This is a genomic window from Marivita sp., from assembly GCF_020055675.1.
Classification (GTDB): Bacteria; Pseudomonadota; Alphaproteobacteria; order Rhodobacterales; family Rhodobacteraceae; genus Marivita.
On record NZ_JAIPUS010000015.1, the window covers coordinates 1 to 57,390 of the forward strand.

Consider the following 57,390-nt stretch of genomic DNA (forward strand, 5'->3'; position numbering starts at 1 on the left):
AGTGCGATTCCGAGTGTGGGACGATCCTGTGTCATACCGAATGCTACCGTTGGTTGTTCGGCCCTGTCAACGTTCTCCTGCGCATTATCGGGGCGGAAACTGTACGGCGCGATTTCCCGCCGATGCGCCTTGTTTAGCAGTTGGGAATGTTCACGGCGAGACCACCAAGAGAGGTCTCCTTGTACTTCTCGTGCATGTCCGCACCGGTCTGACGCATCGTCTCGATGGCCGAATCGAGTGGAACAAAATGATGGCCATCACCCCGCAGGGCGAGGCTGGCCGCCGAGACCGCCTTGATCGCGCCCAGGCCGTTGCGTTCGATACAGGGCACCTGCACAAGCCCTTTGACCGGATCACAGGTCATGCCTAGGTGATGCTCCAGCGCGATCTCGGCAGCGTTCTCGATTTGCTCGGGTGTGCCGCCCAGCACGGCGCACAGGCCCGAAGCGGCCATGGCGCTGGCGCTGCCGACCTCGGCCTGGCAGCCGGCCTCGGCCCCGCTGATCGAGGCATTGAACTTGACCAGCCCGCCGATGGCCGCGGCGGTCAGCAGGAACTCCGGGATGCGCCTGGTCGTGGCCCCCGGCACATGGTCGAGGTAATAGCGGATGGTGGCCGGCACCACGCCTGCGGCCCCGTTGGTCGGGGCGGTCACCACCTGGCCGCCGGCCGCGTTCTCTTCGTTCACCGCCATGGCGTAAACGCTCATCCAGTCGTTGATCGTGTGCGGCGGGCTGAGATTTGTGCCGCGTTCGGCGAGCAACTTGTCATGAATTCCCTTGGCCCGGCGTTTCACGTTCAGACCGCCGGGCAGGATGCCGTCGCTGTGCAATCCGCGATCGATGCAATCGTTCATCACGTCCCAAAGGCGCTGGATCCCCGTCTCCAGATCAGATACCGCGCGGCGAGACAGCTCGTTGGCGCGTTTCATCTCCGCGATTGTCAGGCCAGTGGCCCGGGCCATGTCGAGCATCTCGGTCGCCGATTTGAACGGGTAGGGAACCGGCGCGCCATCCTCCGTGTCCTTGCCCGCGTCCAGCTCCGCCTGCGTCATCACGAAGCCGCCGCCGATGGAATAATACGTCTCTTGCAGGATGGTGTCGCCTTGTGCGTCCGTGGCGCTCAGGATCATGCCATTCGCGTGCCCGGGCAAATTCGGGCCAAAATCGAAAGCCAGGTCGCGTTCGGGGTCGAATCGCAGGGCAGGCAGGCCGTCCGGTGTGACGGTCTTGCTGTCCCTGATGCGGGCGATTGCGGCATCGGCACGGTCGCGGTCGTAGGTGTCGGGGGCAAAGCCTGCCAGCCCGAGGATCGTGGCGCGGTCGGTGGCGTGGCCAATGCCGGTAAAGGCCAGCGAGCCGTGCAGCGACGCCTTCACACCCGCCGCGCTGAATGGCGCGGCCCGCAAACGGTCAAGGAAACGGTTGGCGGCGACCATAGGCCCCATCGTGTGCGACGAGGACGGGCCGATCCCGACCTTGAACATGTCGAAGACTGACAGAAACATTGTGGCGTGTCGCTTTCTTCGGCTGGCGGCGCCGGGCCGCGTGTTTTTTGCGCAGATCTACCCTGTCACTGGCGCATTTGCAGGGATGAAAGCGGCGGGTGGACGTGAAAAAGCGATGCGCTTAAATCTTTGTTCACCCGGTTTCGGCAAGAGTGGATCATCCAAGCTGCCGAACGGACCGCATATGACACTTGTCCTGAACAGAATGGCGTGGGTTGCTGCCGCGCTCACGGTCCTTGCGTGGGCCATGTTGCCGACAATCGTCCGGGCCTACCCGATACTCTTTCCCAAGGCGCCGGTGGTGGACAGCTCCACGCTGCCGCCGGTCCCCTTTCCCGACGGGGCAAAACCCGAACGATAGCGGTCCGCATCGGGCAATGCTGGCCTTATCTTGCTGATCCGCTGCATTGGACTTCGGATTCGGTCTCGCCCATCGCGCCGCAACATTCTATAAGGCCTGCGAACCTGCCCAAGGGAGCTGCCAAATGTCCGGAGAATTGTCGCCCATCGACAAAGCCAAATACACCGCTGCAAAACAGGCGGCGGCCCTGGTCGAGGATGGAATGCGCGTCGGGCTCGGGACCGGATCGACCGCCGCATGGCTGGTGCGCCACCTGGGCGAACGCGTCCGCGACGAAGGCTTGCGCATCAAGGGTGTGCCGACATCGACGCGCACCGCCGAACTGGCCCGCGATGTCGGGATCGAAGTGATCACGCTGGACGAGGCCAAGACGCTCAACCTCACCATTGACGGCGCGGATGAATTTGACGGCAATCTGAACCTGATCAAGGGAGGCGGTGGCGCGCTTTTGCACGAAAAGATCGTGGCGGCGGCCAGCGAAGAAGTGGTTGTTATCGCTGACGCGGCCAAGCAGGTCGGCACGCTGGGGGCCTATCCGCTGCCGATCGAGGTGATCCCCTTCGGCTGGACGACGACACAGATGCTGGTTGAGGAATTGTTGGTCTCGGCAGACGTGATGGGCCGCAAGATCACGCTTCGCCAAAACGGCGACACGCCGTTCCGCACCGATGAGGGAAACCACATCCTGGACCTGCACCTTGTCCGCATCGGCAATGCCCGTCAGCTTGCCATGGCGCTGAACCAGATGCCGGGTGTGGTGGAAAACGGGCTGTTCATTGACCTGTGTGACAAGGTGATCATCGGCTATGGCGATGGACGTGTCGAAACCCGCGACATCAATGAAGGCACGGTAAGCGAAGATCGCATCAGCTTTGCCGACAGTGACAACCTGTTCTCGGACCTCTGACCAGACATCCGGAAGCGGCGCCAGAGCCGTTGTTCAAAGCGAACGCGCCGGGACCCGGTGGTGCTGCTTCATCGGTGCTGGCGTGTCCGGCATCAGGTCAGCCTCCGGCCGCTCACCAGGCAAAGAGCGACACGGGCCAGCGGCGAAACCGCGCGATCCCTCTCTGGCATTCTCTGTCGCCTTGTGAAATATCTGCGTCAAATATCTGCCCCGCAGTCTTAAGGAACGATATATGAGCGATTTCGACTATGATCTTTTCGTGATCGGCGGCGGTTCGGGTGGCGTGCGCGCGGCGCGTGTTGCAGCGGGCGAGGCCGGGGCCAAGGTCGCGCTGGCCGAGGAGGACCGTTACGGCGGCACCTGCGTGATCCGGGGCTGCGTGCCGAAAAAACTCATGGTGTTTGCAAGCGGCTACGGCGACACGATCGAAGAAGCGGCGCATTACGGATGGGACGTGTCGGCTGGCGATTTCAACTGGCAGAGTTTTTCCGGCCACCTGAACACCGAGCTTGACCGCCTCGAAGGTGTCTATCGCAAGCTGCTCGCCGGGTCTGGTGTGACAACCTATGATGCCCGGGCGCGGGTGGCCGACCCGCACACGGTCGAGTTGTCGACCGGTGACACCGTCACGGCCAAGCACATACTGGTCGCCACGGGTGGACGTCCTGTGCGCCCGGAAATGAAAAATGCCCATCTCGGCATCGTCTCGGACGACATCTTCCATCTGCCGGAATTGCCGAAATCCATCCTGATCGTCGGCGGCGGGTATATCGCCTGCGAATTCGCCTGTATCCTGAACGGGCTGGGTGTTGAGGTGACGCAATACTATCGCGGGGCCCAGATCCTGCGCGGCTTCGATGAAGAGGCGCGCGGCTTGATCGCCGAAGAGATGAGCCAGAAAGGCATCGACATCCATACCGGGACCAACATCGTCGAAATGTATCGGACCCCGGACGCGGGACAAGACGGCCCGGCCATGCCGATCGAGCCGCGCCAGTTTGGCGGTGACGAGCCCGAGGACGACGCCAGAGGTGGCCCGATCCGGGTCAAGGCGACAAGCGGCGGGGTGCAGGATTTCGATGCCGTGCTGTTCGCCACCGGGCGGAGGTCCAATACCGATGACATGGGGCTGGAAGAGATCGGCGTCACGCTGGGCCGCAACGGCCAGATCGAGGTCGATGCCTACAGCCAGACCAAGGTGCCGTCGATCTATGCGATCGGGGATGTGACGGACCGCGTCAACCTGACCCCCGTGGCGATCCGGGAAGGCATGGCTTTCGTGGAGACGGTGTTCAACGGCAACCCGACACCGGTGGATCACACACTGATTCCATCCGCGGTGTTTACCCAACCGGAATTCGGCACCGTTGGCCTGACCGAGGAAGCGGCGCGCGATCAGGAGCCGATCGAGGTGTATTGCACGTCTTTCCGACCGATGCACACCGCATTTGCCGGCAAACCGGCGCGCGTGCTGATGAAACTGGTGGTGAGCGCCGCCACCCGCAAGGTGCTGGGCTGTCACATCGTCGCGCCCGGGGCCGGGGAAATGATTCAGATGGCGGGAGTCGCCGTCAAAATGGGTGCGACGAAAGAAGACTTCGACCGCACGGTGGCGGTCCATCCGACGATGTCGGAAGAGATCGTGACCATGCGCAATCCGACGCGCACGGCTTGAATTTCCGAGCGTCGCGCACAGGTACTGGATAGTATCTAACACGACTAGGGTTCCGAGAGGGGAAAGACCAGATGGCAGGTAACAGTGGCGGCCCATGGGGCGGCGGCGGACAAAACGGAGGCAACCGTGGCGATGATCGCCCACGCGGCGGCAACGGGGGTGGGCGTCGTCCCGGCGACGACAATCAGCCACAGATCCCCGAGATAGACGAGCTGATGAAAAAAGGTCAGGAGCGCTTGCGCGTCCTGATGGGCGGCCGCGGCGATGGCGGCGGCACCAATGGCACCGGCGGTGGTGGCGGCGATGGCTTCAAGTTCAACCGCAGCACGATTGGCTTGGCCGCACTCGGCGTCGTGGCGATCTGGGCGTTCTCGAGCTTTTACACCGTGCGTCCGGAAGAACAGTCGGTCGAACTTTTCCTGGGCAAATACTCGTCCACCGGAAATCCCGGCCTCAACTTTGCGCCTTGGCCGGTCGTGACCGCGGAAGTCGTCAATGTCACGTCCGAGCGGACTGAAAATATCGGCGGCGGTCGCGGTGGTGTCGGCGGCGATGGGCTGATGTTGACCACGGATGCGAACATCGTGGACATCGACTTCCAGGTGGTCTGGAACATCAATGATCCGGCGAAACTGCTGTTCAACCTGCGCGATCCGCAGGTGACCGTGCAGGCGGTATCCGAAGCGGTGATGCGCGAGATTATCGCGGCGACCAATCTGGCACCGATTCTCAACCGGGATCGTGGTCTGATCGCGGACACGGCGCGTCAGAACATTCAATCCACCCTGGACGAATACGAAAGCGGGATCTCCGTCGTGCGTGTGAACCTCGACAACGCCGACCCGCCCAGCGAAGTGATCGATGCCTTCCGCGAAGTGCAGGCAGCAGAACAGGAACGGGACCGCTTGCAGCGGCAGGCCGACGCCTACGCGAACCGCGTTCTCGCTGAATCGCGCGGGTCCGCCGCACAGATCATCGAAGTGGCCGAGGGCTATCGTGCCCAAGTCGTCAACGAGGCGATCGGTGAAGCCAGCCGCTTCATCGCGGTTGCCCAGGAATTCAACGAAGCGCCCGAAGTCACGCAGCGGCGCCTCTATCTCGAGACCATCGAGAGAACCCTGGGAGACATCGACAAGATCATGCTTGACGAGGCCGGTGGCTCTGGTGGTGAAGGGGTGTTGCCCTACTTGCCGCTCAACGAACTGCGCCGGTCCGGCCAGACGACCAGCACAGGAGGGTCGAACTGATGCGAAAAACTGCTTTCCTTCTTCCCATTGCCGTGATCGCCATCGTCGGCTTTCTGTCGTCTCTGTTCATCGTGGACGAACGCGAAAAGGTTCTGGTGCTGCAATTCGGTCAGATCAAGCAGGTGGTCGAAGACCCCGGTCTTGGCTTCAAGGTCCCCGTGATCCAGGAAGTGGTCCGCTATGACGGTCGCATCCTGTCGCTCGATACCGACACGATCGAGGTCACGCCTTCGGATGACCGTCGCCTCGTTGTCGATGCCTTCACGCGTTACCGGATTTCCGATGTGGTCCAGTTCCGCCAGGCGGTTGGCATCGGCGGCACCCGCGTTGCCGAAGATCGTCTGTCCTCGGTCCTCAACGCCCAGATCCGCGAGGTGCTGGGCGCCGATCAGGTGACCTCCGACACGATCCTTTCACCTCAGCGGCGTGATCTCGCCCTGCGCATCCGCGATCAGGCGCGCACCAGTGCGGCGGGCCTGGGCCTTGAAATCGTTGACGTAAGGCTCAAGCAGACAAACCTGCCCGAGCAGAACCTGGAAGCCACCTTCGCCCGGATGCGGGCGGAACGGGAACGTGAAGCGGCGGATGAGATTGCCCGCGGTAACGAAGCGGCACAGCGGGTACGCGCCGCCGCCGACAGGACCGTGACCGAAACAGTGTCGACCGCGGAACGGGATGCCAATATCACCCGAGGCGAGGCAGATGCGGAACGGAACCGCATCTATGCCGAAGCCTATGGCAGCAACCCGGAGTTCTTCTCGTTCTACCGGTCTCTTGCCGCGCTCGAACAGTCGATGAACAAGGAAAATTCAACCCTCGTTTTCTCGCCTGAAAGCGGATTCCTCGGTCAGATGTTCTCGGCCATTCGGGCCGAAGGTCTGGGCGAGATCGAGGCACAGGATTTCGACATAGAAAGCCTGCGCGATATGGCACCCGAGGCCACGATCTCGCCCAATCTTCCCGAAGTCGAACGCGAACGGCTCGAGGAAGAGCTCAACGAGAGCGCGCCGACCGAAGAAGAGGATGTGACGAATTGATTGACCTGCTGGTAACAGGCGTTGCCATGGTGCTGATCATCGAGGGGCTGGCCTATGCGCTGGCCCCTTCGCTTATCGAACGCATGCTGGAAGCAATGCGCGACGTCCCGCTTGATCTGCGCCGCCTCATCGGCGTCTCCGCAATCGCCGCCGGCACCGCCATGTTGTGGATATTGCAGGCGCTTTGACCGGGCGCCTCCGGGCAACTGGATCACGATCAAGTCACATGCGCTTGATCCTTGGCTTTCCTGTTTGCGTGTTGCGAATGCGCACCTACATTACATCTGTAAATCGGCTGCGGGTGTCCCCCGTACCCAAGACGCCCGGATAAAGACGAAGGAGCTTCCCTTGACCTCACAGGCAAAAACACTCGAACGGGATCAGGTCACACCAATACGCATGTTCTGGTTGGCCTCCCTGTCGATGATCCTCATTCTTGCGCAATCCCTGTCTGCGCAAGCCCGCGAAAGTTTCGCCGAACTTGCTGAAAAGATCAGCCCGTCGGTTGTCAACATCACCACCTCGACAACCGTGGCGGGGCGCACCGGTCCGCAAGGCATCGTGCCCGAAGGCTCGCCCTTCGAGGATTTCTTCCGCGAATTCCAAGAGCGCAACGGGCCCGGCGACCGGCCGCGGCGCTCCTCCGCGCTTGGTTCGGGCTTCGTGATCTCCGAAGACGGCTATATTGTCACCAACAACCACGTCATCGAAATGGCCGATGAGATCACGATCGAATTCTTCGCCGGCGATGAACTCCCCGCCGAAGTTGTGGGCACCGATCCCAATACCGATATCGCGCTTCTCAAGGTGGAAAGCGACGAGCCGCTGCCCTTTGTCAGCTTCGGCGACAGTGACACCGCGCGCGTTGGCGACTGGGTCATGGCCATGGGCAACCCGCTGGGGCAGGGCTTTTCCGTCTCCGCCGGGATCGTCTCGGCCCGCAACCGCGCGCTCAGCGGGACCTATGACGACTACATCCAGACTGACGCGGCGATCAACCGGGGCAACTCGGGCGGTCCGCTCTTCAACATGGACGGTGACGTCATCGGCGTGAACACCGCGATCCTGTCACCCAATGGCGGCTCCATCGGCATTGGTTTCTCGATGGCCTCGAACGTGGTCACTCGCGTGGTCGATCAGTTGCAGGAATTCGGCGAAACCCGCCGCGGCTGGCTCGGTGTGCGCATCCAGGACGTGACAGAAGACGTGGCCGAAGCACTGGGTCTCGCCTCCGCCAAGGGGGCGCTGGTGTCCGATGTCCCCGAAGGCCCCGCGATGGAAGCAGGCATGCAGGCGGGTGACGTCATCGTCAGCTTTGATGGCCGCGAGGTCGAAGACACCCGTGGGCTGGTTCGCCAGGTGGGCAACACCGCTGTCGGCAAATCCGTGCGCGTTGTCGTCAACCGCGATGGCGAGACCCAGACACTGCTGGTGACCCTGGGTCGCCGCGAAGAGGCCGAAAGCGCTGTGCCCGCCGCGCAGCCCGGCCCGGACGAAGACGCAACGCCCGAAACGATGGACTTGATGGGACTCACGCTGAGCCCGCTGAACTCGGAAATCCGTGAGCAGCTGGAACTGTCGGACAACGCCAAGGGCCTGGCCGTGATGGACGTGGACGAAACCGCGGAGGCCTACGAAAAGGGCCTGCGCGCCGGCGACGTCATCACCGAGGCCGGTCAGGCGCAGGTGCTCTCGGTTGGCGATCTCCAGGACCGGATCGCCGAAGCCCGCGAGGCAGGGCGCAAGTCGATCCTGCTGCTGGTGCGCCGCGGCGGCGATCCCCGCTTCGTTGCGCTGTCGATCACCGAGTCCGATTGAACCGGACTCATTGAAAATTGGCCACCGGGCGCTGTCACGCGCGCCCGGTGGCACGACCGGTCCTTCTTTGTTTTCCAAATATCCCGGGAGTTTGAGGGCAGCGCCCTCAACCGCGCCCCCGGCGCGGCCCTGTCCGGTCACGGAAACGCCGGATGCGGGGACGCATCCGGCCCGCCTCAGCTCTTCGGATAGCCCAAGCCCTGCAACGCCGCGCCGATCTCGTCCAGAATCGCCGGATCGTCAATGGTCGCAGGTGGCTTGAACTCCGCACCATCGGCGATCTTGACCATCGTCGCGCGCAGGATTTTTCCCGACCGGGTCTTGGGCAGACGGTCCACCACGGCGCAAAGCTTGAAGGCCGCCACCGGACCGATCTTGTCACGCACCAGCGTCACGCATTCGCGCACGATCTCCTCATGCGCGCGGTTGACCCCCTTGGTCAGGCAGACAAATCCCATCGGCATCTGTCCCTTGAGCGGATCGCTCACCCCGATCACGGCGCATTCGGCCACATCCGGATGCGCGGCCAGCACCTCTTCCATGCCGCCGGTGGACAGCCGGTGGCCCGCGACATTGATCACGTCATCGGTCCGCGCCATGATGTAAAGATAGCCGTCCTCGTCGATCATGCCCGCATCGCCGGTTTCGTAATAGCCGGGGAAATGCGCGAGATAGGATTTGCGGAACCGGTCCTCGGCGTTCCAGAGATTGGGCAGCGTGCCAGGGGGCAGGGGCAGCTTGACGGCAATCGCGCCCAGCTCGCCCGGCTTCATCGGCTGCCCCGCTTCGTCGAGGATCTGCACGTCGTAGCCCGGCATCGGCACCGCCGGAGATCCGATCTTGACCGGCAATTCCTCGATCCCGACGGGATATCCGGCAATGGTCCAGCCGGTCTCCGTCTGCCACCAGTGGTCATAAACGGGTTTGCCGCTGACGGCCATGGCCCATTCGATGGTGTCGGGATCGGCGCGCTCCCCGGCGAGGTAAATCGCGTTTAGGCAGGAAATGTCGTACTGCTTGATCAATTCGCCCTTGGGGTCGTCCCGCTTGACTGCGCGGAACGCGGTGGGGGCGGTGAAAAAGCTGCGCACGTTGTGCTCGGAGATCACCCGCCAGAACGTCCCGGCATCCGGTGTGCCCACCGGCTTGCCTTCGAAAACCACCGTGGTGTTGCCGTGAATGAGCGGCGCATAGCAGATATAGCTGTGGCCCACGACCCAGCCCACATCCGAGGCCGCCCAGAACGCGTCGCCCGGATCGACATTGTAGATGTTCTTCATCGTCCAGTTCAGCGCCACAAGGTGGCCGCCAGTGTGCCGGATAACCCCCTTCGGCGCGCCGGTGGTGCCGGAGGTATAGAGGATATAGGCCGGGTGGTTGCCCGCGACCGGCACGCAGTCCGCCGGTTCGACACCGTACTGGAAGCCGTGCCAGTCGAAATCATAACCGTCGTTCAGCTTGGCGACTTCCTGCTCGCGCTGGAAGATGACGGTAAAGTCGGGTTTGTGGCTGGCCTGTTTGATGGCCCCGTCCAGCAGCGGCTTGTAATGCACCACGCGCCCCGGCTCGAGCCCGCAGGACGCGGCTATGATCGCCTTGGGTTTGGCATCGTCGATTCGCACCGCCAGTTCGTTGGCGGCAAACCCGCCGAAGACCACGGAATGGATCGCACCCAGCCGGGTGCAGGCCAGCATGGCCTCGAGCGCCTCGGGCACCATCGGCATGTAGATGATGACGCGGTCACCTTTTTCGATGCCCTTGGCCCGCAGCGCGCCGGCCAGGCGGGCCACGCGATTGCGCAGATCGGCATAGGTGATCTTGTGCAATGTCCCGGTGATCGGGCTGTCATGGATGATCGCGACCTGCCCGCCACGCCCGGCCTCGACATGGCGATCGACCGCGTTCCAGCATGTATTGGTCAGGCCGTCGGCAAACCATTCGTAGAGATGCTCTCCGACCTCGAACAGTGCCTTGCTGGGTTTCTGGTCCCAGTCGATGGCCTCGGCCTGCTGCATCCAGTACCCCTCTGGGTCGGATTTCCAGCTTTCGTAAACGTCTTTGTACCCCATCCCGATCTCCTCCTCTTGCGTGTTGCCCCCGGCGTAGGGCGCGGATGCCGCTGCGGCAAGTCTTGGGATCATGCGCGCGGCAGAAGGCCGCAAAACTTTGCAGATATGCCTCATCCGGCTTGCAAACTTTTGCAAAACCCCCGCATTTATGCAGATGGGCAGTATCCATCGCGAGGTTTTGCAAACCTGCAAACCCTTTGATGCAAACTTGCCCGTCGCGCCGAGTCGGATCCGCTAGAGCTGATCGCGCGGAGTTGCCAACAAACCCAGGCCACGTGCCGATTGTATCGAAAGCAGCCCGCTCGGCAAGCCGCGCGCGCTTTGGTAGCGGCGCAGGGCGCGCTTGGTCGGCATATCCATCACGCCGTTGATCGGCCCCCGGTACAGCCCTCGGGCCTCGAGCGCGCGCTGCAGGGTCGAGACGAGGTCGGGCGTCACGGCCTCGGGGCAGGGGGTTTCGAAGATCAGCTTCTCGCGCTCGCGGAGGATCACCTGCGCGGTTTCGGTTCGGAACCGGGCGTGGCTGATCAGGCTGCCATCGGCGGCATGGCGCGCCGGGGCGACCTCGATCTGGCGCGTGTCGGTTTCCAGCTCGGCCGGGGCCACGTCGCGGACCCAGCAGCTATCCGGGGAAACACCGGGGGGCGGGGCGATCTGGGCCGAGGCGAAATCCGGGATCGTGACCTGGTCCGCATCCGCGCCAGGGCCGTGCGGTCCGACACAGCCGGACAGGCCGAATACGGCCAAGGACCACAAGGCCGCGGACCACAAGCCCCGGATCTCTGACGAAGGACGGGTCACTGAAAATGTGCGCCTGCTGCCTGTTTCTCTTTGCCCGAGAGCTTTAGCCTGTTTGCGGCTCCGGCGAAAGCGTCTCTGGTGCCGCGGCAAGAAGCTCATCAAGCAGCGGCGAGATATCCTCGATCTCCTCGGCGATGACATGGATCACGTCGCCTTCGCTTTGCAGCCGCCCCGTGATCCGCAGCATACGCCCCGCGATGACCGCGCGGCGGAACTTTTCATAGATCTTCCGCCAGACGATGATGTTGACCGTGCCGGTTTCGTCCTCCAGCGTCAGAAAGATCACACCTTTCGCCGTCCCGGGCCGCTGCCGCAGGATCACCAGCCCTGCGACCGCGATCCGCGCATTCTCCGGCGGCCCGCGCAGCTGCGAGGCGGTCAGGCAGGACGGGGGGCGCGGCCAACCGGCGTCGGGATATGAGGCAGAGACAATGCGCATGGAACAAAGATAGAACATGGGTGTGGGTGCGCAAGCCCCAACCATGCACAGATGCATGATCTGTCGGGGACCTTCGAAACAGGCCGGTCCCCCGGCATGCGCCGAAAGGATTCGGTGGAAAAAGGGGCTGGCAGCCGCGGCACAGGCAGACTACCTGTGTCACGATCAAAAAGACGGAGTTCGGTGGCATGGCGAAGATCACTTATATTGAGCATGGCGGCACAGAGCATGTCGTGGACGTGGCCAACGGTCTGACCGTTATGGAAGGCGCGCGGGACAACGGCATCCCGGGAATCGAGGCGGATTGCGGCGGCGCCTGTGCCTGTTCGACCTGTCATGTCTATGTGCATCCAGACTGGGTGGAAAAGCTGCCCGCGAAGGAAGACATGGAAGACGACATGCTTGATTTCGCCTTTGAACCGAATCCCGAACGCTCGCGCCTGACCTGCCAGCTCAAGGTGTCGGACGCGCTGGATGGCCTCGTGGTGCAGATGCCCGAAAAGCAGATCTGACAGGGTTCAGGCGCCGCGCCGATCGATGCGCGCCCGGCGTCTGTTGGGGGGCCTTGGCAAGCAAGGTGGCCACACCGGTCGTCGGTATGCGATTCCGCGTGCTGGCGCCTGTGACACGAGACCCCTTGCGTGCAGAGCCGGCACGTCTGCGTGACGTGACGTGGCGAGTTTGAGCGCGGTCACGAATCATCGCACCTGTTGCGCGTATACCTCCAGCCGCCTGTGCGACTGCGGGCACAGGCAAGAGACGGTGCTGGCAAGTGCCGATTGGCGGGACATGTTGCCGTGACATTCGGCGGGATAGCGCTGTCTCGGCGTGTGCCGGGCGCCTATGTGCCGACGGACATAGAGCGCGCGCGGCCCCGTTGAGCGGGAAGCGCCTTCGAAGGCGCTTGACCCGCATTTTCGAAAATGCGGACGGGCGTTCGAACGCCCGTCGCGCTCATGACTCCTCGAGTTGCGCCATGACCTCGTCGCTGGCCTCGAAATTCGTCGTCACCCGTTGCACATCGTCATCGTCTTCCAGCGCATCGACCAGCTTCATCAGCGATTGCATCCCGTCCAGGTCAAGCTCGGTCGTGGTGGTTGGTTTCCAGACCAGCCGCGTCGACTCCGACTCACCCAGATCCGCCTCCAGTGCGGTGGACACGTCGTTCAGGTCCGTGTCTGCACACCAGATCACGTGGCCGTCCTCGCCGCTCTCGACATCCTCGGCACCTGCCTCGATGGCGGCCATCATGATCGTGTCTGCGTCCCCTGCATCGGCGGGGTAGGTGATCTCGCCCTTGCGGTCGAACATGAAACCGACGGATCCGGTCTCGCCCAGATTGCCGCCACTCTTGGTAAAGGTCGACCGCACGGAAGACGCGGTGCGGTTGCGGTTGTCGGTCATCGCCTCGACGATCACCGCGACGCCGCCCGGCCCGTAGCCCTCGTAACGGATTTCCTCGTAATCCTCACCCTCGCCGCCCGACGCCTTCTTGATGGCGCGTTCGATGTTGTCCTTGGGCATGGACTGCGATTTGGCGTCCTTCACCGCGAGGCGCAGACGCGGGTTCTTGTCGGGATCGGGGTCGCCCATCTTGGCGGCGACGGTGATCTCCTTGGAGAGTTTTGAAAACAGCTTGGCCCGCATCTTGTCCTGACGACCCTTGCGGTGCTGGATGTTTGCCCATTTGGAATGGCCGGCCATGATGAACTGTCCTTGCGTTTCGGGTGCCCAGAGATGTGGCGGTCCTTAGCGCAGAAGGCAGGGCGGGAACAAGTTGCCTTTTCACAGCCTGTGTCCGCGCCGTGATTGCGGACCCTTTGAACAATGCGCTGTTTTCGATTTGCGACTGCAGTCCGAGGCCAGCCATGTCACCGTACCGCCCGTTATCCTGCGCCGGGCCGTGGCGCGCCACGGCGGGGATGGGCAAGCGGTTTCGAAACCGCTTGCCAAGGCGCTTCGAAGCGCCTTGGCCCCCGCATCACAGCGGCCAGATCACCGGGATCAGTGTCGAGGCCAGGATCCCCACACTCAGGTTCAGCGGCACCCCGACCTTGAGGAAATCCGCAAACGCGTAGCCGCCGGGGCCATAGACCAGCGTGTTGGTCTGGTAGCCTATCGGTGTCGCAAAGGCGCAGGACGCCGCCACCATCACGGCCACAACCAGCGGGCGAGGATCGAACCCCATGGTCTGGGCCAGACCGATGGCGATTGGCGTAATCACGACCGCCACGGCGTTATTGCTGACCAGTTCTGTCAACACGCTGGTCAACAGGTAGATCAGCCAGACCACGGCCCAGGGGGGCAGGTTCATCAGGTAGGGGGCCATCGCCTCGACGATCATCGTCACCGCGCCTGACGCCTCCAGTGCCGCGCCGATGGCGAGCATGGCAAAGATCAACGCCAGCAACTGCCCCTCGACAAAGGAAAACGCCTCGTCCGAATCGACGCATTTGGTCAGCAGGACCACCGCCACCGCGATGATGGCCAGTGACAGGATCGGGGCCACGCCGAACGCCGCGAGGGTCACCAGGCCCGCCAAGGCGGCAATGGCAACCGGCGCGTGGCTGCGACGATAGGCGCGGGCTGACGGCTTTGCCACATCGACGAGGTTCAGATCCTCTGCCATGCGCTGAATGTCCTCTGGCGCCCCTTCGAGCAGCAGCGTGTCGCCCACGCGGACCACCAGATCATCGAGCTGGCGCCCGATATTCTGATTCCGCCGGTGCACCGCGAGCGGGTAGACACCGTAGCGCCGCCGCAGGCGCATCGCGCCGAGGCGGCGCCCGACCATCTTGCAGACCGGCGTGATCAGCACCTCGACGGTTGTCGTTTCCACCGCCGAAAGCTGATCGACCCGGCGCAGTTCGGGATTGGACTGCAGACTGAGGAGCTCGGTGATATGGGTGCGCAACACCACGCGGTCCCCGACCCGAAGCTCCACCTCGTCAAGGTTGCGCCGCAAGGAGGCATCGCCGCGGATCACGTCGATCAGCCGGACCCCGTCGCGTTTGAAAAGCTGCACGCCCAGCACATTGCGCCCGATCAGGTTGCTGTCGGGCGGGATCACCGCCTCGGTGAAGAATTTCATCTTCGACCGGTCCGACAGCATGGCCGCCATGCTGGTCCGCTCGGGCAGCAGGAACCGACCGACGGCCCAGAGATAGACCATGCCCCAGGCGATCAGCACCACCGCCAGCGGTGTGACCTCGAATATGGTGAACGGCGCTAGCCCCTGCGTGCGGGCAACCCCGTCGACCAGCAGATTGGTCGATGTGCCGATCAGGGTCAACGTCCCGCCCAGGATCGCGGCATAGCTCAGGGGAATCAGCAATTTTGACGGGGCCACGCCCAGCGTCTTGGACAATTGCACGAAAAGCGGCAACATAACCACGACCACGGGCGTGTTGTTCATGAAGGCAGACGCCAGGATAACGACGCCCAGGATTCCCGCCATCGCGGTTCGCGGACGTTTCTCGACGCCCGCCTGGGCGGCGGTGGTGAAGGCGGCCAAGGCCCCGGTGCGCACCAGCGCCCCCATCACAAGAAACATCGCCGCAATGGTCCAGGGGGCCGGGTTGGACAGCACGTCGAGCGCATCGGAATAGGGCAACACCCCTGTCGCCAACAGGAAGGCCACGCCCCCGATGGCCACAACCTCGGTCGGGTAGGCTTCACGCACGAACAGCGCGAACATCACGACCACGGTGCCAAGCGCCAGCAGCGCCTGCGTGGTCTGGTTCAGATCGAACAGCGCTGTGAGCACGTCACACTCCCTTCATGAGCTGGACCGAATGTGACCGGGTTAGGCCGTGGCAACAAGCCCCGCCTTGGGCCGGGGCTGCACCAGAACGACACCGGCCAGCATCAGCGCCAACGCCGCCCAGAACCAGCGCGAATAGCTTTCACCAAGAAAAACCATGGCCCAGGTGACGCCGAAAAGCGTCACGAAATAGGCCACTTGCACGGTAAAGACCGGCCCGGCGCGGCCGACCAGCCAGACGTAGCCCGTGTAAGCCCCCGCGTGCAGTAGCGCAGCGGCCATGATCGCGTGATCGGGTGCCCCCCACGGGCCACGCGGGTCGATGAACTGACCGGACGCAACCGCAAGCGGAAGCGAAATCACTGAACCCAGCAAGGACGCGCCGCACAGGGCCTGAACCGCGTCGAGATCGCCCAGGCCCCAGCGGGCGACGACATTGCTTTCCAGCGCGTAGAACAGCGACGAGATCAGCGCCACGAATACCCACAAGGTCGGAACCGACGCCGGCAGGCTTGCCTCCGGTAGGATCAACAGGCAGATGCCCGCAAAGCCAAGGCTCAGCCCGGCCAGCCTGCGCCGGCAGAACCGTTCGAGCCCGAGGCAAAGCGCGATCGGGAAGGCCAGCATCGGAACTGAACTGAGCAGGATCGACAGCACTCCGGACGGCAGGTGCACTGCCGCCGAATACGATGATATGCCCGACAGAACAGAGCCGATCAGCGCCAGCACGAGATAGAGGGCAAGATCGCGCCGCGACATCGGAAGACCCTTGCCGCGCAGCGCGCAAAGCAACCAGAGAGCGGCACCGCTCAGGCCCAGTTGCCAGAACAGGATGCCGAAATGGCGGTAACCTTCGCTGACGGCGGTCTTCGCAAGAGGCTGCGTTGCCCCCCAGGCCGCGCCGGACAGGACAAGCACCAGAAGCGGGACCGCGCGGGTCATGGGGCGGCTGGCTGCAATCGCCCGCCGTCGCGGATCATGTGGATCGCGCTGGCGACCCCGGTCCGGTCATCGGTCTCGACCAGAACGCCCGACAGGGTCGCGTCGCCAAGTGCAGGCTGGAACCGGCCTTTGCCCATGCCGGTCACGAAACGGCGCATCGGCTCGGTTTTTTCCATCCCGATCACGGAGTTGTAATCGCCGCACATCCCGGCATCTGTCAGGTATCCGGTGCCGCCGGGCAGGACCTGGGCATCGCCGGTGGGCACATGGGTGTGGGTGCCGACGACCAGGCTGGCGCGGCCGTCGCAGAAATGGCCCATGGCCATCTTTTCGGAGGTCGCCTCGCAATGCATGTCGACAAGGATCATCTGTGCCTGCCCGCCCAAGGGGTGCGCCCTGAGCACCGCGTCCACCGCCGAGAAAGGATCGTCGAAGGCGCGTTTCATGAACACTTGTCCAAGCACCTGGAGCACGAGAACCTTGCGGCCGCGCCGGTCGGTGAACATCCGGTGCCCGCGCCCCGGCGCCTGTTTTGCAAAATTCAAAGGTCGCAGGATCCGCGTTTCGCTTTCGATGAAGGACAGCATGTCTTTCTGGTCGAACGCATGATCGCCAAGCGTCAGGCAGTCGACCCCGGCATCGAGCATCAGCTTGGCATGCGCCCCCGACAGGCCGACGCCGCTCGATGCGTTCTCGCCGTTGACGACACAGAAATCCACATTCAGCTGTTGGCGCAGCGCCGGCAGGCGCTCCGTGATCGCGGCGCGGCCGGCGCGGCCCATGATGTCGCCAAGAAAGAGTGTTCTCATACTTTGGGGCTTAGAGCGCGGGTCGGGGTGGGGCAAGAGCCTTCGAAGGCTCTTGCACGCGTTTTCGAAAACGCGTGCCGGTCACCCGGCCTCAAAAAAGAGACCCTTGTTCCGGCGGTTTCGGCTTGGGTTTGGCCGCTGGCCTGGCCCCCGTGGCGGCCGCGGCGCCCAGTTTCAAACGCCCATCGGCAAATTCGATTTCCAGCACGCTGGCGGTCGCAGCGGTTTCTTTGCGGGTGACCACCGCGTCATCGCCGCGCACCACCGCATAGCCGCGCTTCAGTGTTTCCTTGTAGCCCAGGGTTTCGCGCAGCCGCTCCATCGCGTCCAGCCGCGTGCGCCAATCGCGCACCTGCGCCTGGCCCGCACCCGACAAACGCCGCGCCAGTGCCTCGAACCGCTCGCGCCGCGTGGCCAGATCGCGGTTGATCTGGCTCACGTTGAGCCGGTCCGCCCGCCGGGCCAGCGCCTCGCGCTTGGTGTCCACAACGCGCGACAGGCCCGGCGCCAGACGTGACCCGGTCTGGTCATATCGCCGCTGCTGTTCGGCCAGGCCGCGCGACAAAAGCGAGGGCCGGAGCGATGCGGCGGCTTCGATCAGGCGCCCCCGCCGCAGGTCCACCGACCGGGTGAGCGCGCGCGGCAGCCGGTCCGACATCAGGTCCAGCCGCTGCGTGGGCCCCGACAGCAGCATGTCCGGCCGGGGCAGGGCGCGCGCCATGTCGCGCAGACGCTGGTCGCGGGTCTGCATGCGCTGCGATACCGCGCGCGCCATCCGCGCGTGCTGGTCGCCGACCCAGCCCAACAGGTCCAGCCGCACCGGCACCGCGATCTCCGCGGCCGCCGTCGGCGTCGGGGCCCGCTGGTCCGCCACATGGTCGATCAGGGTCGTGTCCGTCTCGTGCCCCACGGCCGATATCAACGGGATCTCCGACGCTGCGGCGGCGCGGACCACGGCGTCCTCGTTGAACCCCCAGAGATCCTCGATGCTGCCGCCTCCCCGGGCCACGATCAACAGGTCCGGGCGCGGCAGGGCGCCACCGGACGTGAGCCCGTTGAACCCGGCAATCGCCTGCGCCACATCCGGCGCGCAGGCGGCGCCCTGCACGGCGACGGGCCAGACCAGGACCTTGCGGGGGAACCGGTCGCGCAGCCGGTGCAGGATGTCGCGGATCACCGCGCCCGAGGGCGAGGTGATGACCCCGATGATATCCGGCAGATAGGGCAGCCTGCGCTTGCGACCGGCGTCGAACAAGCCTTCTGCTGCATAGGCCTTCTTGCGCTTTTCCAGCATCGCCATCAACGCGCCTTCGCCCGCGACGGTCACCTCATCGACATTCAGGTTGTATTTCGACTGCCCGCCGAACGAGGTCATGCGCCCTGTGACGACAACCTCCAGCCCCTCCTCGGGGACCACCGACAGGTTCGACACCTGGCCCTTCCACGTGGTGCAGGCCAACACGTTGCGGTCGTCTTTCACGTCGTAATAGAGGTGGCCCGAGCGTGCGGTGAACACACGCCCGACCTCGCCGCGCACGCGGATGCGGCCGAATGCGCCTTCCAACGTTTTCTTCACCGCCCCCGAGACTTCGGTCACGGAATATTCCGGCAGGTTCTGCCCGGGCCGGGGATCGTCGATCAGGTCTGACATGCAGCCTCGCTTGCGCTTCTCTGGCGGCGATCCTAGAACGCCTGCAACCGAAGGTGAAGACGGAGCGTGCCCATGAATATTCTCATCCTAGGAGGCGGTGGGCGCGAACACAGCCTCGCCTGGGCGGTGATGCAGAACCCCAAATGCGACAAGCTCATCGTTGCGCCGGGCAACGCGGGAATCGCCATGATTGCCGATTGCGCCGCGCTGGACATCGAAAACGGCGGCGCGGTGGCCAGTTTCGCCGTGGAAAACAACATCGAATTCGTGATCATAGGTCCCGAGGCGCCATTGGCCGCCGGCGTCGCCGACCGTTTGCGCGATGCGGGGCTGCTGGTGTTCGGCCCCTCGCAGGCGGCGGCAAAGCTCGAAGCCTCCAAAGCCTTCACCAAGGAAATCTGCGACGCGGCCGGCGCGCCCACCGCCGCCTATGGCCACTTCACCGACGCCGCCAGCGCCAAGGCGTATGTGCACCGCGAGGGCGCGCCGATCGTCGTCAAGGCCGATGGTCTGGCCGCGGGCAAGGGCGTGATCATCGCCGAGACGGTGGCTGAGGCCGAGGCCGCCATCGACGACATGTTCGGTGGCGCCTTCGGCGGCGCCGGGGCCGAAGTGGTGATCGAGGAAGTCATGAGAGGCGAAGAGGCGTCGTTCTTCGTGCTCTGCGATGGCACCGATGTTCTGCCGATCGGCACGGCACAGGACCACAAGCGCGCGGGCGAGGGCGACACCGGGCCAAACACTGGCGGCATGGGGGCCTATTCCCCCGCGCCTGTGCTGACCGACGCCATCGCCGACAAGGCACTGTCAGAAATCATCACGCCGACGATGGAAGAAATGACAAGGCGCGGCACACCGTATCAGGGCGTGCTTTACGCGGGCCTGATGATCGAAGACGGGCAGCCGCGCCTCGTGGAATACAATGTGCGGTTCGGTGATCCCGAATGCCAGGCGCTGATGATGCGTCTGGGCGCGCAGGCGTTTGACCTGATGCACGCCTGCGCAGAGGGACGATTGGCCGAGGCGCGCGTGAACTGGGCCGACGACCATGCCATGACCGTTGTGATGGCCGCCAAGGGATACCCCGGCAGCTATGAAAAAGGCACTCTGATCGGCGGGCTGGACGCGCTGCCCGAGGACAGTTTCCAGATGATGTTCCACGCCGGAACAACGGAACAGGACGGCCGGATCACCGCCAGCGGCGGCCGGGTTCTGAACGCCACGGCACGCGGCGCGACCCTGCAAGAGGCCCGCGACCGCGCCTACGCGATGATCGATCAGGTCGATTGGCCGCAGGGTGTCTGCCGCCGGGATATCGGCTGGAGGACGCTCTGAATGGCGACGGCGCTGGCCGGCTTCGCTCTCGGCTTTTCGCTGATCCTCGCCATCGGGGGGCAGAACGCCTTTGTCCTGCGGCAGGGGCTGATGCGATCGCATGTCTTCGCGGTCTGCCTGACCTGCGCCCTGTCCGACGCCATCCTGATTGCCGCCGGGGTCGCGGGGTTCGGTGCGCTGACCCGGGCCATACCGGGCCTGGAACTGGCGATGCGCCTTTTCGGTGCGGCGTTCCTGATCTGGTACGGCGCGCGCACCCTGCGCAACGCATGGCGTGGCGGCCAGGCGATGCAAGCCTCCGGGGCGGCCGGGTCGCTGCGGCGCGCGTTGCTGACGTGCCTCGCGCTGACATGGCTCAACCCGCATGTTTACCTCGACACGGTCGTGCTGCTGGGCGCGGTGGCGGCGCAATACGAGGACCGATTGAATTTCGCGCTGGGCGCGATGACCGCGAGTTTTGTTTTCTTTTTCTCGCTCGGCTACGGCGCAGGGCTCCTCGCCCCGGTCTTTGCAAGGCCGCGGGCGTGGCAGGCTCTGGACCTTGTCATCGCGCTGGTCATGTGGGCCATCGCGGCAAAACTGCTGCTGATGTGACCAAGGCGCTGTCCTTTTGTCGGCACCGTCACACCCCTGGATGACGCCACCCGCTGCGGGCGTGGCTCTTGACGCCGTATCCCGGTCGTCTCTTGCCTTTCCCCGAAGTCTCTACCCCCCTTGCACTTCTGCCCGCGTTTCTGTCCATTGCGGGGATGAGCGCCTCGATTTCCCCCGACAGCACGAGCAACCCGGTCAAAGGCATCTTCTGGATGATCGTGACGGGCCTGTGCTTTGTCGCTGTCACGGCGCTTGTGAAAACACTGGGCCAAAGAATCCCGGCGGCCGAATCGGCCTTCCTGCGCTACGTCATCGGACTGGTCTTCCTGATCCCGGTCTGGCGCGAATTGGTCGCGGTGCGACTCACCTCCCGGCAAAAAAAGCTTTTTGCCATGCGCGGGTTGGCGCATTCGCTGGGTGTGATCCTGTGGTTTTTCGCGATGACGCGCATCCCGATCGCCGAAGTCACGGCGATGAATTACCTCAACCCCGTCTACGTGACGATCCTGGCGGTGTTCGTCCTGGGCGAAACGCTGGCCCTGCGCCGGGCCATGGCGGTCGTGGCGGCCCTGGTTGGCGCGTTGATCATCCTGCGCCCCGGCTTTCGGGAACTCGACCTTGGCCATATCGCGATGCTGGGCACAGCGCTTTTTTTCGCCGGCAGCTACCTGATCGCCAAGATTCTGTCCGGCGAACTTCCCGCGAGCATCGTCGTGGCGCTGCTGTCGGTGACCGTCACCATCGGGCTGGCCCCCTTCGCTTTCGCTGTCTGGGTCACCCCGGACTTGGCCGACCTTGCGGTGTTGGCCGGTGTCGCCTGTTTCGCCACCGCGGGGCATTACGCCATGACGCTGGCATTTGCCGCCGCACCGGTCACCGTCACGCAGCCGGTCACCTTCCTGCAACTGGTGTGGTCGGTGCTTGTCGGGATGCTGTTCTTTGCCGAACCGGCCGATCCCTGGGTGATTCTCGGAGGTGGTGTGATCATGGCGTCTGTGGTCTTCATAACCTGGCGCGAGGCCCGTTTGCGCAATGTGCACCGCACCCCGACAGTCAACGAAACAAAGGGTTGAGTGACGCGGCGGAGGCAATCAGGCGGCACCGCGATCCGGGCGATCCACATTGTTTCGCTTTCAGAAAATTACCGTTTTCAGTTCGCAAATCGAACACATTCCGGGACCACAAACAGGCAGGTAGCGTATGAGGAGACCAGCATGTTTGCCGAAACCACTTCCAGGCCCGATCTGGGCCAACTGCGGCACTTTCTAGTGTCGGAACGCGAAAAGACCGTCTCGGATGCGGAATGGAAATTCCGGATGCGGGGCTACGGGTACCACGTCAAGCGCGTCAAGGGCGGCGTGATGGTGGCGCGCATCCCCAAGAACGAGATCCTCGGCTGCATCAAGATGTAACGCACCGCCGCGCCCCAAGCGGCTTTTTGTCCATCCAACCAGCCTCGCGCCGGGCAGCGGGCTTTGCTATGCCCGTTGCATGATGAAATGGATCGACATCCCGCCTGTCTGGCTCTGCGCCGCGCTTGCCATCGCCTGGTGGCAAAAGACCTACCACGGTTTCGGGCTGAGCTTCGGCCCGGCCTGGGCTGACCTTCTCGGCGGTCTTCTGGTGGGCGGAGGGATCGTCCTGATCGGGCTGGCCGCCTATGAAATGCGCCGCCACAGCACCACGATCATGCCCCACGAGACACCCGACACCCTTGTCACCAGCGGCATTTTCAAACGCTCGCGCAACCCGATCTACCTCGCTGATTCGCTGATCCTGACAGGGATGATCCTTTACTGGGACGCGGTGCTATCGCTCCCGTTGATTCCGCTTTTCGTCTGGTGGACCGAAAAACATTTCATCCTGGCGGAAGAAAAGCGCTTGCGGCGAAATTTTCGTGCGGATTTTGCGCGCTACGAGAAACAAACACGTCGTTGGCTCTAGCCGTTGGTGCCCAACTGTTCTAGATCAGCGGTTTACGGTGGGAGCATTGTGCGCCTCAGGTCTGCCTTGTAGACCCATCGCCGACAAACTAACTGCCGCAACGGCACTTCGGAACGAAGCAAAAGGGGGACGGTTCAGGTGAAAATCGGGACGCCAAAGGAAGTGATGAAGGGGGAGGCACGCGTTGCCATGACCCCGGACTCCGCCCGTCAGCTGCAAAAGCTGGGGTATGACTGCATCATCGAAACCGGTGCGGGGGACGCCGCAGGGTACAATGACGCAACCTACCAAGAGGCCGGTGTCGAGGTTGCCGAAACCGCCGCCGCACTTTGGACAGCCGCGGATGTGGTGGCCAAGGTGCGCCCGCCCACCGAGGCCGAGCTGAAGAAATCGCGCGAGGGGCAGCTTCTCATCTCGATGTTCTGGCCCGCCCAGAACGAGGACCTGATGAAGCAAGCCGCCGATCAGGGCACCTCTGTCATCGCGATGGACATGGTGCCGCGCATCAGCCGCGCCCAGAAGATGGACGCGTTGTCGTCGATGGCCAATATCGCGGGCTACCGCGCCGTGATCGAGGCGGGCAACAACTTCGGCCGCTTCTTCACCGGCCAGATCACCGCAGCCGGCAAGGTGCCGCCCGCCAAGGTTCTGGTGGTCGGCGCGGGCGTCGCAGGCCTTGCCGCCATCGGCACATCGACCTCCTTGGGGGCGATCACATATGCCTTCGACGTGCGCCCCGAAGTCGCCGAACAGGTCGAATCGATGGGCGCGGAATTCGTCTTTCTCGATTTCGAGGAAGACCAGCAGGATGGCTCCGCCTCGGGCGGCTATGCGTCTGTGTCCTCGCCGGAATTTACCGCGGCACAGCTTGCGAAATTCCGCGAACTGGCCCCCGAGATGGACATCGTGATCACCACGGCCCTGATCCCGAACCGCGAAGCGCCCGAGCTTTGGACCAAGGACATGGTCGAGGCGATGAAGCCCGGATCGGTGATCATCGACCTGGCCGCGGAAAAGGGTGGCAACTGCAAACTCACCGTGATGGATGAAAAGATCGTCACCGACAACGGTGTGACGATCATCGGCTATACCGATTTCCCCAGCCGCATGGCCACGCAGTCGTCCAACCTGTACGCAACCAACATCCGCCACCTGATGACCGACCTGACCCCGGAAAAAGACGGGCAGATCGTGCACGACATGGAAGATGACGTGATCCGCGGCGCGACCATCGCGCATGAAAAAGAGGTGACCTTCCCGCCACCCCCTCCCAAGGTGCAAGCGATTGCCGCCCAGCCCAAGGAAAAGGTCAAGGAACTGACGCCCGAGGAAAAGCGCGAACAGGAAATCACCGCCTTCAAGGCGCAGACCAAGCAACAGGTCACGCTTCTGGCCATCGGGGCGGCGCTGGTGCTTGGCGTCGGGCTGATCGCCCCGGCCAGCTTCATGCAGCACTTCATCGTGTTCCTTCTCTCGGTGTTCATCGGATTCCAGGTGATCTGGGGTGTGGCACACAGCCTGCACACACCGCTCATGGCGGTGACCAACGCGATTTCCTCGATCATCATTCTCGGTGCCCTGATCCAGATTGGGTCAAGTTCGCTCTTGATCACGCTTCTGGCGGCGCTGGGTATCTTCATGGCCTCGATCAACATCTTCGGCGGCTTCCTCGTGACACGGCGCATGCTCGCCATGTTCCAGAAATCCTAAGGGGGCAGGCATCATGGAATTCGGATTCACCATCGCGGCCTATGCGGTCGCAGCGGTTCTCTTCATCCTGTCGCTCGGCGGGCTGAGCGGACAGGAAAGCGCCAAGCGTGCCGTCTGGTACGGCATCGCCGGGATGGCCATTGCGGTTGTCGCGACTCTCATCGGACCGGGGCAGGGGCTGTTCATCGTCTCGCTCGTGCTCATCGCGCTGGGCGCGGCTGTCGGATATCAGCTCGCAATGCGCGTGCAGATGACCCAGATGCCCGAGCTTGTGGCGATCATGCACAGTCTCGTTGGCCTCGCGGCGGTTTTTGTCGGCTTCAATGCCGACATTATGATCAACAACGTCGCTGACATCTACGACGCCAACGGGCTGGTTCTCGGCGCGGTCGGCGAGGATGGGTACACGGCCATCGGCTTGCCCAAGGAGATCCACGACGGGCTGTCATCCTTCGGACAGCTCATTGCCAAGAAATCGGGCGTCGAGATCGGCATCCTGCGCGTCGAACTGATGCTCGGTATCTGGATCGGCGCCGTGACCTTCACCGGCTCGGTGATCGCCTACGGCAAACTGGCGGGCAAGGTAGACACGTCGGCCAAGAAACTGCCCGGCGGGCACCTGCTGAACGCGGCCGCCGCCGGGCTGTCGCTGCTGCTGGCCGTCCTGTACATGAGCGACGCCGGAAGCTGGACGCTGGTCCTGCTGACCCTGCTGGCGCTCTTCATCGGGTATCACCTGATCATGGGCATCGGCGGGGCGGACATGCCGGTCGTGGTCTCCATGCTCAACAGCTATTCCGGCTGGGCGGCGGCGGCCATCGGCTTCAGCCTCGGCAATGATCTTCTGATCGTCGTCGGCGCGCTTGTCGGGTCCTCCGGTGCGATCCTGTCCTACATCATGTGCAAGGCGATGAACCGCAGCTTCATCTCCGTGATCCTGGGCGGCTTTGGCGGCGCGGCCGGCGAACAAATGGCGGTGGATGGCGAACAGGTTGCGATCGACGCCGACGGCGTGGCCAACGCGCTGGACGAGGCCGACAGCATCATCATCATTCCGGGCTACGGCATGGCGGTGGCGCAGGCTCAGCAGAACGTGGCTGAACTGACCCGTCGCCTGCGCGCGCAGGGCAAATCGGTGCGCTTTGCGATCCACCCGGTCGCGGGCCGTCTGCCCGGCCACATGAACGTGCTTCTGGCCGAGGCCAAGGTGCCCTACGACATCGTGCTCGAAATGGACGAGATCAACGACGATTTCCCGGACACGGATGTTGCCATCGTCATCGGCTCGAACGACATCGTGAACCCGGCCGCGCAGGACGATCCCAACAGCCCCATCGCCGGCATGCCGGTTCTGGAATGCTGGAAGGCCAAGCAGGTCTTCGTGTCCAAACGCGGGCAGGGCACCGGCTATTCGGGCATCGAGAACCCGCTCTTCTTCAAGGAAAACACGCGGATGTTCTACGGCGACGCCAAGAAATCGCTCGAGGACCTGCTGGCCCGGATCAGCTGACCCGTCCGACAGTCCCGACAGAAAGCCCCGGTTCTAGTGACCGGGGCTTTTTTTATGCCCGGACCATGTCAGCGGGACGGGTCGCCATGCGACCGGCGCCCTGCGTTGCCGGGCGTCCGACTGGTTGCTGGGCCGTGATGATCTAGGTTACGCAATGTTTGATTGCGAAACGGCGAAAAAGGGGCTCCTGCGCTTATGATGGACTTTGTCAGCGCCGCTTATGATCGGTTCTCGAACGTCATCGCCCTGTTGCTTCTGCTGGGCACCTCCGTGGTGATCGTCATCGCGACCTTCTCCTTCCTGCGCCTGACCGGCGAGGTTTTTCTCGGCACGATGGATGGCACCTCCTACGCGACGCTTCAGCGCGTCTTCGATGCCCTGCTCGGTGCAATCATCGCGTTGGAGCTGGCCCATTCGGTGAAACTCATGATCACCGGGCAGCGTGGCTTCGGGCAGGTTCGCATCGTCCTGGTGATCGGTATCCTCGCGGTCGTGAGAAAGCTCATTGTCATCGAGTTGGAGGCCGTTTCCGGATTTCTCCTGCTCGGGCTGGCAGCGGCCATCGTCTCTCTTGGGGGGATATATGGCTACCTGCTCTGGCTCGATCGCGATGGAACTGTCGAACGCGATTGAGACCTGACCCCACGTCTGCCTGTCCGCAGGCATCGCGGCGCGACGTTGAACCTCCCCCTGTCAACGAGGGCGTCCAGGCCGGTCCATCCAGGATCGATCCGCATCATTGCCTGGTATGGCTCTGTTCGCCTATCCCTTGGGCAGGGCCGGCCGGCATACAATTGGATACCGGTAAAATATTGAAATCCATGGAAATTTCCTTTACTTGCCGCAGGCTCGAACTTACGTAGGGGGAAATGTCGAAAGTCTGAACCATGGCCACGATCGAAGATCACCCCCTGCGCTACACCCTGTCGAACGAACTGCACGCGCGCCCGTTCCCCTCACTCGAAGCGCCGTGCCGCGCGGTTTACCTGGCGATAAAGAAACCCAAATCGGCCGCCGCACGGGACAAATCGCTCGATCTGGACCACCTCAAGGCGCTTCTCGACCGCTATGGTACCGCCCATCCGCAACCGGGGGCGACGCATTTCTCCGGGCAGGTGGGCCAGCACACGCTGAAATGGGAACAGCACACCGAATTCGTGACCTATACCGTGTTCCTCAACGGTGTCTCCGACCGGCCGTTCGATCCGGCGGATATGGAGGTGTTTCCCGAGGAATGGCTGGCCGCCGCGCCCGGCGTGCGCATCACCTCGGCGCTCATCCGCGTCGAACCGCGCCCCGACCAGGACCAGATCAAGCAGCAGGTGTCGAACTGGTTCGTCCCCGAGAGCCTCGCCGTGAGCAGCGTTCTGGACGACGATGCGATCATCGCGGGAGATTTCCGCATCGACCCGGCGGGCCACCTGCGCTTTGGCGTGTTCGTCAGCCCCGGCATCGGCAAGCGCAGGGTGGGCCGCATCGTCCAACGCCTGTGCGAGATCGAAACCTACAAGACGATGTCGATGATCGGCTTCAGCCGGGTGCGCGAACTGGGTCCCCGCATGGGCGAGATCGACAATGAACTCAACCGCCTCATGGCCGCGATGACCAACGGCGACGGCCAGGAAGAGGACCGTCTCAAGGCGCTGCTCTCGGTTTCGGCCGAACTGGAAAGCCTGTCGGCCCAGACCTCTTTCCGCTTCGGCGCCACCTGGGCCTATGAAGCCATCGTCGCGCAGCGCATCTCGGTCCTGCGCGAAACCCGCTTCGAGGGCCGCCAGACCTTTGCCGAATTCATGACCCGCCGCTATGACCCGGCGATGCGCACGGTGAAATCCGCCGAGAACCGCCTGTCCACCATGGCCGAACGCGCCGTCCGCGCCGGCAACCTGTTGCGTACACGGGTCGAGGTGGCCCGCTCTGCCCAGAACCAGCAATTGCTCGAATCCATGAACCACCGCGCTGACATGCAACTGCGCTTGCAAAAAACCGTCGAAGGCCTGTCGGTCGTCGCGATCAGCTACTACGCGGTGTCCCTGGCCGGTTACATGCTTTACCCGGTGGCGGCGATGGTCGGGATCACCGAAGGCTTGATCACCGCCTTGGTCACGGTCCCGGTAGTCTTGCTGGTCTGGTTCGCCATTCGCCGCATCCGCCGCGTGGTCGAACAAGGGGGCCCCGAGCTCTGAGCGCCTGTGCAAGCCATCACCGCTAGCGCCGGATGACGATCTCGGTCTCTGCACCAAGCGAAGACGCAAGCGAGGCGAAGCGGGCCTCCGCCACCTCGCCATAAAGCGGCACCGAGGCTTCGGTCAGCCGCAATCGCAGCAGTTTCTTGCGTGGATGCCAGTCCAGCGCGGTGCCATCCGCCGTCGTGTCCGACATCCACAGCATCGCGCCAAAGCGCAGCGCCTTGCCCAGAACTTCGGCCTCCTGGGTGGCGCGATCCGAAATCAGCCCTTCGAGATCGGCGAACCGCGTGCCCTGGCGCTTGTTCTTGTAGCGGTGCAACAGGGCAAGCCCCAGGAACACGCGCTCGGAATGCTTCAGCCCGCCCAGATTGGCGCGCGTCGCGTTGTCGAAACAGGTTTCGGCCCGGTAATCCGGGTGGGCGCGCCAGCTCACGTCATGCAGCAGACAGGCCGCCTTGACCAACCGCAAACGGGCCGGGTCCGACTTCGAAAACAGCGGTGCGACAAAGCGGAACAGCTTCTTGCCGAACCCGGGCAGACGGGCATCCTTGGCCTCGGCAAAGCGGCAGGATTCGATCAGTGGATCGCGGTCGCGCAATTCCTGCGACATCTGCTCATAGAGCAGCCCCTCGCGGATGCCATAACTGGAAATCGCGATATCCTTGGGCCGAAAGGTCTGCACCAAGCGCTTGAGCACCTCTGCCGCATAGGGCACAAGCTCCATCCGGGAATTCGAAATGCCGCAGGCCTGCCGCAGTTCGTCAAGGTCTTGGGACTTGATGTATTTCACCGTCTGGCTGACCGATTTCTTGTCCATCCGGTATTCGTGCAAAACGTGCAGCGGATAGCCCCGGCGATGCATGTCGACCCGTGCAATCGCACGCCATGATCCGCCGACAAGAAACAACCTGTCGCGCTGCGGGCCCATGTGATCGGCCAGATCTTTCATCACCGATTTGATCTGCGCGTCGCGCGCCTTGAAGCCGCCCTTCGTGTCGCGCAGCTTCAGCGGGCCAAGGTCGGAACTCACCCGCCGGCCGACGCGGCCATCGGCAATCTCGGCCAGCTCCATGGACGAACCGCCGATATCGCAGACCAGACCATAGCTGCCGGGCCACCCCAGAAGCACACCCTGGGCCGACAGCCGGGCTTCTTCCTCGCCACCGATCACCCAGATCCGCAGACCCGTTTCGCGCAGCACATCCTCGCGGAAATCCGGCCCGTCCTCGGCCTCGCGCACGGCGGCGGTGGCAACCACGCTCAGGGGCGGCAGGCTCATACCCTCGGCCAGCGCCTGGAACCGCTTCAGCGCGTTCAGCGCCCGGTCCCGTCCTTCCGGGTTGAGCCGTCCTGTCTCGGACATGCCCGCGCCAAGCGCGCACATCAGTTTTTCATTGTAAAAATACGCCGGGGACCGCGCCGCGCCATCGAAGACAACCAACCGGACAGAGTTCGATCCGATGTCGACAACGCCGACACGGCTGAGCGCCCGCGCTTTCGGATCCTCAAAAATCGGACGGCCAAACGGCCCATGCAGATCGGTATCGGAATCGACAGGTCCGTCCATGGGATCCCCGGTTCAGCGTTGTCTCAAACTGTCAAAGCGCGGCAGGCCCGTCAAGCACACCGGCAGTCCGGCGACCGGGCGCGGCGCGCGTCATTCGTCCGCATGCGTCAAATGCGGCACATCCGCGGCCCCCGCCGACCCGCGCCCGGACAGCGACGGGTTTTCCATGAAAAAGCGGTGGCAGTTGAAGGCAAACTCGCCTTCTTCCCATGTCGTGCGGGTGAAAAACCCGTCCGGCTGCATGATCCAGCTTTGCGCCACATCGGCGAGGTTGGCCGCCATGATCTGGCTCACGATCTGCGCCCTGACAGTGGGGTTGTCGATCTCCACCAGAGTTTCCACCCGGCGGTTCAGATTGCGGCCCATCCAATCCGCCGAGGACATGAACACGCGCGCTTTCTTGTGCGGCAGCCCGTGGCCATTGCCGAAGCAGATGATCCGCGAATGTTCAAGGAACCGGCCCACGATGGATTTGACGCGGATGGTCTCGCTCAGCCCTTTTACACCGGGACGCAGACCGCAAATGCCGCGGATCACGCAGTCGATCTGCACCCCGGCCTGGCTTGCCGCGTAAAGCGCGTCGATCATGTCAGGCTCGATCAGCGAATTCATCTTGATCCAGATATGCGCCGGTTTGCCCGCCTTTGCGTGGGCGATCTCGGCCTCGATCATCTCCAGCATCCTGGGCTTGAGCGAGTGCGGCGAAATGGCGAGGTTCTCCAAACCTTCGGGCTGGGCATAGCCCGACAGGTAATTGAACACCTTGGTCGCATCGCGGCCGAGGGTGGCATCGCAGGTGAAAAAGCTCAGATCGGTATAGATGGTGGCCGTGATGGGGTGGTAATTGCCGGTGCCATAGTGGGTATAGGTCACCAGCCTGTCGCCCTCGCGCCGGACCACGATCGAAATCTTGGCATGGGTCTTCCAGTCAAGAAACCCATACACCACATGCGCCCCCGCGCGCTCCAGCCGCCGCGATTGACGAATATTGGCCGCCTCGTCGAACCGTGCCTTCAACTCGACCAGCGCGGTGACCGACTTGCCATCCTCTGCTGCCTCGCACAGCGCGGCGACAATCGGTGACTGGCGCGATGTGCGGTACAGCGTCTGCTTGATCGCAACCACGTTCGGATCGCGCGCCGCCTGTTCAAGAAAGCGCACCACCATGTCGAAGGTCTCGTAGGGGTGATGCAGCAGCATGTCCTTCTGCCGGATCGCGGCGAACATGTCGCCGTCATGGTCCTGCACGCGTTCCGGCACCCGCGGGCTGAAACTGGGCCACAACAGGTCAGGCCGCGCATCCAGCACCAGCTCCTTGAGGTCTGCCGCGCCGATCATCCCCGCCAGTTCGATCACGTCATCGCCGCTGACGCGCAATTCGCGCATCACGATGTCCAGAAGCCCCGTGGGGGCGCCCACCGACAGGGTAAGCCGGACCACCTCGCCGCGCCGCCGCCGTTTCAGTGCTACCTCGAATTCGCGAACAAGGTCCTCGGCCTCTTCCTCGACCTCGATATCGCTGTCGCGCAGCACCCGGAAGCCAAAGTGATCGCGCAGCTTGTAGCCTGGAAACAACCGGTCGAAATGCAGCAAAAGCACATCTTCGAGCGGGATGAACCGATGCGACCCGGCCTCCGACGGCAGGGCAATGAACCGCTCCACCTGTCCGGGGATCGGCAACAAAGCCTGAAGCTGCGACCTGTCGCTCTGGCGTTGCAGCTGCAGGGCAAGGCAATAGCCGTTATTGGCGATGAACGGGAAGGGGTGCGCCGGGTCGATCGCCAGCGGCGACAGCACCGGAAACACCTGGTGCAGGAACACGTCCTCCAGATGCGTGCGATCGGCCTCCGTCAGACCGTCGCGCGACAGCACCGAGATATTCTCCGCCTCCATGCGTTTCAGCAGATCGGCCAGCACCCGCTGCTGGGCGGCCATCAGCTTGCGCGCATCCTCGTTGATCAGCACAAGCTGCGCCGTCGGGGTCAGCCCGTCGGCCGCGGGCGTGGTATTGCCACCCTGCGACAGCTCGCGCAGGCCCGCCACGCGCACGGTGTAGAATTCATCCAGATTGGCCGCCGAGATCGACAGGAACCGCAGCCGTTCGAGCAGCGGCACGCGCGGGTTCTCCGCCTCTTCCAGCACCCGCCAGTTGAACCCCAGCCAGGACAATTCGCGGTTCACGAAACGGCCCGGCCCCGTCAGGTCAAGATCCGGGCTGGCTGTCGGGGCAGGGCGGGGGGCGTGCAGGAAATCGGCGCTGTTCATGGGCGGTCCCTTAGCGATGACGCGTGACAGTTTGGTGACAGGCCGCCCGCAAGACCGGGACAGCGTGGCAGGGCTTTACTGTGCAGGATTCTCCTCCGGGAATTCAAGCTCTGCCAACGCTTTGCGGGCAAGCCGGCGCGTCACGCCCCGCGGGGTGCCCAAGGCTTCGCTGTCCAGATGCGCCACGACCCGGCCCGCCGCCTCGAAGGAGCGCGGCATCCAGCGCACGAGATAGGGGATCACATCCGCCATCGGCACGATCTGGCGGTCGGCGAACAGCTTGGCCAGAACCGCCGACAACAGGATATCGTCCGGCGCGGCCATCTTGGCCACCGTGGTCCCGGCCATCCGGCTCGCCAGGTCCGGCAACCCCAACGCCCAGCCCGAGGGCGGGCGCGTCGCGGTCAGAAGCATCGAATGACCGGTTGCCAAAACAAGATTGTGCAGGTGGAACAACGCCTCTTCCGATGCGCGGTCCCCGGCGATATCCTCCACGTCCTCGACACAGATCGGCGCATCCGCCAGGCTTGGCACGTCCGCCTGTACCAGCGCGGAGGCGGCGATCATCTGCCCGCCGCTGTCGTTGCACCAGACATGGCCCAGATGCGACTTGCCCGATGCCTGCGGTCCCACCAGCACCAGCTTGCCATTCGGCCAGTTCGGCCAGGTGTCCACCAGCCCCAGCGCCACCGCATTGCTGTGGGTGACGTAAAAGTCCCCGCGCCCCAGCGCGGTGCGCGCCGGAATGTCGAATTTCATCTGCAAGGGCATTATTGCGCGTCCCGATCACTCAACCCGCGGTAAAGCCGGCTGTTGAGGTAGTGTTGCGAGGCAAAGCGCGCCAGGACCCCGATCGCCGCCGCCAGGGGCACCGCGACCAGCATCCCGACAAACCCAAACAGCGTGCCGAACACCGTCAGCGACAGCAAGAGCCAGACCGGGTGCAGCCCGACCGAGGACCCAACCAGCTTGGGGGTGAGCACATTGCCCTCGACCACCTGTCCCAGCACGAACACGCCGGCAACCAGCCCGATGGACAGCCAGTCGCCCCAGAACTGGAACAGCGCCAGACCGATCGCCAAGGCGCCGCCGATCAGCGCGCCCAGGTAGGGGATGAATGTCACCAATCCGGCGACAAACCCCACGACCAGACCGAACTGCAACCCGATCACCATCAGCGCCACCGCGTAATAGGTGCCAAGGATGATACAGACGGTGCCCATGCCGCGGATGAAACTGGCCAGCGTGCGGTCGATATCCGCCGCCAATTGCCGGATCACCGGCGCGTGATCGCGCGGCAGCAATTCGTCGATCCGTGCCACCATCCGGTCCCAGTCAAGCAACAGGTACACCGACACGACCGGCACGATCACGAAAAGCATCACGATATTGATGATCCCCGCCGCCGAACTCAGCACGGTATTGAGCAATTCGCCACCCTTCGACTGGATCGTCTCGCCGACCGATATCAGCGACTGGCGCAGCGGGCTTTCGGAATCCATCAGCTCGGGAAAGCGGTCGACCAGGAAATCGCGCAGATTGGCAAAAAGGGTCGGCGCGACGTCGAACAGCTCAAGCGCCTGGGTCACCAGCGACGGGATCACCAGCAAAAGCAGCAACGCGAAGATAACGATCCCCGCAACGGTAATGAGCGCCGTCGCCGTCACCCGGCTGACACCCAGCCTTTCCAGCCTGTCGGCCACCGGATCGAGAAAATAGGCGATTGCACCGCCCAGCACAAATGGCAGGAGAACATCGCCAAGCGCCCACAATGTCACGCCCAGGACGACCGCCGCGACGCCCCAGTATTTGACCTGCTCCCGCGCGGGAAGTGCCATGCCGATCACCCTTGATATGCTGCGCTCTTCATTGCCTGTCACGACACGGGTTTCAAGGGAAACCGAAATGCCGTTCAGGCAGGATGCGGCAAGGTGATCCGCGTCTCATAGCGCGCACCATCCTGGGTTCGCGTCACCTCGGCGCCGATCTGCGCGCCGAATTGTTCGATCAGACGCACGCCGGTTCCGGACGATTCGATGTCCATCCGGGCCGTGTCCGCCGAGCTTGCGTTCTCCACCGTGATCGTGGTCGCATTGTCCGGCCCGTCCTTCAGCCACACGGAGACAGGCCGCGCCGGGCCCGGGTCGCCATGCTTGATCGCATTGGTCAAAAGCTCGTTGACCATCAGGCTCAAGGCGATGGCCCGGTCGCTCTTGAGCGTGACCGACGTGGCGGGATGCGCAAAAACCATCGCGTCATCGGGCAGTTCCGCGCTCTGGCGTGTCGATTGCACCAATCCGTCGAGCATGGTCACAAGGTCGATCTCGGCCACGTTCCTGTCGATCTGGATCGCCGCATGCACATTCGCGACCGCGCGCACGCGGGCCTCGACGCCGCGCAGCGCGTCGCGGGCGATCTCCACGGCCTCGCCGTTTTCCGACGCAAGCTTGCTGGATTGCAACCGCACCAGCGACAGCGCGACCTGAAGGCTGTTCTTGATCCGGTGATTGGCCTCCACCACAAGCGCCTCGCTGGCCGCGGCCGCCCGTTCAAGATCGCGGCGCGCGGTTTCCATATCGGTCAGGTCAACAAAGGTGCCCACCAGCTTGCGCCGCCGATCCACCGGATCGGTCGCGAATTCGCCGCGAATCCGTATGAACCGTTCGGTCCCGTCGGGCATCGGCACCCGGTAATCGAACGAGGCAACCTCGCCGGCAGGCGCGGCCATCACCCGCGCCACCTCTGCATGGACAGCGACCACATCATCGGGATGCACGCGGTCGAAGAACGGCGTTGCGTTCGGACCGGCCTCGCCCGGGGCAAACCCGAACATCTGGTCAATTGCCTCGCTGCGGTCGAACAGATCGGTTTCGGGATCGTAGCTGAAATAGGCGATCGACGCGGTCGATGCCGCCGCCCGCCGATGGCTTTGCGCCATAAGCTCGGTCAGCGTTTTTTCCGTCACGTTCTGCGCGGTCTGCAATATCGCCACGATTTGCCCGTCACGGCGGATCGGCGTGAAATGCATCGTCCAGTAATGCTCGATGTAATTGCCGTGTGCGTCCGGAAGATCAAAACGTGTCGGACCAACTTCCCGCGGCGCCCCGCTGCGCATGACGTCTGATGTTGCTTCGTGGACGTAGGCCATGGCTTCTGCCGCATTGGCCTCGTCGCTTGGCGGGAAGGCATCGAACATTCCCTTGCCCGATACGTCGCGGCCCACGGACTCCGACATCGCCGCATGGGCAGAGTTGCGCCAAAGCACCGTCAGGTTTTCGTCCGGCAAATACATCAGCGCCGCCAGTGGCAGCGCTTCGAACCCGGCAGTCATCAACGCGCGGATGTTGGCCTGTCCGGTATTCGTCTTGACGTGTCCTTGCATGACTCCCTTCTCGTTGAATGCGGGCCACCGTAACCCAGGGTATAGTAATGCATAGTCTCGACAGGATAGGCAAGCGACCGGGACCGGCCCGCTACAAGCTGCCGCGCCGGGCGCGCGGACCGGTCCGGCGCAGGTGTCTTCCCGCTGCCTGATGCAGGCGGCGAAGGCCGGTCGCCAAGGCGCCACTCGGCATCGCACCGCGCTGCGGCGCCACCGAATGGCACCGGGAAATCCTTAAGAAAGTCTGAATCTCTCTCTGTAAGCTGTTGATTTTGCTGCTCTGGACAGGCGTCCCACGCGTGGGACACCTGCCTGCCCTTGCCCGGCTTCCTCCAACCCGCTAGGAGAGGCAAAACCCAACACACGAGACCCGAAATGCGTCTGTCCCGCTACTTCCTGCCCGTTCTCAAGGAAACCCCCTCCGAGGCCCAGATCGTCAGCCACCGCCTGATGCTGCGCGCCGGCATGATCAAGCAATCCAGCGCCGGTATCTATTCCTGGCTGCCGCTCGGATACCGGGTCCTGCGGAACATCGAACAGATCGTCCACGAGGAACAGGCCCGCGCCGGGCATATCCCGATGCTGATGCCGACGCTGCAATCGGCGGATTTGTGGCGCGAATCCGGCCGCTACGACGCCTATGGGCCCGAAATGCTCCGCGTCGAAGACCGCCACGGCCGCGACATGCTCTACGGCCCCACCAACGAAGAGCTGATCACCGACATCTTCCGCTCCCATGTGGGCAGCTACAAGGACCTGCCGCTGACCCTCTATCACATCCAGTGGAAGTTCCGCGACGAGATCCGCCCCCGTTTCGGCGTCATGCGGGGCCGCGAATTCCTGATGAAGGACGGCTATACCTTCGACCTGACCAAGGAAGACGCGCTGCACGCCTATAACCGCCACCTCGTCAGCTACCTGCGCACCTACGAACGCATGGGGCTGCAGGCGATCCCGATGCGCGCCGATTCCGGCCCCATCGGCGGCGATGACACGCATGAATTCCTTGTGCTGGCGGACACCGGCGAATCCGAGGTGTTCTATGATGCCGAGATCACCGACCTGAAATTCGGTGACCGCGCCATCAATTATGACAGCGTCGAAGAATGCCAGGCCGTGCTGGAAGAATTCACCTCCCGCTACGCCCGCACCGATGAAACCCATGACGCGGCCGAGTTCGCCAAGGTTCCCGAAGACCGCCGGCGCACCGCCCGCGGCATCGAGGTGGGGCAGATCTTCTATTTCGGCACCAAGTATTCCGAACCGATGGGCGCGACAGTGGCCGATGCCGACGGCACCCGCGTTCCGGTGCACATGGGGTCGCACGGCATCGGCGTCAGCCGTCTGCTGGGCGCGATCATCGAGGCCAGCCACGACGACAAGGGCATCATCTGGCCCGAAGGTGTGACCCCGTTCCATGCCGGCATCGTCAACCTCAAGCAAGGAGACGCCGAAGCCGATGCAGCCTGTCAATCGCTCTATGACAGCCTCAAGGCGCTGGGCCTCGACCCGCTTTACGACGACCGCAATGAACGGGCGGGCGGCAAGTTCGCGACGATGGACCTGATCGGTCTGCCGTGGCGCATCACGGTCGGCCCCCGCGGGCTCAAGAACGGCGTGGTCGAACTCACCTCCCGCCGCACAGGCGAGAGCGAGGAACTGCCGCCCGAACAGGCAGTTCAGCGGATTGCCTCCATTTATGGCACGGTCAACGCCTGACCCGGTCTTGCCGCCGCATCCCGCGGTTTGATACCCTGCCCGCATGCGACGCTTTCTGGCTCTCCTGTTCGGCCTCTGCACCACGGCGCCCGCAGCGGCATCGGACCCGGTGACGGTCTTCGAGAGCTGGGCGCGCGACGGGGGCGCTGGGGAGACGGCGATCTCGGTGCTGCTGGACGGAACTGAGACCCATGCGGTCAATGCGACCCGACCGGTTGATCTCGCGTCGAATTCCAAGGTGATCACCGCATTATGCGTGCTGTCTCTTGTGGACGGCGGCGCGCTGAGGTGGGACACGCCGTTGACGACGCCGCTTGGCCCAGACGCGCCGCCCGGCACGGTTGCAGAGCTGATCACCCACAGCGCCGGGATCGGGCGGGATTCCACCCAGTTGCGCATGGGGTTCTGGCTGAACGAGGAAACACCCCGCCATGCCCATGTCACCGACATCGTCCTGAAGCGCGACAGCCAGCGCGGCACACGCGGGCAATTCGCCTATACGAACGAGAATTATGCCCTCCTGGGCCGGATCATCGAAGTGACAACCGGCGAAAGCTACGAGCAGGCCTGCCGCGCGCGCGTGCTCGATCCGGCCGGAGTCGAGGGCGCGTTGTCCCCGAGGTTTGCGGCTTTCGCGGCGTGGGGCGGATGGCGCATGGCAATGGCCGAGCACGCAGCGCTGCTCTGGCACTGGTTCGGCCCGCAGGGCCGGGTCGGGCGGGATCTTCTGGCGCTGCCGCATATCGCGCGGGGAGACGGCATGTATTACGGGCTTGGCATGAATTACACCGCCGAAGCGCGTGGCTTTCGCATATCCCACGCCGGCGCGATCTCGATTCCTTTCGGTCCCAAGACCGGCGCCTATGCCGTTGTCTACCCGTTCGGCGCAGTTGCTGCGACGGGGTATGACGCGGCGGTGGCCGACCCGGCACGCTTCAGGGACTTGTCCAACGGTCTGGAAAACCTCCTGAGCCCGCGCTGAAGGATCACGCCTCCGCACCGTGGGTCACGCCGAGGCTGTTACCTCGGCCACGATGCCGTCGACCACGTCCACCAGCATCTGTTCGTCCTCACACTCCGCCATCACGCGGATCAGGGGCTCGGTGCCGGATTTCCGGATCAAGAGCCGCCCTTTGCCATTCAGCCGCGCTTCGGCATCGGCGACGGCGGATTTGACAGCGGCGGTCTCCAAAGGGGCCACGGACGGATCATAGCGCACGTTTTTCAAGAGCTGCGGGACAGGTTCGAAACTGCGTGTCAGGGCACTGGCGGGACGGCCGGTACGGCACATCTCGCACAGGAATTGCAACCCGGCCATCAGCCCGTCTCCCGTGGTGGCGTAATCCGTCATCACGATATGACCGGACTGTTCCCCGCCAAGGTTCCAGCCGCCGCGCCGCATCGCTTCGACCACGTAGCGGTCGCCGACGCCGGTGCGCTCGAGCCGCAGCCCGCGCCCGCCCAGGAACCGCTCCAGACCGAGATTGGACATGACCGTGGCCACCAGGACCCCGTCCCTTAGGCGCTCTTCGTCGGCCCAGCGGGCGGCCATCAGGGCCATGATCTGGTCGCCATCGGCGATCTGTCCGGATTCGTCGATCAGGATCACCCGGTCGGCATCGCCATCAAGGCAGATGCCGACATCCGCACCCTGCGCCACCACGGCGGCTGCCGCCACTTGCGGATGGGTCGAGCCACAGCCATCGTTGATATTGGTACCATCCGGCTCGATCCCCAGCGGGATCACGTCCGCGCCAAGCTCCCAAAGCACCTCGGGGGCGGCCTTGTAGGCGGCGCCATTGGCGCAATCGACCACCACTTTCAGCCCGTCCAGCCGCATGCCGGGAAGGACCGTGGACTTCACCCGCTCCTGGTAGCGGAAGCGCCCATCGTCGATGCGCTTGGCGCGGCCGATATTCTCGACCTGCGCGGTTTTGACACCGCTTTCGATCAACGCTTCGATCTCGGCCTCGTCTGCATCCGACAGCTTGAACCCGTCCGGTCCGAAGAACTTGATGCCGTTGTCGGCGGCGGGGTTGTGGCTTGCGGAAATCATGATCCCCAGGTCGGCCCGCATCGACGGGGTGAGCAAGCCCACCGCCGGCGTCGGAACCGGTCCGAGCAGGAGCACGTTCATCCCGGTCGAGGTCAGCCCCGCAGTCAGCGCATTTTCGAACATGTAGCCCGATTGCCGCGTGTCCTTGCCGATGACGACGCGATGCACCCCCTTGGAATCCTGCCGGAAATGCCGCCCGACCGCGGCTCCGATCCGCAGTGCCATATCGGCGGTCATCGGAAAGGTGTTTGCGGTGCCGCGCACCCCGTCGGTTCCGAAAAGCTTGCGAGTCATCAGCCGTGTCCCCTTACAATCGCCTGCCACATGGCCAAAGCCTGGCGGGTCTCGTCCACGTCATGCACCCGCATGATCTGTACGCCCTGCGCCGCCGCGTGCAAGGCCACGGCTACCGATCCCATCACACGTCTGTCCGCAGCGTCGGCCCCGGTTATGGTGCCGATGAACCGCTTGCGGGACGCTCCGAGGAGTATCGGACAACCAAGACCGTGAAAAAGGGACATATCGGACAACAACATCAGGTTGTGATCAATGGTTTTCCCGAAGCCGATCCCCGGATCGACAATGATACGCTCACGTGCAATCCCGGCCGCCTCCAACGCGTTGATGCGGTCGGACAGGAAATCATAGACATCGAGGCGCACATCATCATAGCGCGGGTCGTTCTGCATCGTCTGCGGATCGCCCTGCGCATGCATCACGCAGACCGGCACGGCATGGTTTGCACAAAGCTCGGCCAGCGCCGGGTCATGGGTAAACCCGGACACGTCATTCACGATCGCCGCGCCCGCGGTCAGCGCCGCCCCGGCCACAGACGCCTTGCGCGTATCGATCGAGATCGGGACGTCCAGCCCCTCCGCGAGGGCGGCGATCGGGCCGGCGACGCGGCGGATTTCTTCCTCGGACGGGACGGTGGCCGCCCCGGGGCGGGTGCTTTCGCCGCCGATATCGATAAGCCCTGCGCCTTCGGATATCATATGTCGCGCCTGCGCCACGGCCGCTTCGGGATCGAGGTACCGCCCGCCGTCGGAAAAGCTGTCGGGGGTGACGTTCAGGATGCCCATCACCGTCACATCCGACATATCGAGACCCGCGACAGGCGCGCGTGACGCGGTCAGGCGGGCCACGATGTCGTCGGGAATTTCCTTGGCGGGAATCACCTCTGGCGCAGCGTCACGACGCAGCGCCACCGCGTCCGAAAACCACAGCGGTCCGCCAGCGAGCGGCTGTGCATCTTTCGGGCGTGTGACTTCGGAACGGGGCAGGGGGCGAAAATAGGTGGTCATACCGTGTCAATGAAACGCAAAACAGGCTTTGACAAGCGGTTACAGCACGCTTTCGCCGATTGGCCTGTTGCGAAGTGTAACATCCTCGGCGGAGGACGCCTCCGCCCCGATGGTAAAAACCTCGCAGGCATCCATTTCGGCGGCGAACCAGCCGGTGAGCGCGGCAGCATCGGTCACCGCGCTGCCGGGGCCATCGACCGCATCCAGCACGATCTTGGAAGGCGCCCAGATGCAGACCTGTCCGTTCTTCATCGCCCAGTCGAGTTCGGTGCGCGTCGCCACCACCTTGCAGCGCGCGTCCCGCGCGGCAAGGGTCCAGCCGTTCTGTTCGATTGCCAGCAGATCAATCCGGCGTTGCGTCATCGCGTGGCCTGTCCGGGGTCGCGGGCCATCGGGCAAGCCGACACACAGGATGAGCGGCGCGCTGCGACCGGTCATCTGGTCGATCCAGCCGCCCAGGTGCTGCGACGCGATTGCCGCATTCGACAGGTGAACAACACGCGGATGCGGGCGCTCCTGCGCGGCATCCTGCGCGTCTTGCCCCAGATCACCGCGCGAGCGCACGATCTCCACACCAAGAGCCCCGGGTCCGCGATCCAGCTTTTCGATCCGCACGAAGGCACGCAGCGCCTGTGGTTCGTGCAGGATCCGTTCGGCGATCCGTTCGGCCAGCGTTTCCAGAAGATTCAACCGCTCTGCGCCCAGTTCGGCGGCAATCGCTTCGGTCACGCGATCGTAAGACAGGATCCGATCCACGTCATCGTCAAGATGCCCAACGATGGGCTGCACTTCGACCACCACGTTGAAGCACACCCGCTGGGTGGTGCCCCGTTCGGCCTGAAAGGCGCCGATTTCGACCTCGACGATATGATCGCGCAGGGAGATGCGGTCCACCGGACCGTCATCCGCAGTGGCAATCGCCCGTTCGGCCGGATGCGCAAAGGCAAGGCGAATTTCGGAACTCATGGCACGTCCTTCGTTGCAACGTCATCCGCCTATCAGAGGTGACCCGAAACGGAAATGCCACGAAAGGGCGTTTTGCAGCCCAGTCGCGACATTATCGCACAGACGATGGCTTGAAGTGTGTCAGCCGTTGCTGCTGACCCGCCATGTGTGCCGATAGAAGAGGTGGACACCGATCGCCGTTGTCTTCGTGTAGGTGTGGGCCCAGCGGGGCTGCACCGCGGTGGTGTGATAATGGGTGGCCCCATCGGTCAGGTTCAACGGGGCGCGGCCATGAAGGATCGCCCCGGCAACCTTGCCGACACGGTCCCATGCGCGCGGCTCGTGGACCTGTTCGGGCAGACCGTCACAGGTATAGGTGAACTGGCATTGATATTTCTGGCCTGTTCCCTGGTTGATCACCCCGCAAACGCTGTCCGGAAACCGGCCGCTCTTGACGCGGTTCATGATGACCTCGGCCACGGCGAACTGGCCCTTGATGGTTTCGCCGCGGGCTTCGAAATACAGCGCTTCGGCCAGGCATTTCCATTGGGCGCCGCCTTTGGACGCCGATTGCGCATCAAGCCAGGAGGAATTGTACATCGCGGTCTTGCGCGATGCCGGTGTGACCAGCGATTTCAGATGAGACGGACCGGCCGCAGCCAATCCGATCTGTTCATTGACGACAAGCGCCTCGGCAGCGTTACTCACGCGCTCGGCCACGGCGGGTGTGGCCAGCAGGCCAGCAGCCACGATCAAAGCAAACAATCTCGACATACCGAGTGTTCATCTCGCAACATTGTGGGTTGCGACGCTGCGAGCAGAAAAGCAACGCCGCACAATGCACGGGCGAATATCGAAATTATGCCGTGTAAACAAGCAGGTCAGATGTGACCTTCTTGCATATCACATATGCGCCTCGCGAAGGCGATATCTGGACACCCCGTCGCAGGGTGCTACCTGATCTTGTCACCAAGCGCAAGTTGTGCTGCCGCGAGTCGCGCCACCGGAACCCGGAAGGGCGAGCAACTGACATAGTCGAACCCTGCCGACCGACAAAAGGCGATTGATTCGCTATGCGCTGCATGCTCACCGCAGATCGATAAAACCACGTCCGGATGCGCGGCGCGACCCCGATTTGCGCCAAAGGTCAATAATTCTCCGACGCCTTCGGTGTCGAGGATGTGAAACGGGTCTTCGCTGAAAACGCCTTGCCGGACATATTCCGACATGAACCGCCCGGCATCATCGCGTGACAGGCCATAGGTCATCTGGGTCAGGTCATTGGTGCCGAAACTCAGGAAATGGGTGTGCTCGGCAATATCGCCGGCGCGCAGGCAGGCGCGGGGCGTTTCCACCATCACGCCCAACCGGTAGCTGAAATCGGTGCTGTTCTCGGTGCGTACCGCTGCTGCCACCGCTTCGACCCGGCCGCGCACCAATTCGACCTCGCGCTTGGCCGACACCAGCGGAACCATGATTTCGGGCACCACGGTGATGCCCTCGCGGGCCGCTTCGACCGTTGCCTCGAAAATCGCACGCGCCTGCATGTCGTAGATCTCTGGCACCGTGATGCCAAGCCGCACGCCGCGCATGCCCAGCATCGGGTTGTATTCTGTCAGGCTTTCGACCCGGCGCGTCACGACGCTCACCGGGATATCAAGAGCTTCGGCCAATTCTCGCTGGCCCGCGCGGCTGGTGGGCAAGAACTCGTGCAGGGGCGGATCGAACAGGCGGATGCAGACCGGCTGACCCTGCATGATCTGGAACAGTTCAAGAAAATCCGTCCGCTGCATCGGCAGCACAAGCTCAAGCGCCGCTTGCCGGTCCTGCGGGTTTTCCGCGAAGATCATCTCGCGCATCGGCGTCAGCCGTTCGGGTTCGAAGAACATGTGCTCGGTGCGGCACAACCCGATTCCCTGCGCCCGGAAATGCAGCGCGGTTTTGGCATCGGCGGGTGTGTCGGCATTGGCCCGCACACCGATATCGCGCTCGGCATCGGCCCAACTCATGAAGGTGCGAAAGGTGTCATCCAGTGTCGCTTCGATCATCTCCACCGATCCGGCCAGAACCTGCCCGCGTGTCCCGTCGATGGTGATCTCGTCGCCTTCCTTGAAGATCCGCCCATCCGCCGCGGCAAGCGACCTCCGCTTCACCTGGAACCGCAGATCCGCGACCCCAACCACGCAGGGCAGGCCCAAACCGCGCCCGATCACCGCCGCGTGGCTGGTCATGCCGCCGCGTTCTGTCAAAACCGCCGCCGCCGCATGCATCCCGCGAATTTCCTCGGGGCTGGTTTCGCGCCGGACCAGAACGCAGGCCTCTCCGCGCGCCGCACTGGCCTGCGCGGCCTCCGAGGAAAACACGATCCGCCCGGTGGCCGCGCCGGGGCTGGCGGCGATCCCGCTGCCCACGATGTCCCGGCGGCTCTTGGCAGACACCTGCCGGTGCAGCAATTCCGACAGCGCGCGCGGTTCGATCCGCATCACCGCGTCCTGTTTGCCGATGATCCCGTCCTCGGCCAGGCGGACGGCGATCCGCAAGGAGGCCCGCGCACTGCGCTCCACGCGGACCCCGTCAAGGATATGCAGTTTGCCGTTCTCGATGGTGAATTCGATCTGCATTTCCTCGCGCAGGTGGGCGCGCATCAGGTCGGCATGTCTCAGCAGCGCGGCAAAGGCATCGGGCGCCAGCTCTTCCAGCGATGGCCCGCGCGGGTCGGTTTCAAGGAAAATCGACGGCGACCCGCCATCCAGCGCCTCGCGGCCCTGGCTCTGGCTCAGGTACCGGCCCGTGACCTGTGGCAAGCCGGTGGACGGGTTGACCAGTTGCAGCACACCCGATCCGCATTCGCCGCTGCCAAGGCCAAGGGCCATCTCCTGCACCACGAGGCCCAGGCCCGCATCAACGGGCGCGCCCTTGGCCTGTCGCAAAAGCCGTGCCGTGGTGCCTTCCCAGGCGCGCGCCATCGATCGCAGGATTTCCGCCAACTGGATCGCCGGGTCCTGGGGGAAGGGTTCTTCGGCCTCGTCCTCGTAAAGCTGCAGCGCGGCGGTCAGCGTGTCATGCCCATCGGTCTCCAGCTCATCGAATGCCTCGGCATCCAGACGCGCCACATCGATCGCGTAATTCACAATAAACCGGAAATATATCTGCGTTGCCGCGTCTGTGCCGATCTGATCGCACAGGGCGGCATGGCGGGCATCGTTCATCCCGATGTTCAGCACCGCACCGGGACCGCCCCAGTCCGGATCTTCCGACGAGGGGCGCACGCAGAGCAGCGCATTTTCGTCGAACTGACCCAGGATCCCGCTCACATCCGGACGATAGCCGGACGCGATCTGGTGCACGGCATCGAAGGACAGCGCCACCGTCGGCGGCACCGGCAGATCGAGCCGCACCAAGCGCTGCAAACATTTCGCCCGCCCGCCATGGGTCGGCGTTGTCATCGGAGAGGTCGGTGTGATCAGCGTCACATCGGGGTTGTCAGGGCTTGGTTTCTGCACTGCAGCACCTCTTGAAGCTGGGCGCAGCATACGGACGCCGCGCGCCCTGACAAGAGGCGTTGATGGCGCGGCCTATCCTTCGATTCGTGTCAGATCGGCCACTTGCAGACAAGTCGTGCGGATCGTGCGCAGCAGGTTGAGCCTGTTGCGCCGCAGAACCGGGCTTTCGGCGTTGACCTGCACAGCCTCGAAAAACGCATCCACGGGCGCGCGCAGCTCGGCCATCGCGGCCATCGCCGTGGCAAAATCCTGCGCCTGTATCGCTGGGGTGATCCGGGCTTCGGCGGTGGCCAGCGCGTCGAAAAGCGCCTGTTCCGCGGGGTCTTCGGCGAATTTCGGATCGCCGCCAAAGGAATATTCCACCCCGTCCTTTTCCTCGGCCTGCGTCAGGATGTTGTTGGCGCGCTTGAACCCCTGGACAAGGTTCTCGCCATCCTCGGTCTCAAGAACCGCCTGCAACGCCTTGGCCCGCTTGACCAAAAGCGCAAGATCGTCATTGCTGGGCATCGCGATGCAGGCGTCGATCACGTCATGCCGCACGCCTTGGTCGCGGAGGTAGACCTTGAGACGGTCGTGGAAGAAGGAGAGGAGGTCACTCGTAAGAATTTCGGAGTTGCAATGATACTTTTCAAAGTCCGAAAGCGTTTTCTCAATCGAAAAGGTAATTGGCCGAAAAAGGTTTCCGGTGTCTTTGCATGCTCTGTACGTAACGTGATCAAAGTCCGCCAAGGCACTGGCATCATTGTAGAAGCTCTGCGTGCGGACGTAGGGGCCGTTTAAGTCCGGCGTGCTGGAAATTAGGGCCTCGCCAGCCTTAGTTAAACCTTGGAGCATGTTAGCTTTGGCCAAGCCATCTTCTAACTTATCGAATAGTGGCCAAAGTACATCCCTGAGCGACAGGTTCAGCCCATTCTCAAACACCAACCGGATCACTCCCAGCGCCGCACGGCGCAGGGCGAACGGATCTTTCGATCCCGTGGGTTTCTCGTCAATCGCCCAGAACCCGGTCAGCGTGTCGATCTTGTCGGCCAGCGCGACGGCCACGGAGACCGGTGCAGAGGGCACATCGTCAGACGGGCCCAGCGGGGAATAATGCTCCTGACAGGCGGCACCCACCTCGGGCGGCAAACCTGAAGCATCACTGTAATAACGACCCATAAGCCCCTGAAGTTCTGGAAATTCATAGACCATTTCAGATACCAGGTCAGCCTTGGCGACACGCGCCGCCTGTTCGGCCAGATCGGCATCAGCCCCCACCAGCGGGGCCAGCTCCCGCGCCAGGGCCGCCACGCGGTCGACCTTGTCCTTCACGCTGCCCAGCTTGTTGTGGAAGGTGACCGACTCGAGTGCGGCACGCCATGGGTCCATCTTTTCCTGTTTGGCGACCCGCAGATCGTTCTCCCAGAAAAACTTCGCATCCGACAGCCGCGCCGACAGCACCTTCTGGTTGCCTGCCAGGATTGTCGCGCCGTGGTCGGCGGTTTCGCGGTTCGCCACGGTGACAAAGCGTTCGATCCGGCCCGTCTTGGAGTTGCGGACCGAAAAGAACTTCTGATGCTCTTTCATCGAGGTCTGGAGCACCTCGGGCGGCAGGTCGAGGAACTCTGCCCCGATCTCGCCCATCAGCACGACGGGCCATTCGACCAGCCCCGCCACCTCGGCCAAAAGTCCTTTGTCCTCGACAACCTCCAGCCCGTTGGCAAAGGCCTGGTTGGTCGCGTCCTGCCAGATGGCCTCGGCGCGTTCACCTGCGTCCAGCAGCACATGGGCGCGTTTGAGCCGCGCCTCGTAATCGTCAAAGCCCGTCACCTCGAACGGCTCCGGCGCCATGAAGCGATGGCCCTCGGTGCTGCGCCCCGACACGATCCCGTCAACGTCAAGAGGCACCACGTCGGACCCGTCCTCGCGCGTCAGCAGGCAAAGAATCCGGTGCAATGGCCGCACCCAGCGCAAAGATCCCGTGCCCCAGCGCATCGACTTGGGCCACGGAAAATTGCGGATCGTGTCCTCAAGCACCTCGGCCACGATCTCGGGTGCGTCGCGGCCCGGCTTTTCGATCACCGCATAGAAGACGCGGCCTTTCTTTTCGTCCCGCTCGATCAGGTCGGCGCGTGCCACACCGGCGCCGCGCAGGAACCCCTCGATCGCTTTTTCCGGCGCATCGACGCGCGGGCCCTTGCGCTCTTCCTTCAGGTCCGGCGACCGCTCGGTCAAACCGTCGACCCGCAGCGCCAATCGGCGCGGCGTCGCATAGGCGGCGGCTCCGGCATAGGTCAGACCGGCCTCGACCAGACCATTGGTCATGCGCGCCTTGAGGTCCTCTGCGGCCCTGGCCTGCATCCGCGCCGGGATTTCCTCGGAAAAAAGCTCGATCAATAGGTCGGGCATTCACGTGCCTCCGTTATCGCGTTCCGGGCAGTCCTCGCCCAGCGGGCTGCCATCATAGGCCTTGTCCCCGCATTCGTTCACTTCGTGCCAGATATAGCCGCGCCCGTCTTCGGTGATCGCCACCACGCGGTCGATTCCGAATTCGCGGTTGCGTTCGCTGGTGAACACCTTTGCGCGACCGTCAGAGATATCCTCACCGATCGCCTCGGCATCGAAGCAGTCGAACCATCCCGGCGCATTGCGCGGGCTTGCGCCGCTATATTGTTCATAGGTATCCGTGAGGGTGGACATGGGTGTCTGCGTGGTAAAGCAGGCGCGGTATCGAATGGGTGAGCTTTCGGCGTCAATCGCTTGAAAATCCTCGTAAAGGATCGTTTCACGCGTGCCGTCCAACGTGGTCAGCTGCACGTCATCCGTGCCGGTCGGCACAACCTCTTCGTAAAAGGCATAGACCTGCAGGTAATACATCGACACGCCTGCGATCAGCGCGCTCAGGACGATGACGATGGTGAGGATTTTGCCGGTCATTTTGTGGTTCTTTCGAAGAGTAATATTAACCTGTCTCTTCCCACCGCCTTTATGTGGAAACCGTGCTCTACCAGTATTCTTGTGACTTCGGGCAAGGTGCTTTCTTGACGCAATCCCCTCTCGAAGCCGACATCTGCGGACACGAATTGAAAGCATGACAAAATTTGGCTCGCCCCCAATAATATTTCTGGCTCGGCACCTTCTGCTTCCAGTTTGAGGAGCTTGTAGGTTTTCTTGGGTAGAACTGTGTCGAGACGTACTGTTGGCACCGAGATTGTTTCATCGTAACCATCAATGGGAATAATCGAGCTATCCGCAGTGGCTGATTTGACGTAAAATTCCTTCTGATCATCGTCGTCCGACCATACTGCGGCATTAAACGCCTTGAAACCTTTGATCGCGGAATTTGACGCGAGATTTCGCTCCAAGGCTGCGAATTCGCGGGGGCTTGGTTCAAAAGCTGTTAAATTAACTTCTATGCCAAGTGATTGTATGGCTAACGCCAAGTCTCCAACGTTGGCGCCAATATCAACAATGTTATCTCCCGGCCCAAAAGGTACTTGGTCGAGTAAATACTCTTTTGCCAATTTTTCGCCTCGGGCTTCTAAACCCGCTAGATAACTGTTCACACGTTCGCAGTGCGCAAAAAAATGTGTTTGATGATCTTTCAAGGCGAAAAGCGAATTTTCAGGGTTATACTCGAATTGCGGTCTAACCCCAGAACGAGGAAGTGCCGCTGTGGAGGCCGCCCGAGCAAATCTCACACTTCCTAAGCTCGCAATAAGACGAACTCGCTTTCGACTGACACGTTTTGGAGAGTGAAGCAGGTCCGCGACACGCCAAAAAGCGAGAATTATCTCCGTCGCGATGTGGTTCACGCGGCGTATCCCCCGGCCTCGGTCAGCACGAACGCATCGGCACAGCGTTTCGCCAGCGCCCGAACGCGGCCGATATAGCTTTGGCGTTCCGTAACCGAAATCACGCCGCGCGCATCGAGCAGGTTGAAGATATGGCTCGCCTTGATGCATTGGTCATATGCCGGATGCGCCATGATGATGCGGTGGCCGGTCTTGGGGTCCACCGCGTCCTGTTCGAGGATTCGCGCGCATTCTGCCTCGGCCTCCTCGAAATGCCGCAGGAGCACCTCGGTATCCGCGACGTCAAAATTCCAGCGCGAATATTCCTGCTCGGTCTGGCGGAACACGTCCCCGTAGCTGAGCGGGATCGGCGCGTCCGGGTCGTTGAAGGGCATCTCCATCACGTGGTCAACGCCCAGCACATACATCGCCAGACGTTCCAACCCATAGGTCAGTTCGCCCGAGACCGGGTGGCAGTCTTGCCCGCCAACCTGTTGAAAATACGTGAATTGCGACACTTCCATGCCATCGCACCACACTTCCCAGCCAAGCCCCCACGCGCCCAGCGTCGGGCTTTCCCAGTCGTCCTCGACAAAGCGGATGTCATGCAGCGCCATGTCGATCCCGATGGCGCGCAAGGACCCCAGGTACAGATCCTGCAAATCGGGCGGCGACGGTTTGATGAGGACCTGGTACTGGTAATAATGCTGCAACCGGTTCGGGTTCTCGCCGTAGCGCCCGTCGGTCGGGCGGCGCGACGGCTGAACATAGGCGGCGGCCCAGGGCTTTGACCCAAGAGACCGCAACGTCGTGGCCGGGTGGAACGTGCCCGCACCCACTTCCATGTCATAGGGTTGCATCATCGCGCAGCCCTGACCGGCCCAGTAGGACTGCAGGCGCAGGATGATCTCCTGGAAACTGCGCGGCTTTGAAATGGTCTGGTCCATGGCGGTTGCACCCCGGTTTGTCCTAGCGCTTGATTAGGCGCATGGGGTCCAAGGGTCAATTGCGCGTGCGCTCCTAATTTTCGCGTTCCAGTGGCGGTTTAATCTTGCTAAGGCAGAGTGCAGAAAACGGCTTTTCGAACAGGTAGATGTTTATGATGCGCAATTTCATGCTCGCTGTGTTGGCAGTCTTGGTGGTGGGCGGTCACTCTGCCGCGGCGCAGGACACGGCCCAGGAAACTGTCTATGTCCAGATCGAGGCGCATCCGACCCTTGCAGAGACGGAAAGCCGACTGCGGGATTTCACCTCCGTGCTGGCGGATGTCAACGGCTTTGACTTGGGCCGTGGCTGGTACGGCATCGCGCTTGGCCCCTACGACAGCCGGACCGAGGCGAACCGCGTGCGGCGGAACCTGCGTGCGCAGGGCCTGATCCCGGGCGACAGCTATGTCGAGGAGGCAGATCGGTATGGCCAGCGCATCTGGCCTGTCGGGGCCGGTCCCGCACAGGCGGCGCGCCCGGCCGATACGGCTGACACGAGTGATCCCGCGCGGCAAACCGCATCCCAACCGGCTCCGGAGGCTCAGACGCCCGACGAAACCCCGCGCCAGGCGCGCGAAGCCGAGGCGCGCCTGACCCGCACGGAGCGCGAAGATCTGCAGATCGCCTTGCAATGGGCCGGCTTTTACACGGCCGGGATCGACGGCGCCTTCGGGCGCGGCACCCGAGCCGCCATGTCGGACTGGCAAGCGGCCAACGGGTATGATCGCACCGGCGTGTTGACCACCGCGCAGCGGGCCACGCTTTTGCGACGGTACAACGCCGTTCTGGACGGGATGGACATCCAGACCGTGCGGGACCGCCGCGCGGGGATTGCCATCGACCTGCCGCTAGGCGCCGTGTCCTTCGACCGCTACGACAGCCCCTTTGCCCATTTCGATCCGACAGGCACGGTCCAGGATGCGCGCGTGTTGTTGATCAGCCAACCGGGCGATCCGGACAGGCTTGCCGGTCTCTACGAGGTCATGCAGACGCTTGATATCGTCCCGCTCGAAGGCGACCGGGAGCGCGACACCGGCAGCTTTACCCTGACCGGCCGGAACACCGAGATCGTCTCCCACACCGAAGCGCGGCTGGAGGACGGGGCGATCAAGGGGTTCACGCTGGTCTGGCCCACCGGCGACGAAGACCGCCGCAGCCGGATCCTCGCCAGGATGCAAGACAGCTTTTCGCGAATCAACGGCGTTCTTGATCCGGCCACCCTCGCCGAGGACAGCCAGAGCGTCGATCTGGTTGCGGGCCTTGCGATCCGGAAACCCAAGCTCACCGCCTCGGGGTTCTTCGTGGACCGTCAGGGCAGGGTGGTTACCACCGCCATGTCGGTCGAAAACTGCGGGCGCATCACGCTCAATTCCGATTACGACGCTGACGTGATGTCCACGAACCCTGACCTTGGCATTGCCGTGCTGCGCGCCACGCAGCCACTGGCTCCGAATGAAATCGCCACGTTCCGCGATGGCACCCCGCGCCTGCAATCCGAGATCGCAGTGGCGGGCTTTTCCTTCGGTGGTGTCTTGCCCGCGGCCTCCATGACCTTCGGCCGGCTCGAAGACCTGCGCGGCCTCAATGGTGAAGACACGCTCAGCCGCCTGTCGATCGGTACCATGTCCGGCGATGCCGGCGGTCCGGTGCTCGACGATGGCGGCGCGGTGCTCGGGATGCTGGTTTCACCGGGTGCAGGGGATCGGCAGTTGCCGGACGATGTCAGCTTCGCCGCCAAGAGCCATAGCGTCCAGGCAACGTTGCGCGAAGCGGGTGTCGCGCCACAGACCACGGCCAGCCTGCCGCGGCTCGACCCGGTGGATCTCACACGCAAAGCGACGGCAATGACTGTCCTCGTCAGTTGTTGGGAGTGACGGGCCGCCCGAACAGCGGCATCAAGGCGCGTCTCTTGCTGATGACGAGGCCCGGCTGCGCGACCATGCCCCGATGCCCCGATACGCTGATACGCCGGGGCAATATCAGGTTGATTCTGCATGAAATCTGGGCATGTTTGCATAACAGTCGGGGGAAACCCGGCGCGAAACATTGCAACCTTGCGTGTTTCGAGTAGCGCTTTAGGCACGTGCTGATCCGGCAGCCACCTCGAACCGGGAAAAGACAGTCTTTCAGGAGGACCAAATGGACGCGTTTTTCATTCTGCCCATCATCATTCTTCTCGCACTTCTGGCGTGGTGCGTGCTGCAACTCAAGGATGACGTGTAATCCATAAACCGGATCGGGGCGGCTAACCTACCGCCGCGTTGACCGAACGGTCAACGCCGGTCCGCCTATCGATCCTGTCCTTTGCCAGGCTGCGGCCGCAACCGATCCTGCGTCGGTTGGCTCTGGCCAGGACCGCTGCGCAGCGTTTGCTGGCCGCAGAGACACCAAGGTCATGTGGGGGACAGTGGCCCCCACATTCATCGGACGCGCAAAGCCCGTCCGAAACCGGATCAGTTCTTTTCCTTGTCCACCATCTTGCCAGCGGAAATCCACGGCATCATGCCGCGCAGCGTCTCGCCGACCTGTTCGATCTGGTGTTCGTCGTTCAACCGGCGCGTCGCCTTGAACATCGGCTGGCCCACTGCGTTTTCCTGCATGAAGTCCCGCACGAAACGGCCGGTCTGGATGTCGGTCAGAACCTCCTTCATGCGCTTCTTGGTCTCGTCGTAAGGCAGGATCCGCGGGCCGGACACGTATTCGCCGTATTCGGCGGTGTTCGAGATCGAGTAGTTCATGTTCGCGATGCCGCCTTCGTAGATCAGGTCGACGATCAGCTTCACCTCGTGCAGGCATTCGAAATAAGCCATTTCCGGCTCGTAGCCAGCTTCCACCAGCGTTTCGAAACCCATGCGGATCAACTCGACGAGGCCGCCGCAAAGAACCGCCTGTTCACCGAACAGATCGGTTTCGCATTCTTCGCGGAAGTTGGTCTCGATGATGCCCGAGCGCCCGCCACCGATGGCCGAGCAGTAGGACAGGCCGATTTCCAGCGCGCGGCCGGATGCGTCGTTTTCGACGGCCACAAGGCAGGGCACGCCGCCTCCTTTGGTGTATTCGCCGCGCACCGTGTGGCCGGGGCCTTTCGGCGCCATCATGAGCACGTCGACACCGGGCTTTGGCTCGATCAGGCCGAAATGCACGTTCAGACCGTGGGCGAAGGCGATTGCGGCGCCTTCCTTCAGGTTGTCGTGCACGTATTTCTTGTAGGTCTCGGCCTGCAATTCATCGGGCATGGTGAACATGATCAGGTCGCACCAGGCCGCCGCTTCGGCAATGCCCATGACCTGCAGGCCTTCGCCTTCGGCCTTCTTGGCCGAGGCCGAGCCTTCGCGCAGGGCGACGACAACGTTCTTGGCGCCGCTGTCGCGCAGGTTCAGCGCATGGGCGTGGCCCTGGCTGCCATAGCCCAGGATGGCCACTTTCATGTCCTTGATAAGATTGATGTCGCAATCGCGATCGTAATAAACGCGCATGATGATCCCTCGGTCTGTGTTTCGATGGAAGCGCAAGATAGGGGGGTCTTGCTGAAGTTAGCAGCGTAATACGCGCATCTTGTAGGAATTGCGGGGATTTCATTCACTGTTTACGCATGATATGAAAAATTCATGCTTGACGCCACCGACCTGCGAATCCTGCGGCAGTTTCAGGCCGCCCCCGATCTGCCCGCCGCCGACCTTGCCGACAGGGCCGGGGTCACACCAACCACGCTTGCGCGCCGCATCGACAGGATGCGCGCGGCCGGGGTGATCCGCGCCGTGCGCGCCGTCATCGACTGGTCCGCCCTGGGCTATAGCGTCGAGGTTTCGCTTCGCGTTCAGCTCGACAAGACGCAGCCGCGCGCGTTCGACGATTTCCTTGCGGCCGCGCGGCACGTCCCGGAGGTTATCGAGGTGCAGACCTTCCTCGGCCAGGTCGACGCCCGCCTGTCCGTCATCGCCCGCGACATGCCGCATTACCAGAAGGTCTACCGCGACAAGCTTCTTGTCCTGCCCCATATCGCCGATATCGAGGCGCTTATGCATGTCGCGCGCGTGAAATTCGACGAAACGCTGCCGCTGTGATCGATCTCGACGACACTGACCGCGCCATTCTGCGCGCCGTGGCGCAGGACGCGCTGATCAGCGCGGGGGCCCTGGGGCGGCAGCTTGGCCTCAGCCAGCCTGCCGCGTGGCGCCGCCTGAAACGTCTGCGCGAGACCGGCATTTTTCGGGGCCACCGGCTCGATCTCGACGCGCAGGCGCTGGGCTTTGGCGTGACTGTCTTCCTGGGTGTCAAGCTCGCCACCAAGGGCCGTGTCAGCCTTGAGGATTTCGAACGCGTCGTGAGCGCCATTCCCGAAGTGCAGACCGTCGAACACGTGCTGGGTGCCTATGATTACCGCCTGCGCGTCGTCGCGCGGGACATCACCGATTTCGAACGTGTCCTGCGTCGCCGCATCATGATGCTGCCCGGGGTGGGCAATATCGACGCCAACGTGCTTCTGTCCGAAGAACGCCTGCCGGGACCCATCGGCTGAACGCACAAAACGTCCATCTGTCCATCACGACAATTGCGCGCTTCAGTGGTTTTGGTATAGCAAGTCCACAACTATAGGAGATACATCATGGCATTGCTCGACACTGTCGATCCGACCGGACTTGAAGAATTTTCAGTCGTCTTCACGGACCGCTCGCTCAACCACATGTCACATGCGTTCCGCACCGTGATGACCGACATCTCCACGATGCTGAAAACCGTCTACAATGCCGACGCGGCGGTGATTGTCCCGGGCGGCGGCAGCTACGGCATGGAGGCGGTTGCCCGTCAGTTCGGCCAGGGCGCGCACAGTCTCATCATCCGCAACGGCTGGTTTTCCTATCGCTGGACCCAGATTTTCGAGGCGGGTGGCTTTGGCGGTGACACCACGGTGATGAAGGCGCGCCAGACCGGAAACGGCGTTTTCGCGCCATTCGCCCCGGCCCCGATCAATGAAGTGACGGCCCGCATCCGCGAAGAAAAACCCGATATCGTCTTCGCGCCGCATGTGGAAACCAGCGCGGGCATCATCCTGCCGGACGATTACATCACCGCGCTGGCGGCCGCCGCGCATGAGGTTGGCGCGATCATGGTGCTCGACTGTATCGCCTCTGGCTGTGCCTGGGTCGACATGAAGGCCACCGGCGTCGATGTCCTGATTTCCGCGCCCCAAAAGGGCTGGTCGGCGACGCCATGCGCCGGGCTGGTGATGCTGTCGGACCGCGCGATCGCACGGATGGAGCAAACCACCTCCAACAGCTTCGCCACGGACCTCAAGAAATGGCACCAGATCATGCAGGCCTATGAAAGCGGCGGCCATGCCTATCACGCGACCATGCCCACCGACGGGCTGCGCGCGTTCCGCGACACGATGCTGGAAACCCGCGACTACGGTTTCGAAAAACTGAAAGAGGCACAATGGGAGCTCGGCACCCGCGTGCGCGCCCATCTCGCTGAAAAAGATGTCCACTCTGTGGCCGCCGAAGGCTACGGTGCCCCGGGGGTTGTTGTCAGCTACACCAATGACCCCGAGATCCAGTCGGGCCGCGCCTTTGCCGCCCGTGGCATGCAGATCGCCGCAGGTGTGCCGCTGCAATGCGACGAGCCACCGGAATTCAGCACCTTCCGCCTCGGGCTCTTTGGCCTCGACAAGCTCTATGACGTCGATGGCACGATGCGCCGTCTTGGCACGGTGCTGGACGACGTCCTTTAAGCAACACCGCCACACAGGATGAGCCGGGGCCCGGATGGGCGGATCACACCGCCCACGCCGATCCTGCCGGGACGGTCACCCGGCCCGGCGGCGCATCATTTGAAGTTCCGGCTGTCCTTGATCTGATCCCAGGCCCAGACCACCAGTTGCAATTGCTCTTCCTGGCTCCGGTCGCCCCCGTTCATATCCGGGTGGAGCACCTTGATAAGCGCCTTGTAGGTCTTGCGGACCTCGGCCTTGGACCATGTGTCCCTGGCCTCCAGGATCTCGATCGCGCGCCGTTCGGTCGGGGGAAGACGCTTGGTATGGCCCCCGGACGATCCGCCTTTGCCGGGGTTGCGCGTTGCGTTCTCGCCCAGCACTTGATGAGGATCCTCGATCCCCAACCGCGCCCAGGCCTTGGCCTCGGGATCGCGCCAGTCCTTGGTGCGCCGCTCCCAGACCTTGTCGGAACTGCTCTGTGCATTCAGCTCGGCCTCGGTCTTGCCGTCGAAGAAATTCCACTTGTTGTTGTACTCGCGCACATGCTCTTGGCAGAACCAGTAAAAGTCATCCAGAACGTCGGGGGCCTTGGGCGCACGGAATTTGCCCGCGTCCTCGCAGCCTTCATGGTCGCAAACACGGGTCGATGTCTCGGACGCGCCGGACATGCCGCGCCGTCCGCGCGGATTTTTCTTCTTGGCCGACTTGATCGACATATCGAACCCGAATGGATCTGATTTGTTCATAACCTGCCCTTTTCGACTCGGAGGCAACACTCTAGACCAAAAGACGCCAGAGGTAAGTAGCAGGACACGAAAAAATGACCCGAACCGAACAGATCGAGGCGCGACTGCGCGACGCACTCGCGCCACGCGAACTCACGGTGCGCGATGACAGCGAAGCCCATCGCGGCCATGCGGGATTTCAGGAAGGTGGCGAAAGCCACTTCCACGTGATCATCCGCTCTGACGCCTTCGCGGGCGAATCCCGTATCGCGCGGCACCGTATGGTGCACAAGGCGCTTGGTCCCGAACTGGTTGCCAAGATTCACGCTCTGTCGATGAAACTTTCGGAGTAGCGCAGACATCCACCCGGCTGCGCCATCACGCAGGCCGGGTCTCTTCGCTGCCTTCTTCGAACTCTATCTCGCGCGCCGTGGTGTCGGCTTCGGCAGCGGGGGTATCCGCCGTGCCTCCGATGTCCGCAGTATCGCCATGGGCGGGCTCGGGACCCGGGGCCTCGGGCGCGCGGGACACGACCACCGGCGCCACAGGGGGCACGGCCGGCGGCTTCGGGGCAGGCGGTGATGCCATCACCGGTGGTATCGGGCCGGTCAGCACCTGTGACACATCGTCCTGGGTGTCATCGGCAATGGCCCGGCGGAACACCAGGAGGGTCCGCCAATGCGTCACCGAGCCGGTCAAGCCCTGGCGCTCTTGCGAGGGCAACACATCCGAGCGCAGGTATTCCCAACCGTCGGCCGCCAGCCTGTTGATCGCCTTTTCAACCCCGAGGGCAAACCGGGCCTCCGGGGCCTTGACGCCCTTGGCCTTGACCCCTTTTTCCGGGGCGGGAATGACTTTGTACTCAAACACTTTGGATCTCCGCATTGATCCGGTCCTCATACCCAAGCGCACGCCCCGAGACCAGCCCCATGGGCCGCTTGGCCTCAGGCTCCTGGGTGGAAACGGCCCCTGTCAGGTCAGGGGTCCACGACGCCCCGGACCCGTACGCTTCGCCCTTGGCCGCCGTACGGGTCCGGCATGCAGACCGCCGCAAATGTACAAAACGGGGCCATGAGCCCCGTTTTATCCCCGATCTGCCCCTTTGAAGCGGACGCGCCGTACGCTTCAACCGTACAAGAGCGGT

50 protein-coding genes are annotated in these 57,390 nt (G+C 63.2%); 24 read left to right on the forward strand and 26 right to left on the reverse strand.

Annotated features, from left to right (window positions below; genetic code table 11):
- Nucleotides 1-133 precede the first annotated feature (133 nt).
- Entirely contained in the window at nt 134-1,507 is a 1,374-nt protein-coding gene (locus LCF59_RS11120; RefSeq protein ID WP_292287544.1) for an L-serine ammonia-lyase, read from the reverse strand.
- Nucleotides 1,508-1,691: 184 nt separating this feature from the next.
- Between LCF59_RS11120 and LCF59_RS11125 the strand changes: the two genes are divergently transcribed.
- The 7 genes from LCF59_RS11125 (at nt 1,692) to LCF59_RS11155 (ending at nt 8,552) form a co-directional block, all read left to right on the forward strand.
- Nucleotides 1,692-1,868: a hypothetical protein gene (locus LCF59_RS11125; RefSeq protein WP_292287545.1), complete on the forward strand. Its 177-nt coding sequence runs from the start codon at nt 1,692-1,694 to the stop codon at nt 1,866-1,868.
- Between the two features lie 124 nt (nt 1,869-1,992).
- The gene (gene rpiA, locus LCF59_RS11130) at nt 1,993-2,775 is read left to right on the forward strand and encodes a ribose-5-phosphate isomerase RpiA (RefSeq protein WP_292287546.1); all 783 of its coding nucleotides are present in this window, start codon (nt 1,993-1,995) and stop codon (nt 2,773-2,775) included.
- A 232-nt stretch (nt 2,776-3,007) separates the two neighbouring features.
- Nucleotides 3,008-4,450: an FAD-dependent oxidoreductase gene (locus tag LCF59_RS11135; protein WP_292287547.1), complete on the forward strand. Its 1,443-nt coding sequence runs from the start codon at nt 3,008-3,010 to the stop codon at nt 4,448-4,450.
- A gap of 71 nt (nt 4,451-4,521) precedes the next feature.
- Complete coding sequence (hflK, locus tag LCF59_RS11140; RefSeq protein WP_292287548.1) at nt 4,522-5,697, forward strand: FtsH protease activity modulator HflK; 1,176 nt, start codon at nt 4,522-4,524, stop codon at nt 5,695-5,697.
- Nucleotides 5,697-6,734: a protease modulator HflC gene (gene hflC, locus LCF59_RS11145; RefSeq protein ID WP_292287549.1), complete on the forward strand. Its 1,038-nt coding sequence runs from the start codon at nt 5,697-5,699 to the stop codon at nt 6,732-6,734. The genes hflK and hflC overlap by 1 nt, the downstream gene beginning before the upstream one ends.
- Nucleotides 6,734-6,922, forward strand: coding sequence for a DUF2065 domain-containing protein (locus LCF59_RS11150; RefSeq protein WP_292287602.1), 189 nt, complete (start codon nt 6,734-6,736; stop codon nt 6,920-6,922). Before hflC ends, LCF59_RS11150 begins: the two co-directional genes overlap by 1 nt.
- Nucleotides 6,923-7,157: 235 nt before the next feature.
- The gene (locus LCF59_RS11155) at nt 7,158-8,552 is read left to right on the forward strand and encodes a DegQ family serine endoprotease (protein ID WP_292287604.1); all 1,395 of its coding nucleotides are present in this window, start codon (nt 7,158-7,160) and stop codon (nt 8,550-8,552) included.
- Between the two features lie 176 nt (nt 8,553-8,728).
- On the opposite strand, the gene prpE is transcribed toward LCF59_RS11155, so the two are convergent.
- The 3 genes from prpE to LCF59_RS11170 form a co-directional block, all read right to left on the reverse strand.
- On the reverse strand, nt 8,729-10,621 hold the full coding sequence (prpE, locus tag LCF59_RS11160; RefSeq protein ID WP_292287550.1) for a propionate-CoA ligase PrpE: 1,893 nt from the start codon (nt 10,619-10,621) through the stop codon (nt 8,729-8,731).
- Between the two features lie 234 nt (nt 10,622-10,855).
- Entirely contained in the window at nt 10,856-11,392 is a 537-nt protein-coding gene (locus LCF59_RS11165) for a peptidoglycan-binding domain-containing protein (protein WP_292287551.1), read from the reverse strand.
- A gap of 73 nt (nt 11,393-11,465) precedes the next feature.
- Nucleotides 11,466-11,879 (reverse strand): OB-fold nucleic acid binding domain-containing protein, encoded by a 414-nt coding sequence (locus LCF59_RS11170; protein ID WP_292287552.1) that lies wholly within the window; start codon nt 11,877-11,879, stop codon nt 11,466-11,468.
- Nucleotides 11,880-12,049: 170 nt separating this feature from the next.
- On the opposite strand from LCF59_RS11170, the gene LCF59_RS11175 reads away from it, so the two are divergent.
- Entirely contained in the window at nt 12,050-12,373 is a 324-nt protein-coding gene (locus tag LCF59_RS11175) for a 2Fe-2S iron-sulfur cluster-binding protein (RefSeq protein WP_292287553.1), read from the forward strand.
- A gap of 442 nt (nt 12,374-12,815) precedes the next feature.
- Here the strand turns inward: LCF59_RS11175 and LCF59_RS11180 are convergent, their stop codons facing one another.
- From LCF59_RS11180 to xseA, 5 genes are all read right to left on the reverse strand, one after another.
- A complete protein-coding gene (locus LCF59_RS11180) occupies nt 12,816-13,565 on the reverse strand; it encodes a YebC/PmpR family DNA-binding transcriptional regulator (RefSeq protein ID WP_292287554.1) in 750 nt (249 codons plus the stop codon).
- Nucleotides 13,566-13,842: 277 nt separating this feature from the next.
- On the reverse strand, nt 13,843-15,558 hold the full coding sequence (locus LCF59_RS11185) for an SLC13 family permease (protein ID WP_292287606.1): 1,716 nt from the start codon (nt 15,556-15,558) through the stop codon (nt 13,843-13,845).
- Nucleotides 15,559-15,666: 108 nt separating this feature from the next.
- Entirely contained in the window at nt 15,667-16,566 is a 900-nt protein-coding gene (locus LCF59_RS11190) for a DMT family transporter (RefSeq protein ID WP_292287555.1), read from the reverse strand.
- Nucleotides 16,563-17,375, reverse strand: a complete 813-nt coding sequence (locus tag LCF59_RS11195; protein ID WP_292287556.1) for a TIGR00282 family metallophosphoesterase — start codon at nt 17,373-17,375, stop codon at nt 16,563-16,565. The genes LCF59_RS11190 and LCF59_RS11195 overlap by 4 nt, the downstream gene beginning before the upstream one ends.
- 91 nt (nt 17,376-17,466) lie before the next feature.
- On the reverse strand, nt 17,467-19,026 hold the full coding sequence (xseA, locus tag LCF59_RS11200; RefSeq protein WP_292287557.1) for an exodeoxyribonuclease VII large subunit: 1,560 nt from the start codon (nt 19,024-19,026) through the stop codon (nt 17,467-17,469).
- Nucleotides 19,027-19,098: 72 nt separating this feature from the next.
- Between xseA and purD the strand changes: the two genes are divergently transcribed.
- The 9 genes from purD to LCF59_RS11245 all read left to right on the forward strand — a co-directional run bounded on the left by purD (nt 19,099) and on the right by LCF59_RS11245 (nt 28,305).
- Nucleotides 19,099-20,361: a phosphoribosylamine--glycine ligase gene (gene purD / locus LCF59_RS11205; protein WP_292287558.1), complete on the forward strand. Its 1,263-nt coding sequence runs from the start codon at nt 19,099-19,101 to the stop codon at nt 20,359-20,361.
- Nucleotides 20,362-20,955: a LysE/ArgO family amino acid transporter gene (locus LCF59_RS11210; RefSeq protein WP_292287559.1), complete on the forward strand. Its 594-nt coding sequence runs from the start codon at nt 20,362-20,364 to the stop codon at nt 20,953-20,955.
- Between the two features lie 155 nt (nt 20,956-21,110).
- Entirely contained in the window at nt 21,111-22,028 is a 918-nt protein-coding gene (locus LCF59_RS11215; RefSeq protein WP_292287608.1) for a DMT family transporter, read from the forward strand.
- A 141-nt stretch (nt 22,029-22,169) separates the two neighbouring features.
- Entirely contained in the window at nt 22,170-22,367 is a 198-nt protein-coding gene (locus tag LCF59_RS11220) for a hypothetical protein (protein WP_292287560.1), read from the forward strand.
- A 79-nt stretch (nt 22,368-22,446) separates the two neighbouring features.
- Nucleotides 22,447-22,899, forward strand: coding sequence for an isoprenylcysteine carboxylmethyltransferase family protein (locus LCF59_RS11225; RefSeq protein WP_292287561.1), 453 nt, complete (start codon nt 22,447-22,449; stop codon nt 22,897-22,899).
- A gap of 138 nt (nt 22,900-23,037) precedes the next feature.
- Nucleotides 23,038-24,609, forward strand: a complete 1,572-nt coding sequence (locus LCF59_RS11230) for a Re/Si-specific NAD(P)(+) transhydrogenase subunit alpha (RefSeq protein ID WP_292287562.1) — start codon at nt 23,038-23,040, stop codon at nt 24,607-24,609.
- A 13-nt stretch (nt 24,610-24,622) separates the two neighbouring features.
- A complete protein-coding gene (locus tag LCF59_RS11235) occupies nt 24,623-26,119 on the forward strand; it encodes an NAD(P)(+) transhydrogenase (Re/Si-specific) subunit beta (RefSeq protein ID WP_292287563.1) in 1,497 nt (498 codons plus the stop codon).
- 195 nt (nt 26,120-26,314) lie between these two features.
- The gene (locus LCF59_RS11240) at nt 26,315-26,752 is read left to right on the forward strand and encodes a phosphate-starvation-inducible PsiE family protein (protein WP_292287564.1); all 438 of its coding nucleotides are present in this window, start codon (nt 26,315-26,317) and stop codon (nt 26,750-26,752) included.
- Between the two features lie 254 nt (nt 26,753-27,006).
- Entirely contained in the window at nt 27,007-28,305 is a 1,299-nt protein-coding gene (locus LCF59_RS11245; protein WP_292287565.1) for a DUF3422 family protein, read from the forward strand.
- A 22-nt stretch (nt 28,306-28,327) separates the two neighbouring features.
- Here the strand turns inward: LCF59_RS11245 and LCF59_RS11250 are convergent, their stop codons facing one another.
- The 5 genes from LCF59_RS11250 to LCF59_RS11270 form a co-directional block, all read right to left on the reverse strand.
- Nucleotides 28,328-29,875 (reverse strand): Ppx/GppA family phosphatase, encoded by a 1,548-nt coding sequence (locus tag LCF59_RS11250; protein WP_292287566.1) that lies wholly within the window; start codon nt 29,873-29,875, stop codon nt 28,328-28,330.
- Nucleotides 29,876-29,965: 90 nt separating this feature from the next.
- Nucleotides 29,966-32,140, reverse strand: a complete 2,175-nt coding sequence (locus tag LCF59_RS11255) for an RNA degradosome polyphosphate kinase (protein ID WP_292287567.1) — start codon at nt 32,138-32,140, stop codon at nt 29,966-29,968.
- 75 nt (nt 32,141-32,215) lie between these two features.
- A complete protein-coding gene (locus tag LCF59_RS11260; RefSeq protein WP_292287568.1) occupies nt 32,216-32,911 on the reverse strand; it encodes a DnaA/Hda family protein in 696 nt (231 codons plus the stop codon).
- On the reverse strand, nt 32,911-33,978 hold the full coding sequence (locus LCF59_RS11265; RefSeq protein WP_292287569.1) for an AI-2E family transporter: 1,068 nt from the start codon (nt 33,976-33,978) through the stop codon (nt 32,911-32,913). The genes LCF59_RS11260 and LCF59_RS11265 overlap by 1 nt, the downstream gene beginning before the upstream one ends.
- A gap of 74 nt (nt 33,979-34,052) precedes the next feature.
- On the reverse strand, nt 34,053-35,522 hold the full coding sequence (locus tag LCF59_RS11270) for a histidine kinase dimerization/phosphoacceptor domain -containing protein (protein ID WP_292287570.1): 1,470 nt from the start codon (nt 35,520-35,522) through the stop codon (nt 34,053-34,055).
- 375 nt (nt 35,523-35,897) lie between these two features.
- Here LCF59_RS11270 and proS point away from each other — a divergent pair, with 375 nt between their 5' ends.
- Together proS and LCF59_RS11280 are read left to right on the forward strand one after the other, a co-directional pair.
- On the forward strand, nt 35,898-37,241 hold the full coding sequence (proS, locus tag LCF59_RS11275; protein WP_292287571.1) for a proline--tRNA ligase: 1,344 nt from the start codon (nt 35,898-35,900) through the stop codon (nt 37,239-37,241).
- Between the two features lie 43 nt (nt 37,242-37,284).
- Nucleotides 37,285-38,223: a serine hydrolase gene (locus LCF59_RS11280; RefSeq protein WP_292287572.1), complete on the forward strand. Its 939-nt coding sequence runs from the start codon at nt 37,285-37,287 to the stop codon at nt 38,221-38,223.
- 24 nt (nt 38,224-38,247) lie between these two features.
- Here the strand turns inward: LCF59_RS11280 and glmM are convergent, their stop codons facing one another.
- The 9 genes from glmM to LCF59_RS11325 all read right to left on the reverse strand — a co-directional run bounded on the left by glmM (nt 38,248) and on the right by LCF59_RS11325 (nt 49,769).
- Nucleotides 38,248-39,591: a phosphoglucosamine mutase gene (gene glmM, locus LCF59_RS11285; RefSeq protein WP_292287573.1), complete on the reverse strand. Its 1,344-nt coding sequence runs from the start codon at nt 39,589-39,591 to the stop codon at nt 38,248-38,250.
- Nucleotides 39,591-40,601, reverse strand: coding sequence for a dihydropteroate synthase (gene folP / locus LCF59_RS11290; RefSeq protein ID WP_292287574.1), 1,011 nt, complete (start codon nt 40,599-40,601; stop codon nt 39,591-39,593). The genes glmM and folP overlap by 1 nt, the downstream gene beginning before the upstream one ends.
- A 39-nt stretch (nt 40,602-40,640) precedes the next feature.
- A complete protein-coding gene (locus LCF59_RS11295; RefSeq protein WP_292287575.1) occupies nt 40,641-41,567 on the reverse strand; it encodes a dihydroneopterin aldolase in 927 nt (308 codons plus the stop codon).
- Nucleotides 41,568-41,687: 120 nt separating this feature from the next.
- Complete coding sequence (locus tag LCF59_RS11300) at nt 41,688-42,320, reverse strand: cell wall hydrolase (RefSeq protein ID WP_292287576.1); 633 nt, start codon at nt 42,318-42,320, stop codon at nt 41,688-41,690.
- A gap of 179 nt (nt 42,321-42,499) precedes the next feature.
- Nucleotides 42,500-45,079, reverse strand: a complete 2,580-nt coding sequence (locus LCF59_RS11305; protein ID WP_292287577.1) for a putative PEP-binding protein — start codon at nt 45,077-45,079, stop codon at nt 42,500-42,502.
- A gap of 42 nt (nt 45,080-45,121) precedes the next feature.
- Complete coding sequence (gene glyS, locus LCF59_RS11310; RefSeq protein ID WP_292287578.1) at nt 45,122-47,437, reverse strand: glycine--tRNA ligase subunit beta; 2,316 nt, start codon at nt 47,435-47,437, stop codon at nt 45,122-45,124.
- On the reverse strand, nt 47,438-47,965 hold the full coding sequence (locus LCF59_RS11315) for a DUF6446 family protein (protein WP_292287579.1): 528 nt from the start codon (nt 47,963-47,965) through the stop codon (nt 47,438-47,440).
- Nucleotides 47,962-48,843, reverse strand: coding sequence for an FkbM family methyltransferase (locus LCF59_RS11320; RefSeq protein ID WP_292287580.1), 882 nt, complete (start codon nt 48,841-48,843; stop codon nt 47,962-47,964). The genes LCF59_RS11315 and LCF59_RS11320 overlap by 4 nt, the downstream gene beginning before the upstream one ends.
- Nucleotides 48,840-49,769, reverse strand: a complete 930-nt coding sequence (locus tag LCF59_RS11325) for a glycine--tRNA ligase subunit alpha (protein ID WP_292287581.1) — start codon at nt 49,767-49,769, stop codon at nt 48,840-48,842. Before LCF59_RS11325 ends, LCF59_RS11320 begins: the two co-directional genes overlap by 4 nt.
- A gap of 152 nt (nt 49,770-49,921) precedes the next feature.
- Between LCF59_RS11325 and LCF59_RS11330 the strand changes: the two genes are divergently transcribed.
- Complete coding sequence (locus LCF59_RS11330) at nt 49,922-51,682, forward strand: trypsin-like peptidase domain-containing protein (RefSeq protein ID WP_292287582.1); 1,761 nt, start codon at nt 49,922-49,924, stop codon at nt 51,680-51,682.
- 579 nt (nt 51,683-52,261) lie between these two features.
- On the opposite strand, the gene ilvC is transcribed toward LCF59_RS11330, so the two are convergent.
- The gene (gene ilvC, locus LCF59_RS11335) at nt 52,262-53,284 is read right to left on the reverse strand and encodes a ketol-acid reductoisomerase (protein ID WP_292287583.1); all 1,023 of its coding nucleotides are present in this window, start codon (nt 53,282-53,284) and stop codon (nt 52,262-52,264) included.
- Nucleotides 53,285-53,416: 132 nt separating this feature from the next.
- Here ilvC and LCF59_RS11340 point away from each other — a divergent pair, with 132 nt between their 5' ends.
- The 3 genes from LCF59_RS11340 (at nt 53,417) to LCF59_RS11350 (ending at nt 55,539) form a co-directional block, all read left to right on the forward strand.
- Entirely contained in the window at nt 53,417-53,872 is a 456-nt protein-coding gene (locus LCF59_RS11340) for an Lrp/AsnC family transcriptional regulator (RefSeq protein ID WP_292287584.1), read from the forward strand.
- Nucleotides 53,869-54,327 carry an Lrp/AsnC family transcriptional regulator gene (locus LCF59_RS11345; RefSeq protein WP_292287585.1) on the forward strand — a complete coding sequence of 153 codons (459 nt, stop codon included), beginning with the start codon at nt 53,869-53,871 and terminating at the stop codon, nt 54,325-54,327. Before LCF59_RS11340 ends, LCF59_RS11345 begins: the two co-directional genes overlap by 4 nt.
- A gap of 87 nt (nt 54,328-54,414) precedes the next feature.
- A complete protein-coding gene (locus LCF59_RS11350; RefSeq protein ID WP_292287586.1) occupies nt 54,415-55,539 on the forward strand; it encodes an aminotransferase class V-fold PLP-dependent enzyme in 1,125 nt (374 codons plus the stop codon).
- A gap of 95 nt (nt 55,540-55,634) precedes the next feature.
- Here LCF59_RS11350 and LCF59_RS11355 read toward each other — a convergent pair whose 3' ends face one another.
- On the reverse strand, nt 55,635-56,267 hold the full coding sequence (locus tag LCF59_RS11355; RefSeq protein WP_292287587.1) for a J domain-containing protein: 633 nt from the start codon (nt 56,265-56,267) through the stop codon (nt 55,635-55,637).
- Nucleotides 56,268-56,341: 74 nt separating this feature from the next.
- On the opposite strand from LCF59_RS11355, the gene LCF59_RS11360 reads away from it, so the two are divergent.
- Complete coding sequence (locus LCF59_RS11360) at nt 56,342-56,599, forward strand: BolA family transcriptional regulator (RefSeq protein ID WP_292287588.1); 258 nt, start codon at nt 56,342-56,344, stop codon at nt 56,597-56,599.
- A gap of 25 nt (nt 56,600-56,624) precedes the next feature.
- Here the strand turns inward: LCF59_RS11360 and LCF59_RS11365 are convergent, their stop codons facing one another.
- Nucleotides 56,625-57,131, reverse strand: a complete 507-nt coding sequence (locus LCF59_RS11365; protein ID WP_292287589.1) for a DUF4177 domain-containing protein — start codon at nt 57,129-57,131, stop codon at nt 56,625-56,627.
- Between the last annotated feature and the right edge of the window lie 259 nt (nt 57,132-57,390).

Bases quoted from the DNA above. Each gene is read 5' to 3' on its own strand.
- LCF59_RS11125 (WP_292287545.1), top strand. From the start codon at position 1,692: ATGACACTTGTCCTGAACAGAATGGCGTGGGTTGCTGCCGCGCTCACG.
- LCF59_RS11280 (WP_292287572.1), top strand. From the start codon at position 37,285: ATGCGACGCTTTCTGGCTCTCCTGTTCGGCCTCTGCACCACGGCGCCC.
- LCF59_RS11325 (WP_292287581.1), bottom strand. From the start codon at position 49,769: ATGGACCAGACCATTTCAAAGCCGCGCAGTTTCCAGGAGATCATCCTG.
- LCF59_RS11135 (WP_292287547.1), top strand. From the start codon at position 3,008: ATGAGCGATTTCGACTATGATCTTTTCGTGATCGGCGGCGGTTCGGGT.
- LCF59_RS11295 (WP_292287575.1), bottom strand. From the start codon at position 41,567: ATGAGTTCCGAAATTCGCCTTGCCTTTGCGCATCCGGCCGAACGGGCG.
- LCF59_RS11175 (WP_292287553.1), top strand. From the start codon at position 12,050: ATGGCGAAGATCACTTATATTGAGCATGGCGGCACAGAGCATGTCGTG.
- LCF59_RS11260 (WP_292287568.1), bottom strand. From the start codon at position 32,911: ATGCCCTTGCAGATGAAATTCGACATTCCGGCGCGCACCGCGCTGGGG.
- rpiA (WP_292287546.1), top strand. From the start codon at position 1,993: ATGTCCGGAGAATTGTCGCCCATCGACAAAGCCAAATACACCGCTGCA.
- LCF59_RS11225 (WP_292287561.1), top strand. From the start codon at position 22,447: ATGATGAAATGGATCGACATCCCGCCTGTCTGGCTCTGCGCCGCGCTT.
- LCF59_RS11250 (WP_292287566.1), bottom strand. From the start codon at position 29,875: ATGGACGGACCTGTCGATTCCGATACCGATCTGCATGGGCCGTTTGGC.
- LCF59_RS11340 (WP_292287584.1), top strand. From the start codon at position 53,417: ATGCTTGACGCCACCGACCTGCGAATCCTGCGGCAGTTTCAGGCCGCC.
- LCF59_RS11265 (WP_292287569.1), bottom strand. From the start codon at position 33,978: ATGGCACTTCCCGCGCGGGAGCAGGTCAAATACTGGGGCGTCGCGGCG.
- purD (WP_292287558.1), top strand. From the start codon at position 19,099: ATGAATATTCTCATCCTAGGAGGCGGTGGGCGCGAACACAGCCTCGCC.
- LCF59_RS11185 (WP_292287606.1), bottom strand. From the start codon at position 15,558: ATGTTCGCGCTGTTCGTGCGTGAAGCCTACCCGACCGAGGTTGTGGCC.
- LCF59_RS11270 (WP_292287570.1), bottom strand. From the start codon at position 35,522: ATGCAAGGACACGTCAAGACGAATACCGGACAGGCCAACATCCGCGCG.
- LCF59_RS11120 (WP_292287544.1), bottom strand. From the start codon at position 1,507: ATGTTTCTGTCAGTCTTCGACATGTTCAAGGTCGGGATCGGCCCGTCC.
- LCF59_RS11245 (WP_292287565.1), top strand. From the start codon at position 27,007: ATGGCCACGATCGAAGATCACCCCCTGCGCTACACCCTGTCGAACGAA.
- LCF59_RS11220 (WP_292287560.1), top strand. From the start codon at position 22,170: ATGTTTGCCGAAACCACTTCCAGGCCCGATCTGGGCCAACTGCGGCAC.
- prpE (WP_292287550.1), bottom strand. From the start codon at position 10,621: ATGGGGTACAAAGACGTTTACGAAAGCTGGAAATCCGACCCAGAGGGG.
- LCF59_RS11305 (WP_292287577.1), bottom strand. From the start codon at position 45,079: ATGCTGCGCCCAGCTTCAAGAGGTGCTGCAGTGCAGAAACCAAGCCCT.
- LCF59_RS11355 (WP_292287587.1), bottom strand. From the start codon at position 56,267: ATGAACAAATCAGATCCATTCGGGTTCGATATGTCGATCAAGTCGGCC.
- LCF59_RS11190 (WP_292287555.1), bottom strand. From the start codon at position 16,566: ATGACCCGCGCGGTCCCGCTTCTGGTGCTTGTCCTGTCCGGCGCGGCC.
- LCF59_RS11255 (WP_292287567.1), bottom strand. From the start codon at position 32,140: ATGAACAGCGCCGATTTCCTGCACGCCCCCCGCCCTGCCCCGACAGCC.
- LCF59_RS11180 (WP_292287554.1), bottom strand. From the start codon at position 13,565: ATGGCCGGCCATTCCAAATGGGCAAACATCCAGCACCGCAAGGGTCGT.
- hflK (WP_292287548.1), top strand. From the start codon at position 4,522: ATGGCAGGTAACAGTGGCGGCCCATGGGGCGGCGGCGGACAAAACGGA.
- hflC (WP_292287549.1), top strand. From the start codon at position 5,697: ATGCGAAAAACTGCTTTCCTTCTTCCCATTGCCGTGATCGCCATCGTC.
- ilvC (WP_292287583.1), bottom strand. From the start codon at position 53,284: ATGCGCGTTTATTACGATCGCGATTGCGACATCAATCTTATCAAGGAC.
- LCF59_RS11300 (WP_292287576.1), bottom strand. From the start codon at position 42,320: ATGTCGAGATTGTTTGCTTTGATCGTGGCTGCTGGCCTGCTGGCCACA.
- LCF59_RS11240 (WP_292287564.1), top strand. From the start codon at position 26,315: ATGATGGACTTTGTCAGCGCCGCTTATGATCGGTTCTCGAACGTCATC.
- LCF59_RS11315 (WP_292287579.1), bottom strand. From the start codon at position 47,965: ATGACCGGCAAAATCCTCACCATCGTCATCGTCCTGAGCGCGCTGATC.
- LCF59_RS11350 (WP_292287586.1), top strand. From the start codon at position 54,415: ATGGCATTGCTCGACACTGTCGATCCGACCGGACTTGAAGAATTTTCA.
- proS (WP_292287571.1), top strand. From the start codon at position 35,898: ATGCGTCTGTCCCGCTACTTCCTGCCCGTTCTCAAGGAAACCCCCTCC.
- glyS (WP_292287578.1), bottom strand. From the start codon at position 47,437: ATGCCCGACCTATTGATCGAGCTTTTTTCCGAGGAAATCCCGGCGCGG.
- glmM (WP_292287573.1), bottom strand. From the start codon at position 39,591: ATGACTCGCAAGCTTTTCGGAACCGACGGGGTGCGCGGCACCGCAAAC.
- LCF59_RS11195 (WP_292287556.1), bottom strand. From the start codon at position 17,375: ATGAGAACACTCTTTCTTGGCGACATCATGGGCCGCGCCGGCCGCGCC.
- LCF59_RS11360 (WP_292287588.1), top strand. From the start codon at position 56,342: ATGACCCGAACCGAACAGATCGAGGCGCGACTGCGCGACGCACTCGCG.
- LCF59_RS11365 (WP_292287589.1), bottom strand. From the start codon at position 57,131: ATGCGGAGATCCAAAGTGTTTGAGTACAAAGTCATTCCCGCCCCGGAA.
- xseA (WP_292287557.1), bottom strand. From the start codon at position 19,026: ATGTCAGACCTGATCGACGATCCCCGGCCCGGGCAGAACCTGCCGGAA.
- LCF59_RS11210 (WP_292287559.1), top strand. From the start codon at position 20,362: ATGGCGACGGCGCTGGCCGGCTTCGCTCTCGGCTTTTCGCTGATCCTC.
- LCF59_RS11170 (WP_292287552.1), bottom strand. From the start codon at position 11,879: ATGTTCTATCTTTGTTCCATGCGCATTGTCTCTGCCTCATATCCCGAC.
- LCF59_RS11235 (WP_292287563.1), top strand. From the start codon at position 24,623: ATGGAATTCGGATTCACCATCGCGGCCTATGCGGTCGCAGCGGTTCTC.
- folP (WP_292287574.1), bottom strand. From the start codon at position 40,601: ATGACCACCTATTTTCGCCCCCTGCCCCGTTCCGAAGTCACACGCCCG.
- LCF59_RS11330 (WP_292287582.1), top strand. From the start codon at position 49,922: ATGATGCGCAATTTCATGCTCGCTGTGTTGGCAGTCTTGGTGGTGGGC.
- LCF59_RS11215 (WP_292287608.1), top strand. From the start codon at position 21,111: ATGAGCGCCTCGATTTCCCCCGACAGCACGAGCAACCCGGTCAAAGGC.
- LCF59_RS11155 (WP_292287604.1), top strand. From the start codon at position 7,158: ATGATCCTCATTCTTGCGCAATCCCTGTCTGCGCAAGCCCGCGAAAGT.